Source organism: Pseudoduganella sp. LjRoot289 (assembly GCF_964252925.1).
GTDB lineage: Bacteria > Pseudomonadota > Gammaproteobacteria > Burkholderiales > Burkholderiaceae_D > Rugamonas.
Genome location: NZ_CAXUPN020000001.1, coordinates 5165559 through 5222370 on the forward strand (window position 1 = coordinate 5165559; position 56812 = coordinate 5222370).

At 66.9% G+C, this 56812-nt stretch carries 47 protein-coding genes (2 of these 47 only partly in view); 18 read left to right on the plus strand and 29 right to left on the minus strand.

The features are described from left to right. A protein-coding gene (feoB, locus tag ACSQ8Y_RS22215; RefSeq protein WP_436268594.1) for a ferrous iron transporter B crosses the window boundary here: on the minus strand, positions 1 to 1771 show its 5' portion. 119 nt of this gene lie to the left of the window's left edge; 1771 of the gene's 1890 nt are visible here — the first part of the coding sequence; it begins with the start codon at positions 1769 to 1771; the stop codon falls past the left edge of the window. Between the two features lie 3 nt (positions 1772 to 1774). Next, positions 1775 to 2047: a FeoA family protein gene (locus ACSQ8Y_RS22220; RefSeq protein ID WP_436268595.1), complete on the minus strand. Its 273-nt coding sequence runs from the start codon at positions 2045 to 2047 to the stop codon at positions 1775 to 1777. Positions 2048 to 2243: 196 nt separating this feature from the next. Here ACSQ8Y_RS22220 and ACSQ8Y_RS22225 point away from each other — a divergent pair, with 196 nt between their 5' ends. Both ACSQ8Y_RS22225 and ACSQ8Y_RS22230 read left to right on the plus strand, forming a co-directional pair. After that, positions 2244 to 2450, plus strand: coding sequence for a (2Fe-2S)-binding protein (locus ACSQ8Y_RS22225; RefSeq protein ID WP_436268596.1), 207 nt, complete (start codon positions 2244 to 2246; stop codon positions 2448 to 2450). Positions 2451 to 2457: 7 nt separating this feature from the next. Continuing rightward, complete coding sequence (locus ACSQ8Y_RS22230) at positions 2458 to 3126, plus strand: energy transducer TonB (RefSeq protein WP_436268597.1); 669 nt, start codon at positions 2458 to 2460, stop codon at positions 3124 to 3126. On the opposite strand, the gene ACSQ8Y_RS22235 is transcribed toward ACSQ8Y_RS22230, so the two are convergent. Then, a complete protein-coding gene (locus ACSQ8Y_RS22235) occupies positions 3123 to 3803 on the minus strand; it encodes a Fe2+-dependent dioxygenase (RefSeq protein ID WP_436268598.1) in 681 nt (226 codons plus the stop codon). The genes ACSQ8Y_RS22230 and ACSQ8Y_RS22235 overlap by 4 nt on opposite strands. Before the next feature lie 201 nt (positions 3804 to 4004). Between ACSQ8Y_RS22235 and bfr the strand changes: the two genes are divergently transcribed. Continuing rightward, complete coding sequence (gene bfr / locus ACSQ8Y_RS22240; RefSeq protein WP_436268599.1) at positions 4005 to 4475, plus strand: bacterioferritin; 471 nt, start codon at positions 4005 to 4007, stop codon at positions 4473 to 4475. Positions 4476 to 4491: 16 nt separating this feature from the next. Here the strand turns inward: bfr and ACSQ8Y_RS22245 are convergent, their stop codons facing one another. From ACSQ8Y_RS22245 to ACSQ8Y_RS22270, 6 genes are all read right to left on the minus strand, one after another. Then, positions 4492 to 5859: an MFS transporter gene (locus tag ACSQ8Y_RS22245; RefSeq protein WP_436268600.1), complete on the minus strand. Its 1368-nt coding sequence runs from the start codon at positions 5857 to 5859 to the stop codon at positions 4492 to 4494. Between the two features lie 20 nt (positions 5860 to 5879). Next, on the minus strand, positions 5880 to 6830 hold the full coding sequence (locus tag ACSQ8Y_RS22250; protein ID WP_436268601.1) for a PfkB family carbohydrate kinase: 951 nt from the start codon (positions 6828 to 6830) through the stop codon (positions 5880 to 5882). Between the two features lie 23 nt (positions 6831 to 6853). Further along, on the minus strand, positions 6854 to 8770 hold the full coding sequence (locus ACSQ8Y_RS22255) for an alpha-amylase family glycosyl hydrolase (protein ID WP_436268602.1): 1917 nt from the start codon (positions 8768 to 8770) through the stop codon (positions 6854 to 6856). 28 nt (positions 8771 to 8798) lie between these two features. Next, positions 8799 to 11186: a TonB-dependent receptor domain-containing protein gene (locus tag ACSQ8Y_RS22260; protein ID WP_436268603.1), complete on the minus strand. Its 2388-nt coding sequence runs from the start codon at positions 11184 to 11186 to the stop codon at positions 8799 to 8801. Positions 11187 to 11385: 199 nt separating this feature from the next. Beyond that, positions 11386 to 12429, minus strand: coding sequence for a LacI family DNA-binding transcriptional regulator (locus tag ACSQ8Y_RS22265; RefSeq protein WP_436268604.1), 1044 nt, complete (start codon positions 12427 to 12429; stop codon positions 11386 to 11388). Between the two features lie 15 nt (positions 12430 to 12444). Further along, the gene (locus ACSQ8Y_RS22270) at positions 12445 to 13053 is read right to left on the minus strand and encodes a glutathione S-transferase family protein (protein WP_436268605.1); all 609 of its coding nucleotides are present in this window, start codon (positions 13051 to 13053) and stop codon (positions 12445 to 12447) included. Between the two features lie 211 nt (positions 13054 to 13264). Between ACSQ8Y_RS22270 and purB the strand changes: the two genes are divergently transcribed. The 4 genes from purB (at position 13265) to ACSQ8Y_RS22290 (ending at position 16440) form a co-directional block, all read left to right on the plus strand. Next, positions 13265 to 14641 carry an adenylosuccinate lyase gene (purB, locus tag ACSQ8Y_RS22275; RefSeq protein WP_436268606.1) on the plus strand — a complete coding sequence of 459 codons (1377 nt, stop codon included), beginning with the start codon at positions 13265 to 13267 and terminating at the stop codon, positions 14639 to 14641. Positions 14642 to 14745: 104 nt separating this feature from the next. Further along, complete coding sequence (locus ACSQ8Y_RS22280; RefSeq protein ID WP_436268607.1) at positions 14746 to 15270, plus strand: cytochrome b; 525 nt, start codon at positions 14746 to 14748, stop codon at positions 15268 to 15270. 24 nt (positions 15271 to 15294) lie between these two features. After that, a complete protein-coding gene (locus tag ACSQ8Y_RS22285) occupies positions 15295 to 15849 on the plus strand; it encodes a YceI family protein (RefSeq protein WP_436268608.1) in 555 nt (184 codons plus the stop codon). 24 nt (positions 15850 to 15873) lie between these two features. Beyond that, on the plus strand, positions 15874 to 16440 hold the full coding sequence (locus ACSQ8Y_RS22290; protein ID WP_436268609.1) for a YceI family protein: 567 nt from the start codon (positions 15874 to 15876) through the stop codon (positions 16438 to 16440). A 211-nt stretch (positions 16441 to 16651) separates the two neighbouring features. On the opposite strand, the gene ACSQ8Y_RS22295 is transcribed toward ACSQ8Y_RS22290, so the two are convergent. Further along, positions 16652 to 17758 carry an acyl-CoA dehydrogenase gene (locus ACSQ8Y_RS22295; protein ID WP_436268610.1) on the minus strand — a complete coding sequence of 369 codons (1107 nt, stop codon included), beginning with the start codon at positions 17756 to 17758 and terminating at the stop codon, positions 16652 to 16654. Positions 17759 to 17957: 199 nt separating this feature from the next. Next, positions 17958 to 18521 (minus strand): glycine zipper 2TM domain-containing protein, encoded by a 564-nt coding sequence (locus ACSQ8Y_RS22300; protein WP_436268611.1) that lies wholly within the window; start codon positions 18519 to 18521, stop codon positions 17958 to 17960. A 216-nt stretch (positions 18522 to 18737) separates the two neighbouring features. On the opposite strand from ACSQ8Y_RS22300, the gene ACSQ8Y_RS22305 reads away from it, so the two are divergent. Then, a complete protein-coding gene (locus ACSQ8Y_RS22305; RefSeq protein WP_436268612.1) occupies positions 18738 to 19007 on the plus strand; it encodes a GlsB/YeaQ/YmgE family stress response membrane protein in 270 nt (89 codons plus the stop codon). A gap of 149 nt (positions 19008 to 19156) precedes the next feature. After that, on the plus strand, positions 19157 to 21313 hold the full coding sequence (locus tag ACSQ8Y_RS22310; protein WP_436268613.1) for a S46 family peptidase: 2157 nt from the start codon (positions 19157 to 19159) through the stop codon (positions 21311 to 21313). 73 nt (positions 21314 to 21386) lie between these two features. Here ACSQ8Y_RS22310 and ACSQ8Y_RS22315 read toward each other — a convergent pair whose 3' ends face one another. Next, entirely contained in the window at positions 21387 to 21701 is a 315-nt protein-coding gene (locus ACSQ8Y_RS22315) for a DMT family transporter (RefSeq protein WP_436268614.1), read from the minus strand. Between the two features lies 1 nt (position 21702). Beyond that, positions 21703 to 22317: a glutathione S-transferase family protein gene (locus tag ACSQ8Y_RS22320; protein WP_436268615.1), complete on the minus strand. Its 615-nt coding sequence runs from the start codon at positions 22315 to 22317 to the stop codon at positions 21703 to 21705. A gap of 101 nt (positions 22318 to 22418) precedes the next feature. On the opposite strand from ACSQ8Y_RS22320, the gene ACSQ8Y_RS22325 reads away from it, so the two are divergent. Then, on the plus strand, positions 22419 to 23306 hold the full coding sequence (locus ACSQ8Y_RS22325; RefSeq protein ID WP_436268616.1) for a LysR family transcriptional regulator: 888 nt from the start codon (positions 22419 to 22421) through the stop codon (positions 23304 to 23306). 26 nt (positions 23307 to 23332) lie between these two features. On the opposite strand, the gene ACSQ8Y_RS22330 is transcribed toward ACSQ8Y_RS22325, so the two are convergent. After that, a complete protein-coding gene (locus tag ACSQ8Y_RS22330) occupies positions 23333 to 24340 on the minus strand; it encodes an alpha/beta hydrolase (protein ID WP_436268617.1) in 1008 nt (335 codons plus the stop codon). Between the two features lie 204 nt (positions 24341 to 24544). On the opposite strand from ACSQ8Y_RS22330, the gene ACSQ8Y_RS22335 reads away from it, so the two are divergent. Then, positions 24545 to 25108, plus strand: a complete 564-nt coding sequence (locus ACSQ8Y_RS22335) for an NADPH-dependent FMN reductase (RefSeq protein WP_436269890.1) — start codon at positions 24545 to 24547, stop codon at positions 25106 to 25108. On the opposite strand, the gene ACSQ8Y_RS22340 is transcribed toward ACSQ8Y_RS22335, so the two are convergent. Then, on the minus strand, positions 25065 to 25601 hold the full coding sequence (locus ACSQ8Y_RS22340; RefSeq protein ID WP_436268618.1) for an MBL fold metallo-hydrolase: 537 nt from the start codon (positions 25599 to 25601) through the stop codon (positions 25065 to 25067). The genes ACSQ8Y_RS22335 and ACSQ8Y_RS22340 overlap by 44 nt on opposite strands. A gap of 283 nt (positions 25602 to 25884) precedes the next feature. On the opposite strand from ACSQ8Y_RS22340, the gene ACSQ8Y_RS22345 reads away from it, so the two are divergent. Further along, on the plus strand, positions 25885 to 27573 hold the full coding sequence (locus ACSQ8Y_RS22345; protein WP_436268619.1) for a M14 family zinc carboxypeptidase: 1689 nt from the start codon (positions 25885 to 25887) through the stop codon (positions 27571 to 27573). A 6-nt stretch (positions 27574 to 27579) separates the two neighbouring features. After that, positions 27580 to 29766 (plus strand): FUSC family membrane protein, encoded by a 2187-nt coding sequence (locus tag ACSQ8Y_RS22350; protein WP_436268620.1) that lies wholly within the window; start codon positions 27580 to 27582, stop codon positions 29764 to 29766. Between the two features lie 6 nt (positions 29767 to 29772). Here the strand turns inward: ACSQ8Y_RS22350 and lhpI are convergent, their stop codons facing one another. The 3 genes from lhpI to ACSQ8Y_RS22365 all read right to left on the minus strand — a co-directional run bounded on the left by lhpI (position 29773) and on the right by ACSQ8Y_RS22365 (position 35819). After that, complete coding sequence (lhpI, locus tag ACSQ8Y_RS22355) at positions 29773 to 30684, minus strand: bifunctional Delta(1)-pyrroline-2-carboxylate/Delta(1)-piperideine-2-carboxylate reductase (RefSeq protein WP_436268621.1); 912 nt, start codon at positions 30682 to 30684, stop codon at positions 29773 to 29775. A 253-nt stretch (positions 30685 to 30937) separates the two neighbouring features. Further along, a complete protein-coding gene (locus ACSQ8Y_RS22360) occupies positions 30938 to 33352 on the minus strand; it encodes an ABC transporter permease (protein WP_436268622.1) in 2415 nt (804 codons plus the stop codon). A 145-nt stretch (positions 33353 to 33497) separates the two neighbouring features. After that, positions 33498 to 35819, minus strand: a complete 2322-nt coding sequence (locus tag ACSQ8Y_RS22365; RefSeq protein ID WP_436268623.1) for a diguanylate cyclase — start codon at positions 35817 to 35819, stop codon at positions 33498 to 33500. Between the two features lie 186 nt (positions 35820 to 36005). On the opposite strand from ACSQ8Y_RS22365, the gene ACSQ8Y_RS22370 reads away from it, so the two are divergent. After that, complete coding sequence (locus tag ACSQ8Y_RS22370) at positions 36006 to 36245, plus strand: hypothetical protein (protein WP_436268624.1); 240 nt, start codon at positions 36006 to 36008, stop codon at positions 36243 to 36245. A gap of 181 nt (positions 36246 to 36426) precedes the next feature. On the opposite strand, the gene ACSQ8Y_RS22375 is transcribed toward ACSQ8Y_RS22370, so the two are convergent. From ACSQ8Y_RS22375 to ACSQ8Y_RS22385, 3 genes are all read right to left on the minus strand, one after another. Further along, entirely contained in the window at positions 36427 to 38370 is a 1944-nt protein-coding gene (locus ACSQ8Y_RS22375; protein ID WP_436268625.1) for a S9 family peptidase, read from the minus strand. A gap of 4 nt (positions 38371 to 38374) precedes the next feature. Then, the gene (locus ACSQ8Y_RS22380; protein WP_436268626.1) at positions 38375 to 39847 is read right to left on the minus strand and encodes an APC family permease; all 1473 of its coding nucleotides are present in this window, start codon (positions 39845 to 39847) and stop codon (positions 38375 to 38377) included. Positions 39848 to 40008: 161 nt separating this feature from the next. Next, complete coding sequence (locus ACSQ8Y_RS22385) at positions 40009 to 41121, minus strand: NADH:flavin oxidoreductase/NADH oxidase (protein WP_436268627.1); 1113 nt, start codon at positions 41119 to 41121, stop codon at positions 40009 to 40011. Positions 41122 to 41275: 154 nt separating this feature from the next. Between ACSQ8Y_RS22385 and ACSQ8Y_RS22390 the strand changes: the two genes are divergently transcribed. The 4 genes from ACSQ8Y_RS22390 (at position 41276) to ACSQ8Y_RS22405 (ending at position 44150) form a co-directional block, all read left to right on the plus strand. Further along, the gene (locus ACSQ8Y_RS22390; RefSeq protein ID WP_436268628.1) at positions 41276 to 41554 is read left to right on the plus strand and encodes a hypothetical protein; all 279 of its coding nucleotides are present in this window, start codon (positions 41276 to 41278) and stop codon (positions 41552 to 41554) included. A gap of 138 nt (positions 41555 to 41692) precedes the next feature. Next, a complete protein-coding gene (locus ACSQ8Y_RS22395) occupies positions 41693 to 42475 on the plus strand; it encodes an IclR family transcriptional regulator (protein WP_436268629.1) in 783 nt (260 codons plus the stop codon). Positions 42476 to 42484: 9 nt separating this feature from the next. Next, positions 42485 to 43285 (plus strand): aspartate dehydrogenase, encoded by an 801-nt coding sequence (locus ACSQ8Y_RS22400; protein ID WP_436268630.1) that lies wholly within the window; start codon positions 42485 to 42487, stop codon positions 43283 to 43285. A gap of 64 nt (positions 43286 to 43349) precedes the next feature. Continuing rightward, the gene (locus tag ACSQ8Y_RS22405; protein WP_436268631.1) at positions 43350 to 44150 is read left to right on the plus strand and encodes an FRG domain-containing protein; all 801 of its coding nucleotides are present in this window, start codon (positions 43350 to 43352) and stop codon (positions 44148 to 44150) included. Here the strand turns inward: ACSQ8Y_RS22405 and ACSQ8Y_RS22410 are convergent. From ACSQ8Y_RS22410 to astC, 8 genes are all read right to left on the minus strand, one after another. Beyond that, a complete protein-coding gene (locus tag ACSQ8Y_RS22410; protein ID WP_436268632.1) occupies positions 44147 to 44656 on the minus strand; it encodes a DUF1993 domain-containing protein in 510 nt (169 codons plus the stop codon). The two genes, ACSQ8Y_RS22405 and ACSQ8Y_RS22410, sit on opposite strands and share 4 nt — an antisense overlap. Positions 44657 to 44807: 151 nt before the next feature. Beyond that, positions 44808 to 45920 carry a succinylglutamate desuccinylase gene (locus ACSQ8Y_RS22415; protein WP_436268633.1) on the minus strand — a complete coding sequence of 371 codons (1113 nt, stop codon included), beginning with the start codon at positions 45918 to 45920 and terminating at the stop codon, positions 44808 to 44810. Between the two features lie 4 nt (positions 45921 to 45924). Beyond that, a complete protein-coding gene (locus tag ACSQ8Y_RS22420; protein ID WP_436268634.1) occupies positions 45925 to 50658 on the minus strand; it encodes an NAD-glutamate dehydrogenase domain-containing protein in 4734 nt (1577 codons plus the stop codon). A 117-nt stretch (positions 50659 to 50775) separates the two neighbouring features. Beyond that, entirely contained in the window at positions 50776 to 52116 is a 1341-nt protein-coding gene (gene astB / locus ACSQ8Y_RS22425; RefSeq protein WP_436268635.1) for an N-succinylarginine dihydrolase, read from the minus strand. 12 nt (positions 52117 to 52128) lie between these two features. Then, positions 52129 to 53616 (minus strand): succinylglutamate-semialdehyde dehydrogenase, encoded by a 1488-nt coding sequence (gene astD, locus ACSQ8Y_RS22430; RefSeq protein WP_436268636.1) that lies wholly within the window; start codon positions 53614 to 53616, stop codon positions 52129 to 52131. Beyond that, positions 53609 to 54658, minus strand: coding sequence for an arginine N-succinyltransferase (gene astA / locus ACSQ8Y_RS22435; RefSeq protein WP_436268637.1), 1050 nt, complete (start codon positions 54656 to 54658; stop codon positions 53609 to 53611). Before astA ends, astD begins: the two co-directional genes overlap by 8 nt. A gap of 23 nt (positions 54659 to 54681) precedes the next feature. After that, positions 54682 to 55713 carry an arginine N-succinyltransferase gene (locus ACSQ8Y_RS22440; RefSeq protein WP_436268638.1) on the minus strand — a complete coding sequence of 344 codons (1032 nt, stop codon included), beginning with the start codon at positions 55711 to 55713 and terminating at the stop codon, positions 54682 to 54684. Positions 55714 to 55839: 126 nt separating this feature from the next. Beyond that, on the minus strand, positions 55840 to 56812 hold the 3' portion of the coding sequence (gene astC / locus ACSQ8Y_RS22445) for an acetylornithine/succinylornithine family transaminase (protein ID WP_436268639.1). The gene runs 263 nt beyond the window's last position; the window shows 973 of its 1236 coding nt (coding positions 264–1236); its start codon lies off the right edge, out of view; the stop codon is at positions 55840 to 55842.

Below are 56812 nucleotides of genomic sequence, written 5' to 3' on the forward strand. Positions count from 1 at the left end.
CGCTCAAGGTGGACAGGCACTGCGGCGCGAACACGTACCAGGCCAGCAGCGACAAGGCGGTCGCCATCGACCAGGTCTGCGTCAGGATGGGCGCCAGCTGCGTGGCCAGTTCGTCGCCGGTCTGCGACAGCGCGTACACGGTGCCCAGCGCGCCCACCGCCACTTCGCGCGCGGCCATGCCGGGCACCAGCGCGATGCAGATCTGCCAGTTGAAGCCGATCGGCGCGAAGATGTATTCGAGGCCGCGCCCCAGCATGCCGGCCAGGCTGTAATAGATGGGCGGGTGGCTGGCGCCTTCCGGCGCGCCGGGGAAGCTGCTCAGGAACCACAGCAGCACCATCAGCGTCAGGATCACGGTGCCGACGCGCGACAGGAAGATCTTGGCGCGCTCCCACAGGCCGATGCCCAGGTTGCGCAAGTGCGGCCAGTGGTAGCTCGGCAGCTCGAGCATCAGCGGCTGCTGGCGGTTGCTGCCCATGGTGCGCTTCATGAACCAGGCCACGGCCATGGCGGACACGATGCCGGCGACATACAGGGTGAACAGCACCAGCCCTTGCAGGCTCAGGATGCCCCACACTTCGCGCTCCGGGATGAAGGCGGCGATCACGAGCGCGTACACCGGCAGGCGCGCCGAGCACGTCATCAAAGGCGCGATCATGATGGTGACCAGGCGGTCGCGCGGGTTCTGGATGGTGCGCGCCGCCATCACGCCGGGAATGGCGCAGGCAAAGCTCGACAGCAGCGGAATGAAGGCGCGCCCGGACAGGCCGACGCCGCCCATCAGCCGGTCCAGCAGGAAGGCCGCACGCGGCAGGTAGCCGCAGTCCTCCAGCACCAGGATGAAGAAGAACAGGATCAGGATCTGCGGCAGGAACACCAGCACGCTGCCGACGCCGCTCAGCACGCCGTCCACCAGCAGGCTGCGCAGCACGCCGTCGGCCATCTGGCCCTTGAGCAGTTCACCCACGCCCTCCACGCTGCCCTTGATCCACTCCATCGGCGGCGCGGCCCAGCTGAACACGGCCTGGAACACCAGGAACATCAGCACCGCCAGGATCACCGGGCCGATCACGGGATGCAGCACCACGTCGTCGATCTTCTCGCTCAGGTTGCCCTTGTCCTGGCTGTCGTTGCTGACCAGCGCCAGGATGCGGCGCACTTCGCGCTGCGTCTCCTCCACCGGCACCGCGTCGATCGCGGCCAGCGGATGGGCCTTCGTGACGTGCAGCGGCCACATCTCGTCGAGCGCGCGCAGCAGCGACTTCTCGCCGCCGGCCGTCACCGCCACGGTTTCGACCACGGTCATGCCCAGTTCCTGGGCCAGCTTGTCCGCGTCGACGACGATGCCGCGCTTCTTGGCCACGTCCACCATGTTCAGCGCCAGTATCATCGGCAGGCCGAGGCGCTTTATCTCCAGCACCAGGCGCAGGTTCAGGCGCAGATTGGTGGCGTCGACCACGCACACCACCACGTCCGGCGATGCCTCGTTGGCGCGCAGGCCGGCCACCACGTCGCGCGTGATGGCTTCGTCCGGCGTATGGGCTTTCAGCGAATAGGCGCCCGGCAGGTCGATCAGGCGGTAGCCATGGCCGGCGGGCGAGGTGAACTGGCCTTCCTTGCGTTCTATGGTCACGCCGGCGTAGTTGGCCACCTTCTGGCGCGCGCCGGTCAGGCGGTTGAACAGCGCGGTCTTGCCGCAGTTGGGATTGCCCAGCAAGGCCACCATCGGGGCATGCGCCACGGCCTGCGCCGGTTTTTCTACAGCACCCATGGCTTATTCCGGTTGTATGGAGATCAGCGCGGCTTCGAAGCGGCGCAGCGCGAACGTGGAGTTGCCCACCTTGATGGCCAGCGGCTCGCCGCCCGGCATGCCGCGCTTCAGCATGCGGATGCGTTCGCCCGGCACGAAACCGAGCTCCATCAGGCGCCGCGCCAGGTCGGCGCCGTCTTCCACGTCCTGCGGATTGCCCGGCGCGACATGCACCACGGTGGCGCTTTTCCCGACTTCCAGCGAGTCGAGTTGGATCAGGGAAGGCGCTTGCGTCATGGGGTTTCCAGTCGGGTCGGTGATGAATTTCTGTGCGCCATTATAAGGCTAAATGCGAATGAGTTGGATTTGCAGGAACTGCTTGCATTGTACGCCGGACTGCGGCAGAATAGGAAACGTAATGATAATGATTCTCACTTAAGAAACTGTTAAGCATGCAGAATCGGCATCAAAAACTCAGCCAGAAGGTAACGCAATGATTGTTTGTATCTGCAACAACATCTCAGACCGCGAAATCCGTCAAGCCATAGATCTGGGTATCACTTCCATGGACGAACTGCGCCGCGACCTCGGCCTGGCCACTTGCTGCGGCCAATGTTCCTCCACTGCCGAAGAGATCCTGAACGAACACGTGGGCCGCCTCAACGAAACAGTATTGAAGCGGACCTCCTTGACCACATAGGAGCGCGATGTACACGATGACGATAGACGGCCCCGCCGCAAGGGGCCAGGGACACGTAGCCAAATTCGCCATCGTCGCCGCCGTCCACGCGGGACTGTTCTACATGCTGCAAGCCGGCATGTTGCGCGACGTGGTGCACGCCGTGCTGCCGCAAGCCGTGCACGTATCGTTCGTGGCGCCACCGGCGCCCGCTCCGGAACCCGCGCCGAAAATCGTTCCCGTCTTGCCGCAAGCCCCGGCCATCGCGCCGCCGCCCTTGCCCTTGCTCAATATCACTGTCGACAACACCATCACGCCGCAGGTCCAGCCGCGCAGCGAAATGCTGCCCGTACCGGTGCCGGCTGCCGCGCCGCCTCAGCAGCAAGCCGCCGCGCCGGCGCCCGCCAAGCCGTCCGCGCCGCGCCTGGTGGAAGGCGTGGAATACCTGCGCCCGCCGGCCCCCGTCTATCCCATCCTCTCGCGCCGCATGGGCGAATCCGGCGTGGTCATGCTGCGTGTGCTGATCAGTGAAAAAGGATTACCCGAGCAGGCCACCGTGCAAAAGTCTTCCGGCTCCGGCAAGCTCGACGAAGCAGGCCGGCTGGCCGCGATGCGCAGCCTGTTCAAGCCTTATATGGAAGACGGCAAGCCGGTCGCCGTCTACGTGATCGTGCCGATCAACTTCCAGCTCTCCTAGAGCTCGGCCCACATGCGCAGCAGGTTGTGATAGTGGCCGGTCAGGCCGACCACGGCGTCGCCGTCGCCGTGCTGGGCGCGCAGTTTCTGGATGTTCTGATCCAGTTCGAATAACATGCCCCGCTTCCAGTCGTCGCGCACCATGCTCTGGCTCCAGAGGAAGGACGCGATGCGCTCGCCGCCGGTCACCGGCATCACGCGGTGCACGCTGCTGGACGGGTAGACGATGGCGTCGCCGGCCGGCAGCTTTACTTCGTGCGCGCCGTAGGAGTCCATCACCACCAGTTCGCCGCCCTCGTACTCCTCGGGTGCGCTGAGGAACACGGTGGTGGAGACATCGGCCCGCATATTCTGCAAGGTGCGGCTGTCGGTGCGCACGGCGCCGTCGATGTGCAGGCCATACTGCTCGCCGCCGGCATAACTGTTGAAGTATGGCGGCAGGATGCGCAGCGGCAGCACGGACGCGAAGAACAAGGGATGGGCGGTCAGTGCGCGGGCCACGATGTCGCCCAGCTCCTTGGCCAGCGGCGAGCCCTCCGCCAGCTGGCGGTTGCGCTTGACCTGCGCGCCCTGCTGGCCGACGCTGGCGCGGCCGTCGATCCAGTCGGTCTGCGCCAGTTTCTGGCGGAAATACTTCACCTGCTCCGGCGTCAGCACACCGGGTATATGCAACATCATGATCGGTCCTCGCGTGGGGCTAAGCCGATATTATCCGCCAAGCGCGCGCTTAACGAAAACGATAATTATTCGCACTTCGAACAGCATTTTCACCACCACTATTATCTGGCCATTCTTTCATCTTTTACTTAGAGATATGAGAAGTTCGTGGCAAAATGGCGGCATTTCCCGCTTCAACAACCAGATAAAAGAGAGCCTCCCATGAAGGGTGATACCGACGTCCTCCGTCTGCTGAACGCACAGCTGACCAACGAACTGACCGCCATTAACCAGTACTTCCTGCACGCGCGCATGTACCGCCACTGGGGCTTCGAGAAGATCGCGAAGAAAGAGTACGAAGAATCGATCGGCGAAATGAAACACGCCGACAAACTGATCGACCGCATCCTGATGCTGGACGGCCTGCCCAACCTGCAGGCGCTGCACAAGGTGATGATAGGCGAGAACACCGAAGAGATGCTGGCCCTGGACCTGAAACTGGAACGCGGCGCGCACATCACGATCAAGGAAGGCATCGCGCAATCCGAGAAGGTCGGCGACTACGTGTCGCGCGACCTGCTGCTGATGATACTGGAAGACACCGAAGAACACATCGAGTGGCTGGAAACGCAGATCGACCTGGTCGCCAAAGTCGGCATCCAGAACTATCTGCAGAGCCAGATGGCCGAATAAGCCCCCGGCTTACGCTTCAGCCCTTGGCCGCCGCCCCCGCTGCGGCGGCCAGCTCCCCTCCCGCCTCCTGGCCCCGCCCTGCCGCCGCCCTCACCTTCACCAGCAGCATCGCCGCCGCCGCGCACAGCATCAGCACGCCCGCCAGCTGGATCACGTTTTCCGGACGCCCGCCCAGCCATGCCCGGTAGTACAGCGGCAAGGTCAGGATCTGGATGATCATCGGAATCACGATGAACATATTGAAGATGCCCATGTAGACGCCGGTGCGCTCGGGCGGAATGCTGCCCGCCAGGATCACGTAGGGATTGCCCATCATGCTGGCCCAGGCCACGCCTATGCCCAGCATCGGCAACAGCAGCAAGGCCGGACTGTGGATCAGCGGTATCGCCAGCATGCCGGCGCCGGCCAGCGCCAGGCAGACACTGTGCATGCGCTTGGGGCCATAGCGGCGCGTGAACGGCACCAGCGCGAAAGCGGCCAGGAAGGCGATGAAGTTGTAGAAGGCGCCGATCTGGCCGTTCAGCAGGCCCGCTTCGCGGAAGCCGGGCGAGGCCGGGTCCGTGCTGTGGAACACCGTGGAGGCCAGCGACAGCATGATGTACTGCCAGTAGCAGAACATGGCGTACCACTGGAACAGCTGCACCGGCGCCAGCTGGCGCATGGTGGGCGGCATGTCGCGCACGGCGGCGGCGATCTCGCCCAGCGTGTTGCGCCAGCCCTTGGGCGCGGCGCGCATGCGGCACAGTTCCGCCTCATCGAGCGGCAGCTCGGGCGTGGTCTTCAAGGTCCACAGCACACTGCTCAGCGAAAACACGGCGCCGATCAGGAAGGCCGCGATCACCACGTGCGGAATGTGGCTGCCGCTGACCGCGTCCCTGCTCATTCCGAGGAACACCAGCAGGGACGGCGTCAGATAGGCCAGCGTCTGCCCCAGTCCCGTGAACGCGCTCTGGGTCAGGAAGCCGAGCGAGTGCTGGGACGGCGCCAGGCGGTCGCTGACGAAGGCGCGGTAGGGTTCCATGGTGACGTTGTTGGCCGCGTCCAGTATCCACAGCAGGCTGGCGGCCATCCACAGCGCGGAACTGAACGGCATGGCCAGCAGCCCCAGGCTGCACAGGATGGCGCCGACCAGGAAGTAGGGGCGGCGGCGGCCGAAGCGGCTGGTGGTGCGGTCGCTCAGCGCGCCCACCAGCGGCTGCACCAGCAGGCCGGTGACGGGACCGGCCAGCCACAGGTAGGGCAAGCTGGCCTCGTCCGCGCCAAGGTAGCTGTAGATGGGACTCATGCTGCTTTGCTGCAGGCCGAAACTGAACTGGATGCCGAAGAATCCGACGTTCATGTTGACGATCTGCCAGAACGAAAGGTGCGGCTTGTGCTGCGCCATGATGTGCTCCGGTGCGGATCTCAGGCGGCGCTGTTCCAGCGCGCGACCCAGGGTTGATAGAAGGCGGTGTCCTGCGGTACGGCGCCGGCGATGCCGCAGATGGCGGCGGCAAAGGCGTTGGCGCGCGCCATGGTTTGCGCCAGCGGCCAGCCTTGCGCGCTGCCGTACAGGTAGACGGCGGAGAAGGCGTCGCCGGCGCCGACGGTGTCGGCCATGCGCGGCACTTCGGCCGGGCCGCTGGCGGTGACGTCGCCGGCGGCGCTGTAGTGCACTGCGCCGCGCGGACCGAGCGTGACGATGATGCTGGCCAGCGAGAACTTGGTGATCAGCTCGGCGCAAGCCATGCGCACATCCAGGCTGTCCATGTCGGCGGTGCCGGGGCTGATGTGGGCGTACCAGTCGAACAGCTGCATCAGCTCATCCTCGTTGACCTTCAGCGTGTCGGCCTGGCACAGCGAGTCGAACACGGTGGCCTCGGTGGCCTGGCCGTCGCGCAGGTTCAGGTCCAGGTAGCGCGGCGCCGGACAGGCTTGCAGCAGTGCCTGCAATGCGGCGCGGCCGCCTTCGCTGCGCTGGGCCAACGTGCCGAAGTAGACGGCGGCGGGGACAGGCGATGCCGCCAGCGCGGCCAGCATGGGTGCGCTCTGCACCCGGTCGTAAGCCTGGTCGGGCAGGATGTGAAAGCGGTGACTGCCGTCGCCGGTGCGCTCCACCTGCACGCGCCCGGTCGGTTCGCCCGCCCCCACTTGCAGCCCGGCCTCGCTCATGCCGAAACGGCCGAACTCGGCGCGCATGCGGGCGCCGTTGGCGTCGTCACCGACGCGCGTCACCATCAGCGGCGGCATGCCGAAGCCGGCCAGGTTGCGCGCCACATTGAAGGGCGCGCCGCCCACCACTTGCACATCGCCGAAATCGTCGACCAGCGCTTCGCCGTAGACCACGGCCGCAGCCGTTTTTGCTTGCTGTTCCATCTGTATTCCTAGCTTGTCGGTTGTCATCGCGCGGCCTCCAGCCAAAGCATGGCCCAGGGCGCCAACTCCACTACACCCGAGCATACCTGCCCTGTCAAGCTGTCGCGCCAGGCGCCTTCCAGCGTGTGGCGCTGCGCGGCGCCGGAAAAATTGAACAGCGCCAGGAAGCGCGGGCCGCGCGCCAGCGCCAGCACGGCGGGCGCCGACTCCAGCACCGTGCGCGGCGCGCCGGCGGCCAACGCGTCCAGCCGCCTGCGCACGGCCAGCAGCGCGCGCAGGCCGCCGTACATCCGCCCGGCGGCGGTGGATGCATCGTGGCGCTGCTCAAAGGCGTGTTCGTCAAATGCGGGACGCTGCAGCCAGCGGCTGTCCATCGCGTGCTCGGGGCGCGCCAGGTAGCCATGGTCGTTGCACTGGGCCAGTTCGTCGCCCATGTACAGCACCGGCAGCGCGCCGGCGCACAAGGCCAGGCCGTGCAGCAGCAAGGCACGCCGCAGCGCCCCGTCACGCAGCGCAGGGCTGGCGGCTTCCAGCCCCGCCAGCGCGGCCGCCATGCCGTTGCTGCCATGCGCCGCGTTCGGATCGCTGCTCTGGAATGCGACGCCGGCCGGCAGCGCGCCGTCGGCATAGCTGCCAGCCGCGCCGCCGTAGAAATTGGCGATGGCGGCCAGGCGCGCGCGGGCGTGCTGCTTCCCGCCGCCCTCGGCTGCCGCGGCTGCCGCCAATGCCGCGTCACCTTCGGCTTCGGCACGCAGCACGTTCCAGCCGATGTCGTCGTGGCAGCGCACATAGCTGAGCCAGGAAGTGTCGGCCGGCAGATCAGGTGTGCGCGCCAGCACTTCGCGCAGCAGCGCGCCGTCCTGCTCGGCCAGTGCGCCCCAGCCGGCCGCCATCAGGCTGCTGTGGTAGGCGATGTGGCATTCCGGCCCGGCCGCGTCGCCGAAGTAGGCGGGCAACTCGGCGATCGGCACGATGGCCTCGGCCTTGAGCAGCACGCCAGGCGCGGCGATGGCGACGATGGCGCGCAGCGCCTGCAGCAAGGCGTGCGCCTCCGGCTGGTTCATGCAGTTCGTGCCTTCCCGCTTCCACAGGAAAGCGGTCGAGTCGAGCCGGAACACTTCGACGCCGCGATTGGCCAGCCGCAGCAGCGCGGCGGCCATCTCGGCGAACACCGCCGGGTTGGCGTAGTTCAGGTCCCACTGGTAGGGATAGAAGGTGGTCCAGACCCAGCCGCCCATGGCGTCGACTTGCGTGAAATTGCCGGGCGCCACCTGCGGGAACACCTGGCCCACCGTGCGCTCGTAACGGTCCGGCAGCACGCGGTCGGGGAAGACGTGGAAGTAACCGCGCAGCGCAGCGTCGCCGCCGCGCGCCCCCTGCGCCCATGCATGGTCGTCGGCCACGTGGTTGAGGATGAAGTCCGAGCACAAGCTGATGCCGGCCGCGCGCAACTGCGCGGTCAGCGCGTCCAGGTCGGCGTTGCCGCCCAGGCGCGGATCGACGTCGTCGAAGCTGGCGACCGCGAAACCGCCGTCGTTTTCGCCGGCGCGCGGCCGCAGGAAAGGCAGCAGGTGCAGATAACGCACGCCCAGTTCCTGCAGGTGCGGGATGCGCCGCGCCACGCCGGCCAGGCTGCCGCCGAAGCGGTCGGCGTAGGCGCAGTAGCCCAGCATGGCCTGGTCCAGGAACCAGTCCGGGCGCGCCAGCCGCTCGGCATCCTGGGCTTGCAGCGCGGCCGGCCGCGCTGCAGCCAGACGCCCCACTTGCGCCAGTAGATCCGCATACCACTGCTGGAAGCCGGGCTGGCCGCCGTACAGGCCGGACAGGCGCCGGTACAGCACGCCCTCCTGCTCGCCATAACGGCGCGTGACTGCATCACGCTCCGATTCGGGCAGCGCCGGCATGGCGGACAACAAGGACTGCAAAGGCGGGGACATCATGATCATCTTCAGTAACTAGGCGTAAAGGTCAGAAGGAGTAGCTCAGGCTGGCCTTGACGGCGCGGCCGGTGATGGCGCGCGCGGCGTGGCCGTCGCCTTCCACCTCGGTATAGCCAAGCCGGTCGAACAGGTTGTTCGCGCTCAGCATGAGCTGGATTTTCGGCGTCACGCTGTACTGCACGAAGGCGTTCACCACGCGGTAGGCCGGCATGACGATGGTATGGGCGTCGTCGGCCCAGGCCTTGCCGGTGCCGACCAGGCTCGCGCCTATGGTGGCGTCGCCCCAGGTGTAGCTTGGCGCCAGCTGGTAGACCACGCGGGCCTGGCGGCGCGGCGTGTTGCCGATCACCGCTTCCTGGCCGGGCGCGGTGCCGGTGATTTCGGCGTCGGTCCAGGTCAGGCCGCCGTTCATGCGGAAGTCGCCCAGGCGGTAGGCCGCCTCCAGCTCGGCGCCGCGCGCGCGGTAGCGGTTGGCGGTGCTGATCTGGGTGGTCGCTTCGTAGTTGCTCTCGCTGGTCTTGGCCTCGAACAGCGTCAGGAAGGCGCTGGCCCCGCCCTGCCGCCACTTCACGCCGCCTTCCAGCTGCTTGACGGTGTTGATGTTGACCGGCGCGCTGCCGTCGAGCGGGGTGCCGAACAGGATGCGGTCGGCGTTGAAGGCCACGCCGTCGCTGGCGCGGGCGAACAGCGACAGGTTGCGCTGCAGCTGGTAGTTGCCGCCTATCGAGTAGGAGGTGTGGTCGATCTTGTAGTTGACCATCTGCTGGGTGGCCGCTTCGTAGCGCAGCCCGCCGGTGGCGATGTTGGCCGTGCCGGTGGCACGCTGGCGGTCCTGGCGCACGCTGGCGTCGACGTTGAGCGGGCCGTTTTCCCAGCCCAGGTTCAGATAGGGCGAATCGAGCTTGTATTCCATGTCCACCGCGCGCGAGCAGCAGCCGCCGAAGGCCGGACCGATGAAGCCGGGCGTGCTGCTCGCCGTTTGCAGCAGGGCCGGGCTGTCGCCCTTGGCCTGCATCAGGTATTCGTTGAAGTTCCACGTCAGGCCGAGCTGCTGCGACGACGTGTACAGGCCGGCGGTGCCGGTCAGCTTGGCGCCGCCCAGCGTCAGCGATTTCGACAGCTTGACGTCGTTCAGCGTATTGCCCGCGTCGTCGATGGAGGTGTTGAACACCACGGCGTTGAAGGCGCGGCCCTGGTAGGCCTGGCCCTTCTGCGGCCCGGTGGCGATCACGTAGCTGCCCACCACGCCGTTATTGGACGGGAACACGCCGATGAAGCGGCCGCTGTTGCTGGACTTGCGGAAGTTCTCGCTCAGCGTGACGCCCTGGCCCAGGTCGAGCGAGAGCGCGACGCCGAAGCTGTCGCTCTTGACGGCCAGGCCGTCGTTGACGTTGCTCGACACCTTGCCGTTGTTCTTGTCCAGCGACACGTCGCGCACCCAGTTCGGCGAGTAGAAGCTGACCGTGCGCGGATCCATGCCCGGCAGTTCGCTGATGCGCCCGCGATTGACTTGCACCGGCACCGGCAGCGCGGTCGGCGATTTGTCGTCCAGGTGCTTGAAAGACAGGCGCAGGAAACCGCCGTCGAATTCGTGCGTGATGTTGCCCCGGACCTGGCCGCCGTCTTCGGTCTTCATGCCGGTCGGGCGGATGCCTTCGCCGTTGCGGTAGTGGCCACCGATGAAGAAGCGCGTCTTGGCCGTCAGCGGGCCGCCATAGCTGAAGTCGTAGCGGGTCTGGTCGTAGCCCAGGCCGCGCGTGATGCCGATATTGCCGCCCTGCTCGTCGCCGGTCTTGGAGATGAAGTTGATGATGCCGCCCGGCGAGTTGCTGGCCAGCGTGGAGGCGGAACCGCCGCGCACCACTTCCAGGTGGTCCAGCGTGCCATCGATCTTGACGTAGCTGTCCGGCGTGATGAAGTTGAAGTCGCCCGACTGCAGCACCGGCAAGCCGTCTTCCTGCATCTGCACGTAGCGCGAGCCGCCGGCCGAAATCGGCACACCGCGCACGGTGATGTTGGCGTTGCCCTCGCCGCCCGACGATTCCGAACGCAGGCCCGGGATGGCGCGCAACAGCTCGGCGGCGCTGGTGGGGGCGTTGCGCGTCATCGCGTCCAGGTCCATGGTGCTGGAGGACACGCTGGACTTCATTTTCGACTGGCCGCGCGCGGTGCCGGTGACGATCACGCGCTCGAGGTTCAGGCCGTCGGCGGCGGCGGCGACCGGGGCCGGAGCGGCAGTGGCGGTGGCTGTACTGGCGGTGCCGCTGCCGGCGGCGTTAGCGGCAGTAGCGGCATCGGATTGCGCGGCGACGGCCTGCTCGGTGGAGGGGGATTGCTGGGCGGTGGCGCTCAGGTGCATCAGTGCGGTTGCGACGGCCGCAGCCATGCAGCCCAATTTAGCTGGGTGGAATTTCATTTCGGTCTCCTCCGGTTTTAGGGGCGCCGCATCGTTTGGCGGCATGTCTGCTGTGTGCAGTTGCCTCATTATTCAACAGTTTCAAAATTATTGCAATCGATTGCAATAAAAATTAAAGATCAGTTGTTTCCTGCATTTTCAGGACGTTCGTGCCGATTGCAAACGGTTGCATATCGCCGAAAAGGCGACAGAAGGAAACTCAGGCGCTGGCGCGCAGCACCAGTTCGGTGGGCAGTTGCAGCGAAGCCGCGCCCTGGCCGTCAGCCAGTTCCAGCAGCGAGGCCACCAGCGCGCGGCCGGCGGCGGCGATGGGCTGGCGCACGGTGCTCAGCGGAGGATGGAAGTAGGAAGCCAGCTCGATATCGTCATAGCCGACCACGGCCACGTCGTCGGGCACCGGGCGGCCCAGTTCGCGCAGCGTGTTGATGGCGGCCATCGCCAGCAAGTCGCTGCTGGCGAACATGGCGTCGAACGCGGCGCCCCGGCGCATCAGTTCGCGCACGCCCTCCGCCCCGCCGCCCGGCAGGAAGGACACCGGCACCTGCAGTTGCGGATCTGGCGCGATGCCTTGCGCGCGCAGGGCCTGGCAATAGCCCTGGTAGCGGTGCTCCACCTCGGGCAGGTTGATGTCGCCCAGGAAGGCGATACGGCGGCGGCCGCGCTGCAGCAGATGGCCGGTGGCCAGCGCGCCGCCGGCCACATTGTCGCCGCCCACGGTGCAGTACAGCTGCTGCGGCAGCTGCGCGCCCCACACCACGATGGGCACGCGGCGCGCGGCCAGCTGGTTCAACTGGTCGTGGTGGCGCCACTGGCCGATCAGGATCACGCCGATCACGCGGCCGCTGTCGAAAGGCTGGGCCGCCGCGTCCAGCTGGCCGGCGTCGACCCGGGTCAGCAGCATGTCCAGGCCCTGCTCGGTGAGGGCGTCGGCCAAGCTGCCCAGCATGGCCAGGAAGAAGGGATCGGTGAGCTGCTGGCGGGTGTCCGGGTCGTACGGCACCACCACGCCCACGGTGCGGTTCTGCTTCAGGCGCAGGTTTTGCGCGCCGATATTGATGGAGTAGTTCAGCGAGCGCGCCAGTTCCAGCACGCGCTGCCGCGTTTCATCGTTGACCAGCTTGCTGCCGGCCAGCGCGCGCGACACGGTCGAGGTGGACACGCCGGCCAGGCGCGCGATGTCGGCCATCTGCAGGCGGCGCTGCTGGGCGCTGGCTGCGGGCGCGGCCGGCTTCGGTTTCAGCATGGCGGAGGCGCGGCCTTATTGCGGCACGGTGTCGCGGAACGACGGACGCTCGGACAGCTTGTCGAACAGGCGGGCCAGGTTGGGATGGTCGCCGCGCCAGTCGATCTCGGGGAAGCGGAAGGCCAGCCAGCCCAGCGCGCAGCCGACCGCCACGTCGGCCAGCGTGTAGTGGATGCCGGCACAGTAAGGCGAGTCGTCCAGCTTGCGGGCCAGCTCGGCCAGGCCGAGGTGCACCTTCTTCATCTGGCGCGCGATCCATTCCTCGCTTTGCAGCTCGGGCGGGCGCTGCGTGCGCTCCAGGCGCACCAGCACACCGGCGTCGGCCACGCCGTCCGCCAGCGCTTCCCAGCACTTGATGTCGGCGCGGTCGCGCCCGTTCGGCGGCAGCAGCTTGCAGACCGGCGTCAGCGTGTCGAGGTATTCGACCATGACGCGCGAGTCTATCATCGCCTGGCCGTCCTCCATGATCAGGCACGGCACTTTGCCGAGCGGATTCACTTCATTGATGCGCGTCTCGGCGACCCACACGTTTTCCAGCTCGAACTGGCATTCGAGCTTTTTTTCTGCCAACACCACCCGAACTTTGCGTACATAAGGACTGGCAAGGGAACCGATAAGTTTCATAGAGGCCAACATTGAGGAATCAGGTGGCAGTATAACATTGTCAACCCGCGCGGGGGCTCATCGGGTGCGCTACCGTCCACGCCGCCACACCTGGCCCGCCCGCCGGGCTCGGCCTGCGCGGCGGTGGTAAAATGGCGGATTGCCTGCGTTTCCGCGCTGCGCAGGCCGCATCGCTTCCTTACCGCTTCTTTTAACCTTGCTTCCCGCCTCCATGACTACTACGCCATATTCCACTTTGTCGGCCCTGTCTCCGCTCGACGGCCGCTACGCTTCCAAAACCGACAAGCTGCGCCCTATCCTGTCCGAGTCCGGCTTCATGCACAACCGCGTGAAGGTCGAGATCAACTGGCTGCAGGCGCTGTCGCAAGCCGGTTTCGCCGAGATCAAGCCTTTCTCCGCCGCCGCCACCGCGCTGCTGGACAAGCTGGTGTCGGACTTCACGGAAGCCGATGCGGCCCGCATCAAGGAAATCGAAGCGGTCACCAACCATGACGTCAAGGCCGTGGAATACTGGCTCAAGGAACAGGTGAAGGACGTGCCGGAACTGGTCGCCGCCACCGAGTTCATCCACTTTGCCTGCACCTCGGAAGACATCAACAACACCTCGCACGGCATGATGCTGAAAGCGGCCCGCGACAGCGTGATGCTGCCGTCGCTGAACGCCGTGATCGCGCGCCTGACCGAGATCGCCCATGTCAACGCCGAACTGCCGATGCTGTCGCGCACCCACGGCCAGACCGCCAGCCCGACCACCCTGGGCAAGGAATTCGCCAACGTGGTAGCCCGCCTGCAGCGCGCCATCAAGCGCATCGAGCAAGTGGAAATGCTGGGCAAGATGAACGGCGCGGTCGGCAACTACAATGCCCACCTGTCGGCCTACCCCGCGTTCGACTGGGCGGCTTTCTCGAAGAACGTGATCGAGCAGCGCCTGGGCCTGGTGTTCAACCCGTACACCATCCAGATCGAACCGCACGACTACATGGCCGAACTGTTCGACGCCTTCGCGCGCGTCAACACCATCCTGCTGGACCTGAACCGCGACATCTGGACCTACGTCTCGCTGGGCTACTTCAAGCAGAAGCTGAAGGCCGGCGAAATCGGTTCCTCGACCATGCCGCACAAGGTCAACCCGATCGACTTCGAAAACTCGGAAGGCAACCTGGGCCTGGCCAACGCCGTGCTCAAGCACCTGTCCGAGAAGCTGCCGGTATCGCGCATGCAGCGCGACCTGACCGATTCGACCGTGCTGCGCAACATCGGCGTGGGCTTCGGCTACACCCTGCTGGCCTACGACAGCTGCTTGCGCGGCCTGAACAAGCTGGAAGTGAACCCGGCCCGCCTGGCGGCCGACCTGGAAGCGAGCTGGGAAGTGCTGGCCGAGCCGGTGCAGACCGTGATGCGCCGCTACGCCATCGAGAACCCGTACGAGCAGCTGAAAGAGCTGACCCGCGGCAAGGGCATCTCGAAAGAGGCGCTGCGCGACTTCATCACCGGCCTGGCGATCCCGCAGGACGCGAAAGACCTGCTGCTGGCGATGACGCCGTCCAACTACATCGGCATCGCCGACAAGCTGGCCAAGGCAATCTAAGCTAGTCTTAAGGCCGGGAATGCACTATTCCCGGCCGTCTCCAGCACGGTTTGTTTTTCTTTGGTATATTAGTCCTAACACGTACTAATTTCAGAAAGAAGCCGATGCAACGCTATTCGAAAACCGCCATGCTGCTGCACTGGCTGGTCGCCATCCTGATTATCGCCGCCTTTTTCCTGGGCCTGACGATGGTCGACATCAAGGGCTTCACGCCCACCAAGCTCAAGTATTACTCCTGGCACAAGTGGATGGGCGTCACCGTCCTGCTGCTGGCCGCCGTGCGCCTGCTGTGGCGCAAGGCCAATGTCCCGCCCCCGCCGCAGCGCGGCATGCCGCAGTGGCAAGTCAAGGCCGCCGACGCCATGCACTACGCGCTGTACTTCTTCATGTTCGCGGTACCCCTGTCCGGCTACCTGTACACCACGGCCGCCAATGTGCCGGTGGTCTACCTCGGCCTGTGGCAGATTCCCGCGCTGTTCGAGGGCACGCCGGAACTGAAGGCGCTGTTCAAGCCCGTCCATTACTGGCTGACCATGGCCATGGCCGCCGCCGTGCTGGCCCATGCCGGCGCCGCCCTCAAGCACCACTTCATCGACCGCGACGATGTGCTCAAGCGCATGCTGCCGTAACCCCATTTTAATCAGGAGTCATCCATGAAAATCACCCAACGCGCCGTACTCGTTTCCCTGCTGGGCCTGTCGCTTGCGGCCGGCGCCGCCGTCCTCAAGACCGACGCCTCCAAATCGACCGTGTCGGCCACATTCAAGCAGATGAACGTGCCGATCGAAGCCAAGTTCAAGAAGCACAACATCGTCATCGACTATAACGCGGCCGCGCCGGACGCGTCCAAGGCGACGGTGGAGATCGAGACCGCCAGCATGGACCTGGGCGACGCCGACATGAACAAGGAAGTGGCCAAGAAGGAATGGTTCAATGCGGCCCAGTTCCCGAAAGCGAGCTTCACCTCGACCGCCATCAAGAGCGCCGGCGCCGGCAAGCTGACCGTCAGCGGCAAACTGACCATCAAGGGCAAGACCGCCGACGTGAGCTTCCCGCTGACCGTGAAAACCGACGGCAAGAGCCAGGTTTTCGAAGGCGCGCTGCCGATCAAACGTCTGGCTTTCAATATAGGTGAAGGCGAGTGGAAGGATACCGGCATGGTCGCCGACGATGTTACGATCAAGTTCCACGTAGTGGCAGCACAGTAAAACCCACCCTCATCCGGAGATGCAATGAAATTCAAGTTTTTGATCGCCGCACTGATCGCCGCCGGCGCAAGCTCGGCCATGGCAGACACCTTCAACATCGACCCCAACCACACCTACCCTAGCTTCGAGGCCGACCACATGGGCCTGTCCGTCTGGCGCGGCAAGTTCGGCAAGACCACCGGCACCGTGGAGCTGGACCGCGCCGGCAAGAAGGGCAGCCTGGACATCGCCATCGACGCCAAGTCGATCGACTTCGGCCTGGAGGCGATGAACGCGCACGCGCGCAAGCCCGAGATGTTCAACGTCGAGCAGTTCCCGCAAGTGACCTACAAGAGCACTGCGCTGAAATTCGACGGCGACAAGCTGGTGGCGGTGGAAGGCAATCTGACGCTGCTGGGTGTGACCAAGCCGGTGACCTTGAATGTGAGCAAGTTCAAGTGCATCATGCATCCGCGCCTGAAGCGCGAAGTATGCGGCGCCGATGCCACCGCCGAATTCAAGCGCAGCGATTTCGGCCTGAACTACGGCATGCCGAACTTCTCGCCGGAAGTGAAACTGGCGATCCAGGTGGAAGCCATCAAGGCCGAATAAGCCCGTCCACACCGCTCAAGCCCCCGTCGCCCCGCGCCACGGGGGCTTTTTCTTCGGGCGCCGGCACGCATGGCGGATTACGCTCCGCTCATCCGCCCTACGGGGTCCTGTACGCGTCGTACGGGCACCGCATGCGGTGCCGTACGCGTACCGTCATATGTGTGCCGTAGGGCGGGTTAGCGGGAACCGCGTAACCCGCCAAGCAGCGAGCTCACGGCAGCAGCAGCGAGTGCTGCGTGGCGGTGTGGAAGTCGCGCCAGACGCGGTTGATCTCGCTGCCTTCGTGGGCGGCGTGCAAGCCGCAGCAGGGATAGAGTTCGTCGACCGCCTGGCGCGAGACGGACACCAGCGCCAGCGACGCCGACTGCAGCGCGCCCGTCTCTTCCGCCCCGAGCTCCCCGCCAGCCGCCACCACGGTCCAGGCGCGGTCCAGCAATGCATAGAAGTGCACGCGAGCCGACGCGTGGGCCTGCTCTTTGGCCCGCAGCAACGCCGCCACCTCCGGCACGTCGAGCAGCGGCACGCCCTTCATCGCATGCTTGCGCCGGCTCATGGCGGGCCGCGCCAGCTGTAAAAAGTGCGAGGCCATGCCGGCCACGTTGGCAGCCAGGGTGACGAAGGCCAGGGAATAGAAGGGGAAGCGGTACAGCGGACCGTCCGCCGTGGCGGCGGCCGCACTGATGGCGAAACCGTGGTCCTTGTGCAGCCATTGGCCGTTGATGCGGTAGCTGTGCGAGGCGCTGGCGCGCATGCCGATGCTGCCCCACGACGGCACTATCTCGACCTGCGCGGCGGGCACGATGAAGGCGCGGATGCGCGGCGCGCCCGCATCGTCGAGCAGTGGCCGGCCATGCTCGCGCAATTGGGCGTTCAGGGTGAAATGGGTGGCCATCGGCGCGCCACTGGCGTAGTCCCAGCGGCCCGTGACGCGGTAGCCCTCGCCTTCCACCTCCGCATGGCCGGTGGGCGCGCCGCTGCCGGCCACGCAGACCCTGCGCGTGCCGACGATGCCGCGCGCGACATCCGGCGGCAGGAAACCGGCGAACCAGCCGGCGCCGGCGCACAGCGTCAGCACCCAGCCCATGCTGCCGTCGATGGCGGCCACGGCTTCTTCGAAACGCACGACGTCCGGCAGTGCCAGCTCGGCGCCGCCGCAGGCGCGCGGCGCCAGCATGTTGAGCCAGCCGCGCCGGTGCAGCAGCGCTTGCTGGACCGGGTGCAGGAAGCGCGCGGCATCGGCCGCCTCGGCGTGACGCGCGATGCGGCGCGCATCACGCGCGCAAAGGGGAACGGCAAAGTTATCCAGGAAAATCGTCACGCAGCGCCTTCGCATCAATCATACGGAGCAGCCGCCCGGGCAACAGCTGGGCTGTTGCAAAGGCGGCTAAAGTCCGGTATTTTCTCACGCCATGGCGCATACAGTATCAGGCTGATCGCCGCGGAGCGGTCCCAGCTCCATTTCCCAAAGTGCAGGATATGTCCCCTGCGGAGGGGCATACCCTGCCCCTGCCTTGCGCTTACTTCTGCGCGGGCGCCGTTTCAGCCGTCGTCTGGTTGCGCTTGGCGATCTCGTTGCCGACGTAGCCGCCGCCCACCACACCGGCGATGGTCGCCAGGGTTTTACCCTTGCCGCCGCCGACCTGATTGCCGACCAGGCCGCCAACCACCGCGCCGATACCGATGCCCAGCGCGCTGTTCTGCGCCGCCGGGGCCGGAGCCTGCTGCTGGGCGACCTGCTGCGGTGCAGGCTCTTTGGCGGCCGGCGCCGGGGCGTATTCATGGTGCACCACGGTTTTGTGGTGCACGACTTGCTTCGGCTCAGGTGCAGGCGCAGCGGCAGGGGCAAGTTGCTGCGCAGCCAGCGCCGTGGGCGCGGCGGCGCCGGGAGCGGTCGCGCTCAACTCGGCCGGTGCGGCGCCTTGCAGCGTGGTGGCCGATACGGCCGGTTCCACCGCGCTCTTGGAGCCAGGCAGCAGGCCGGCGAAAGCGGCTGCGCCAACCAGGCTGGCGATGGTGACCGAGACGGCTGCGGCGGCCATCAGTGGGTGGATGCGGGTAGCGGTGGTAGCGGTACGTTCCATTTTTTATTCTCCAGTAAGGCGCTGAAGTGCGCCGATACCGTATTAAACGTGCCAGGAATCAAAACGGCTGTTGGAAAAGTGTTTCCTGAGTAATCAAATGTAAGCATGGACTGCGTACGCTGGCGCACGGACTGGGTCGGATATTGCTCCCAGAATAGTCTCAACGGCCAGACCCGGCCGGGCTGGCCCGGATGTCTACACACAAGGGGGATCAACATGAGCTTCATTATCTGGATTGTCATCGGCGGCATTATCGGCTGGCTGGCCAGCATGGTCATGAAGACCGATGCGCAGCAAGGCATCTTGCTGAACATGGTGGTCGGCATCGTCGGCGCCTTGCTGGGCGGATGGCTGCTGTCTCCGCTGTTTGGCGCGGGCACCATCAATGCGGACGATTTCAGCGCCGTGTCGCTGCTGGTATCGTTCCTGGGCGCTGTCATACTCCTGGCCATCGTCAACCTGATCTTCCGGGGACGCTTGCGCTGACGGGGTAGCTGGCAGCACCGCAACACTGACCAAAAGCCAACACCGGCGGTGTTGGCTTTTGGTGCATCGCAGCGAAGAATACCGTTGACGAAACCCTATGCCGTGAGGATACTCGGCATTTTTTTTCCCGCCACCGAGTCCTCTCGCACATGAACAAGACCCTGATCGCGCTCGCCATCCTGAGCACCGCAGCCCACGCCGACGAAGGCATGTGGATGCCGCAACAGCTGCCACAAGTAGCTAAGCAACTGAAAGCCGCCGGCCTGAAACTGGACCCGTCCAAACTGACCAAACTGACCGAGTTCCCGATGGGCGCCATCGTCAGCCTGGGCGGCTGCTCCGCCTCCTTCGTTTCGCCGCAAGGCCTGGTCGCCACCAACCACCACTGCGTCTACGACAGCGTAGCGCACAATTCCACGCCGCAGAACGACCTGCTGGCCAACGGTTTCCTGGCCAAGAGCCTGGCCGATGAAGTACCCGCCAAACCCGGCAGCCGCATCTACGTCACCAAGGAAGTAAGCGACGTCACGGCCGGCATCATCACGCCTGAAGTGGCCAAACTGAACGGCAAGAAACGCAGCGACGCGATCGAGAAGCACCAGAAGGCCATGGTCGCCGAGTGCGAAAAAGACGCGGGCCACCGCTGCACCGTGTCGGCCTATTACGGCAGCCTGGAGTACTACCTGATCAAGCAGCTGGAAATCCGCGACGTGCGCCTGGTACACGCGCCGCCGGCCGGCGTGGGCAAGTTCGGCGGCGACACAGACAACTGGATGTGGCCGCGCCACACCGGCGACTACGGTTTCTACCGCGCCTACGTGAGCAAGGACGGCAAGGCCGCCGACTTCAGCAAGGACAACGTGCCCTACGTGCCGAAGCACGTGCTGAAACTGGCCAGGGAAGGCGTCAAAGAGGGCGACTTCATCATGGTGGCCGGCTACCCGGGCCGCACCAACCGCCACCGCCTGCCGTCGGAAGTGGCGTTCACCTTCGGCTGGAACTATCCGCAGTTCGTGCAGGCCTCGGGCGACAACCTGGCCATCATCGCCCGCGTCACCAGGGACGACAAGGACGCCGCGCTGAAGTACGCCGCCCAGGTCGCCAACATCAACAACTACTACAAGAACCGCAAGGGCATGCTGGACTCCTACGCCGGCAGCGACTTCCTGGCCCGCAAGACGCAGCAGCACGAAGAACTGAAAGCCTGGGTCAACGGCGACGCCAGGCGCAAGGCTGAATACGCGCCCGGCATCGCCCAGGTCGAGCAGCTGATCGCCAAGCGCGACGCGCAGGTCAAGCAGGAGTTCGAACTGAATTACGCGCAGCCGCGGCTGCTGAACACGGCCCGCACCCTGTACCGCCTGGCCAACGAGTCGCAGAAACCGGACGCCGAGCGCAAGGCCGGCTACCAGGCGCGCGACCTGAAACGCATCGAATCGTCGGTGGACGCCCTGGTGCGCAACTACGACGAAAAAGTCGACAAGGCGCTGGTGCTGCATCACCTGGCCAAGTACGCGGCCATGCCGAAGGCCGAGCGCAACGCCAACTTCGACGCCGCCATCGGCATCGTCGACGGCATGGATGCGGCCGCCCTGCAAGGCGCGATCGACAAGCTGTACGCCGGCAGCAAGCTGGGCGACGCGGCCGCACGCAAGGCCTGGCTGGACAAGAAGCCGGCCGATTTCCAGGCCTCCGACGACAGCATCATCAAGGCCGTGGTCGCCATGTACGACGTGGCCATGAAGGAAGAAGCCGAGGACGAGGAACTGGCGGGCAGCCTGCAGCAAGCCTATTCCAGCTACATGAAGGCCAAGATCGCCTTCATGAAGACCAAGGGCCAGGCCGTCTATCCGGACGCCAACGGCACCCTGCGCGTCACCTTCGGCAACATCGCCGGCCGCCCATGGGGCACGGTGGACGGCACTGCCTGGACCGCGTTCACCACGGTCAAGGGCGTGCTCGCCAAGGCCACCGGCGAAGGCGAGTTCAACGCGCCGAAAGCCCAGCTGGAAGCGATCAGGAACAAGGACTTCGGCAACTACGTCGACGCCAGGCTGAAGTCGGTGCCGGTCAACTACCTCGCCACGCTGGACATCACCGGCGGCAACTCCGGTTCGGCCGCGCTGAACGCCAAGGGCGAGTTCATCGGCCTGGCCTTCGACGGCACGCTCGATTCGATCATCTCGGACTGGGACTTCAACAACGCCAACACGCGCGACATCCAGGTCGACCTGCGCTACATGCTGTGGAACATGAAGCACGTGGACAAGGCCGACAAGCTGCTGAAGGAAATGGGCGCCGAGTAATCACCGGCGTTTGACCCGGGCGAGCACTCCCGCCCTTGTAGCCACGCGCGCCCGACTGCCCGCGTGGCTTTTTTTATGGAGACAGCTTCAGCCCGCCGGCGCAGGCGATGATGGCGGCGATCAGCAGCAGGCGCACCGGGCTGGCGCTCTCGCCGAAGGCGGCCATGCCGATCAGCGCCGCGCCGGCCGCACCCAGGCCGGTAAAGACGGCGAAGGCGGTGCCCACCGGCAGCTGCCTGAGCGATACCGTCAGCAGCGCGATGGCGCCGTTGGCGAACAGCAGTCCCGCCACGCTGGGCCAGAAGCGGGTCCAGCCCTCGGCGTATTTCAGCGCCACCACCATCGCGATGTCGGCCAGCGCGGCGGCCAGCAGGATGGCCCAGGCCACGTCATTCCCCTTTCGCCCGCGCCATGCCGCGCACCGTGGCCGGCCGCGCGGCAATGCGCGCCAGCCAGGCCGCCACCGCCGGGAACTCCGCCATGTCCAGCCCCAGCTCGTGATGCGAGGCCAGCCAAGGATAGGTCGCGATGTCGGCAATGCTGTAATCGCTGCCGGCCAGGCAGGCGCTGGCCGCCAGCCGCAGTTCGAACACGCCATACAGGCGGCGCACTTCGCGGCCGTAGCGCTCCAGCGCCTGCTCGTTGCGCGGACCGGCGCCGGCCGCATGGCGGAACCACCACAGCTGGCCCAGCATCGGCCCCACGCTGGCCATCTGCAGGAACAGCCATTGCAGCACCGCGCTGCGCGCCGCGCCCTCCTTCGGCAGCAAACGCCCGGCCTGGTCGGCCAAGTGGACCAGGATGGCGCCGGATTCGAAGATGGCCTGGCCGTCGTCCACCAGCAGCGGAATCTTGTGGTTCGGGCTCATCGCCACGTAGTCCGGCTGGTGCTGCTCGCCCGCGTTCAAGTCCAGCAGGCGCAGTTCGTGCATCAATTCCAGCTCCTCCATGGCGATGGTGATCTTCTGGCCGTTCGGGGTGTTGGCGGTGTACAGGGTCATCATGCTGCTCTCCTCGCTAAGTGATGGTGCTAAGTGATGGCGCCAGTATGAGCTCCGCAAAAACGCATTAGAATTGGCAAAAACCTCGGAAAGGTTCCGCAAAAATGCATAAGCTGGATTGGGAAGACCTGCGCTATTTCAGCGCCATGGGCCGTGGCGGCAGCGTGTCCGCCGCCGCGCGCGAACTGGGGGTGAACCACTCGACGGTGCTGCGCCGCCTCGACAGCCTGGAGCGTGCGCTCGGCGTGCGCCTGTTCGAACGATTCCAGTCCGGCTACGCGATGACGCCTGCCGGGGAGACGCTGCAGGCCAGGCTGGCCGGCGTGGAAGAACAGATCGACTCGGCCGGGCGCGCCGTCGGCGGCCATGACCGGGAGCTGGGCGGCGAGATCCGCGTCACCACCACCGACACCCTGGCGCGCAGCATGCTCATGCCCAGCCTGGCGCGCTTCCAGCAGCGCCACCCCGGCGTGCGGCTGCAACTGGTGCTGAACAACGCCTTCCTGAACCTGAACCGGCGCGAGACCGACGTCGCCCTGCGGCCTTCCAACACGCCGCCGGAAACCCTGGTCGGGCGCAGGCTGGGCGCGCTCGGCAGCGCCATCTATGCCGCGCGCGGCTACCTGGAGGCGGCCGCCAGCCGCGGCATCGCGCCCGGCGACTGGTACGCGCACGACTGGATCGGCCTGGACGAGTCGCTGGCCCATCTCGAGCAGGCGCGCTGGCTGGCGGACAAGGTGCCGCCGGAGCGCGTGCGCATGCGGGTGGACAGCCTGCTGGCCATGGTGGACGCGGCGCGCGAAGGCCTGGGCATGGCGCCGCTGCTGTGCCATCTGGCAGACCGGGAACCGGGCTTGCAGCGCATGGCCGAGCCGGATCCGCGCTTCGACACCGGCTTGTGGATACTCACGCACCGCGACCTGAAAGACACCGCGCGCATCAAGGCGCTGACCCAGTTCCTCTACGAGGATCTGGGTCCGGCATTCAGCTGACGCAACGCGCGCCCGGCCTGGCCGCCTTACTTCAGGCGGGCCTTCAGTTCCTGCGACGCCTGGCTCATGGCCGCGCGCGTGCCGTCCACTTCGCTTAACGGGTTCAGCAGGCCGAAGTCGTGGATCATGCCGTTGTAGCGCACCGTGGTCACGGTCACGCCGGCGGCGTCCAGCTTGCGGCCGTAGGCTTCGCCTTCGTCGCGCAGCACGTCGAATTCTGCGGTCTGGATCAAGGTGGGCGGCAGGCCTTTCAGCTGCGGCAGCGTGGCTTGCAAAGGTGACGCGTAGATCTCCTTGCGCTTGGCTGCGTCGGTGGTGTAGCTGTCCCAGAACCAGACCATCATATCCTTGGTGAGGAAATGATTGCTGGCGAACTGCCGGTAGGACGGCGTGTCGAAAGCGGCATCGGTCACCGGCCACAGCAGCACTTGCGAGCGCAGTGTCGGTTCTCCCTTGTCCTTGGCCATCAGCGCCACCACCGCCGCCATATTGCCGCCCACGCTGTTGCCCGCCACCGCCAGGCGGCTGCCGTCGACCCGGATTTCCTTGCCGTGCGCGGCCACCCACCTGGTGGCGGCGTACGCCTGCCGGATCGCCACGCCGTAGCCGGCTTCCGGCGAGCGGGTGTAGTCGACATAGACCGCCGCCGCGCCGGAACCGGACACCAGGTCGCGGATCAAGCGTTCATGGGTGGGGAAGTCGCCCAGCACCCAGCCGCCGCCATGGAAAAACATGAAGGCGGGCAGCGCGCCCTTGCTGCCGGCTGGACGCACGATCACCAGCTTGATCTCCTCGCCGTCGACGGTGATGGTCTTGCGCGACACGTCGGCCGCCGGCAGCTTGGCGCCCCGCTGCGCGCCTTCCAGCACGGCGCGCGCGGCGGCGGGAGTCATGCTTTCCAGCGGCTGGCCGCCTTCGAGCGCGGTCAGGAATTGCGCCGTCTTCTGCTCCACGCCGGGCAGGCCGCCGGCGAAGGCGCTGGCTGCGGTCAGGGTGGCGAGGGAAGCTGCGATCAGGGTTTTTACGGCGCGCATGGTGTTCATCCTTAGATAGTGAGTTATTTGATAGTGCACTACTTGTTTACCGGGAATTGCCAGCGGTGTTGGCGCTGCATGGGAAGAATAATACATAGCGCGCTATTTAATAGCAAGCTATTTTTAGCAAACGCCTGAACGCGGCAACTTGCGTTAGAGTCAGTTTTGCCCATCCACCAACACATCCACCAACAACAGGAGAACATCATGTCCGTCAAAAAAATCGCCGTACTGGTCGGCAGTCTGCGCAAGGATTCGCTGAACCGCAAATTCGCCCAGGAGCTGGTGGCAATGGCGCCCGCTACGCTGCAATGCGAATTCGTCGACATCGGCGGCCTGGCGCTGTACAACCAGGACCTGGACGACGAGGGCCAGGCCCCGGCTGCCTGGACCGCCTTCCGCGAACAGCTGGCCAGGGTGGACGGCGTGCTGATCGTCTCGCCGGAATACAACCGCTCGATGCCGGCCTCCATCAAGAACGCCATCGACGTCGGGTCGCGCCCCTGGGGCAAGAGCATCTGGGACAAGAAAACGGCCGGCGTGGTGACGGTGTCGCCGGGCGGCGTGGGCGGCTTCGGCGCCAACCACCACATCCGCCAGTCGCTGGTGGCCCTGAACGTGGCCACCATGCCGGCGCCGGAAGCCTATATCGGCAACGGCGCCAAGCTGCTGGGCGAAGACGGCAAGGTCAATAACGACCAGACCCGTGAAGTGCTGGGCAAATTCATCGCCGCGTTCGCGGCATGGGTGGAGAAAAACGCAGCATGACGGCCAGTCCGCCGCGCCGCACGATGGCCAGGTCGGCGCCGGGGAAGCGCTCCGGCAGCGCCCGCATGTCCTCCTCCCCGGCGTCGCCGCCGACATAGATGCGGCAGGGCGCGGCCCCGCCGTCCGACAGGTCGAGCAGCGCGCCCAGGGAGCCCGGTTCCGGCGGCTGGGCCGCCGCCGCGCCCGGCATCACGGTCAGCCGCAGGCTGGCCCGTCCCTTGCGCATGGCATAGGCACTCCACAGCCGCAGCAGCTGGATGCGGCGCACGCCCCGGCCGCGCAGCTCGTCCGCGCAGGCGGCGTCGGCCAGCACCACCACGGCCCGCTCCAGCGGCTGGCGCAAGAGCCAGCCGCGCACCGCCGGGCCGCAGCCGCGCAACAGCACCAGGTCCGCTTGCGGCAGCGCGCCCTCCTCGGGCGGATCGACCAGCACGGTCATGCCGCCGTAGCGTATCAGCGCCTGCCCCTCCAGCAACTGGATGGACGGCTGCATGGCCGACGTATCCGCCCGCGCCGCCCAGCATGCCGCCACGGCGGCCGCCAGCGCCAGCCGTGCCAAGATCCGCCGTGCCAGTTTCATCCTGCGCTCCCGGGTGTGCAAAGCCCAGTGATAGCACGGCCGGCGGCGGCCCGGCATGAGGCCCCGCAAGCTTTGGCCGCATTGCAGCGAATCGCGCCGCGAAAATCGCGCATGGCGCCCGGTGATACAATTCGGCTCTGATGCAGCGCCTACCCGGCGCTCTTTCATCCCACATATCTTCTGAGATCCAGACGCCATGCACCCAGACATGCTCACGCCCTACGAACAGGGCAACCGTAACCAGACCACCCTGTGGACCGACTGCATCGCCTTCTACGAGGAGCTGGCGCGCCGCTTCCCGCAGGTGCTGCGCTTCGAGCAGATCGGCGTATCGGACGGCGGCATCCCGGTGCATCGCGGCGTGGTAAGCGCGGATGGCGTGTTCGGGCTGGACGAGATCAAGGGCGCCGGCCGCACCGTCTTCTTCAACAACAACGGCATCCACCCCGGTGAACCGGAAGGCGTGGACAGCTGCATGGCCATGGTGCGCGACTTCTGCTTCGACCCGGCCAGGCTGGCCGCGCTGGGCCGGACCGTATTCCTGTTCATCCCCGTGTACAACGTGGACGGCTGCCTGAACCGCGCCAACACCTCGCGCGTGAACCAGGATGGCCCCGAGCAGTTCGGCTTCCGGGGCAACAGCCGGCACCTGGACCTGAACCGCGACTTCATCAAGTGCGACAGCCTGAACGCGCGGCTGTTCAACCAGCTCATCGCCACCTGGCAACCGGATGTGATGGTCGACACCCACACCTCCAACGGCGCCGACTACCCGTACACGATGACCCTGATCCACACCCAGGCCGACAAGCTGGGGTACGGTCTCGGCCCCTTCCTGCGCGACACCATGCTGCCCGCGATCTACGCGGAGATGGAACAGCGCGGCTGGCCGACCTGCCCCTACGTCAACCCGGTGCAGGACAGCCCGGACGAGGGCATCGCCGAGTTCCTGGAAGTGCCGCGCTTCTCGACCGGCTTCGCGGCCCTGCACCATGTGATCGGCTTCATGCCGGAAACGCATATGCTCAAGCCCTTCGCCGACCGCTACGAGTCCATGCGCGCGCTGGTGGAGACCACGCTGGCCTTCACCGTCAGGCACGGCGCCGAGATCAAGCGCCTGCGCGCCGAAGCGAAAGCGCAAGGCCGCAAGCAGGCCGCATGGCCGGTGAGCTGGAAGATGGACGAGCAACATCCCGGCACCTTCCGCTTCAAGGGCTACGCGGCCAGGCGCCACGCCAGCGTGATCGGCAACTACACCCGATTGTCCTACGACCGCAGCCAGCCGTGGGAAAAGGACATCGCCTACTACAACAGCTTCCCGGCCGACGTCACCGTGCGCGCGCCGAAAGCCTATGTCGTGCCGCAGCAGTGGCGCGAAGCGATCGAGCGCCTGCAATGGAACGGCGTGCAGATGACGCGCGTGGAAAGCGCCACCACGGTGCAGGCGCAGTACTACCATATCGCCTCGGTCACCTCGCGCCCGGCGCCGTACGAAGGTCATATGTTCCACGACGCGGTGGAAGTGGAGGCGCGCAACGGCGCCTTCCAGCTCAACACGGGCGACTACATTGTGCCGCTAGACCAGGATAACGCGCGCTACGCCGTCGAAACGCTGGAGCCGCAGGCGCACGACAGCTTCTTCCGCTGGGGTTTCTTCAACAGCGTGCTGGAAAAGAAGGAAGCCTTTTCGGACTATGTGTTCGAGGACCTGGCGCTGGACATGCTGGAAACCGAACCCGGGCTGCGCGCCAGCTTCGACGCATGGAAGCTGGCCAACCCGGCGCTGCTGTCGGACCAGGACGCGGTGCTGCACTTCATCTTCCACAACGGTAAGCGGCACGCGGAACCGGAGTGGCGCCGCTATCCCGTGCTCTCCATCTTCTAAGCGGGTATGCATTACGCACTCAACCTGCGGACCTTCTTCTACAGCCACTACTTCCATCTGGGCCTGCGCTTCGCGGCGGGCCTGATCGGCGTCACCCTCATCGCGCTGCAGTTCGCCGGCATGGCTGTCGCCATGACGGTATGCATCGGCGCGCTGTGCACCGCGCTGATGGATATGCCAAGTCCGCTCAAGCACAAGCTCAACGAGATGCTGGCGTCGGTGCTGCTGTGCACCGCCGTCACCCTGCTCATCAGCCTGTGCGGCCCGGTGCCCTGGCTGCTGATGACCATGCTGGTGCTGGTGAGCTTCTTCGCCAGCATGATGGTGGTGTACGGGAAGAAGTCGATGCCGCTGCAACTGGCCACGCTGTTCATCATGACGATGTCGATGGAACACGTGATGACGGTGCGCGATTCCTTCCTCCACGCCGGCCTGTTCCTGCTCGGCAGCGTGGCCTATCTTGGCTACGCGATGGCGCTGGCCTGGCTGCTGCGCCACCGCATCAAGCAGCAGGTGCTGGCCGAGGCGCTGTTCGAGCTGGCCGCCTACATCGACATCAAGGCCGACTTCTACGACGCCCGCTACAACCTCGGCGAGCAGTTCAACAAGCTGGTGCGCCACCAGGCGCTGCTGGCCGACCGCCAGCAAGCCTCGCGCGACCTGATATTGCGCAGCCACCAGAACCGCAAGGACGCGATCGTGGTGCAGATCCATGTCTGCATGCTGGATCTGTATGAGCTGATCCTGTCGACCCACACCGACTATGCCCAGCTGCGCAGCCACCTGGCCGATTCTCCGGTGCTGGCCACGCTGCACGATCTGGCCTGCAAGGCCGCGCGCGATATCGAGTCGGTCGGCTACGCCGTCACGCGCAAGCGGCCTTCGCATGCGGCGATCAGCTATGTGCCGGAGCTGGACGCGCTGGAGGCGCACATCGCGCAGCTGCAGGCCGACGTCGTGGCCGGCAAGCCTGCGCACGAAGCGCTGGCCGTGCTGCGCGCGCAGCGCAACAAGATCCGCGCCATCATCCGCATGACCGGCGAGCTGCACACGGCCAGCCAGAAGGAGTACGAAGGCACGCCGTTCTGGGTGGACGCCGACATGCAGCCCTTCCTGTCGCAGCAGAAGTACGAACTGCAGCTGATGCTGTCGCACTTCCGCATGGACTCGCCGATCTTCCGCTTCTCGCTGCGGGTAGCGATGGCGATCACCGCCGGCCTGGTGGTCGCCGAGCTGCTGCCTTACGCAGCGCACAGCTACTGGATCGTGCTCACCATCGTCATCATCCTCAAGCCCAGCTTCAGCATGACCAAGCAGCGCCGCGGCGACCGCATCATCGGCACCATCATCGGCTGCGTGGTCACGGCGCTGATACTGAAGTTCATGAATTACCCGCCGGTGATCCTGGGCCTGCTGATCCTGGCCACGGTGGCCACGCCGACCTTCATCTACCTGCGCTACCGCTACGCGGCGATCGCGGTGTCCGTCATGATCCTGCTGCAGATGCATCTGATCGCACCAGGCAACACCAACCTGATCACCGAGCGCCTGGTGGACACCTTCATCGGCGCGGCCGTGGCGACCGCGTTCAGCTTCGTGCTGGCCAGCTGGGAATACCAGACCTTGCCGCGCCTGATACGCCAGGTGCTGGACATGAACCTGCGCTACATGCAGGCGTCCTTCGATCTGCTGCAGGGGAAGTGCCGCAACGACTTCCCTTACCGCATCGAGCGCAAGCGGCTGATGGACAGCCTGGCGGGCCTGAGCGCGGCGCTGGGGCGCATGCTCGACGAGCCGGCCAGCAAGCAGCGCGCGGCCGAGGACATCAGCCTGTTCATCGTGCAGAACTATCTGCTGGTCGCGCACGTGGCGGCCCTGCGCGCGATAACGCGGCGCCATGTGGACGACATCCCGGCCGGCGCCGTCAACGCCATGCTGGCGCAGAGCCACGCGCAGGTGTACGCGACGCTGACGCGCGCGCTGGCCCAGCATGGCCAGCCGCTGCCGCCGCCAGTGCAGCCTGTGCCCACGGTGGCGCCGGAAGCGGAGAAGGAGCAGGCGCAAGAGCTGGACGGCGCCGTCTCATGGCCGGGCTGGCCGGTGGTCCAGCGCCGCATCCGGTTGTTGCAGGCGGACGCGGATAAAATCGTCGTCCATAGCGAAGCCATCGTCCACAACGCGGCCCCCAGCTAGCCCTCCCTAGTTCTGCACCCGCTGCAAGGACAGGGCGACACGGGCGGCGGCCAGGTCCCAGGCGGCGCAACCGACCGTTTTGAACAGCACGGCTTCGCTGTCGGCCATGGCCGGGCGTCCGATAGCCTGCGCGATCCCTTGCACTTCCGTCCAGTCCACACCCGCCTGCAACAGGTCGCCCGCTTCGTGGTGCGCGCCCTCGGGGTCGTCGACAAAGACGCGGCTGGCGAGCACCGTCGCGGGGGCGATTTCGGCGGCGTCGGGCTTGAAAGCCCCTACTGCGATGATCAAACGGCCGGCGCGCGCGGCGTGCAGGTAGACCGGCTGCTTGCTGGTGGTGCCGGTGATGACGACATCCACATCCTCATCCATGTTTGCAAGGTCGGCAGCGGATGCGGCGATGCCATGCTCTGCGATGAAACCTTCGGCGGCGGAGCGGGTGCGGCCGGCAATGCTGATGCGCGCGGCCGGGTGCAGCGCGGCCAGCGCATAGCCATGGTTCAGCGTCTGCGTGCCGGTGCCGACCAGCAGCACATGGCGCGGCGCACGGCCCAGCAAGGTGGCGATGCCCAGCATGGACAGCGCGGCCGTGCGGCGGCCGGTGACGGTGGCGCCGTCCAAGGTCAGCTCGATTGCGCCGGTGGCGGCGTCCAGCACGCTGACCTGGCCGGCGATCGTAGGCAAGCCGCGCGCACCGTTGTTCGGCACCACGGTGATCAGTTTGTGGACGGCGATGTCGTGCGCGGTGGCCACCATCGACAGGATCACCGCGCCGTCGGCCAGCGGCACCACTTGCCGGTTGGGGCAGGCGATCGCGCCCTTGGCGGCCTGCGCCACGGCCAGGCGCAGCGCGACGACCAGCGCGGGGAACGGTATCAGGGCGGCGGTCTCGGCCGCGCTCAGCACTGCTTGAGGCATGGGCATCTCCAGTGGCGCGCGCACGGTCGCGCGCGGCGTACCGATTAGGATAGCAGGCATCGAGGACGCGTGGCGGCCTGCATTCCGCGCCGGTGGGCCTGCAGCGCGGGCGGAATTCACGCGCCGGCCGCGCCGCGCCGATGGCTCGGAGCCTGTTCTCGACGGCTCAGCCGCGCAATCGCGGCGACCTCGCTACGGGGTTCCGGCCGCTTCGCCAAGTGGTTCGATGGTTCGGCTGGACGGTTCCGGCGACTCAGCCGCGCAGCGCGGCGGCGGGCGCGATGCGCATCGCCGACAAGGTGTGACGCAGGCTCGCGGCCAGCGCGACCAGCAGCGCCAGCACGGCGGCGGCCGCCAGCGGCAGCACGGCCCATGCCCCCATCGGCGCCTGCACGGTGTAGCCGGCCAGGTAGCGCTGGATCAGCACGCCGGCCAGCGGCAAGCCAAGCACGGCGGCCGCGGCGCTCAACAGTACGAATTCGCGTCCGACCAGCACGGCGATGGCGCGCCGTCCGGCGCCATGCAGCTTGCGCAGCGCGATCTCGCGGCCACGCCGCTGCACGCTGTACGCGGCCAGCACATAGATGCCGAAGGCGGCGATGACACTGGCCAGCACGCTGGACATGGTGAGCAGCTTGGCCGCGCGCCAGTCTTCGACGTAGTTAGCTTCGTAGGCGCTGCGCGCGCTGCGCAGCTCCAGCACCTCGTCCGGGAAGTAGCGCCGCCATAGCGGCTCCAACAGCGCCCGCAGAGCGTCGCCGTCCAGCGCACTCCGCAAGGTCAGCACCTGCGCGTTTTTAGTGCCCACCATGTACACGGCCGGCTGCACCGCCGAGCGCAGGCTCTGGTGGCGCAGCGGCGGCGCAATGCCGGCAATGCGGAGTTCGGGAGCGCCTTCCATTGCCAGGGGCTGCCCGACTGCCGCCTGCGCCGAGGCATAGCCCAGCGCACGCGCCGCCTGCTCGTTGATGACCACGTCCCGCGTCTGGCCATGCGCGCCGCGTCCCGTCCCCAACAGCACTCCGGCTTGCGGCTTCAGGCCGTACACATCGAAGAATTCAGGACTGCTTTCGTACAGATTGATGCGCTGCTCCCGTCCGCCGGCGCTGCGGAAGGCTGCGCTCATCGGGATCGCCGGTGCGCCGACCGCGAGGTTGCTGGTGGCCGCTCCCTGCACGCCGGGCAGACGCGCCGCCGCCTCGTGCAAGGCCTGCACCGCGCCGGCCCCGGCGTTGCGCGGCAGCGCGGCCAGGCTGAGCCCCTGCGGATCGAAACCGGGCTGCAGGCGGGCCGCATAGCCGGCCTGCCAGGCGATGGCCAGCGCCAGCGCCGTAAGGGCCATGGCGGCGCCGAACTGGAAAGTGGTGAGGCCGCGCCGCAGCCATGCCGCGCCGGCGTGTTCGCCGCCGTCGCGCCCCGCCAGCGCCTGCTGCGGACGCACGCGCAGCGCCAGCAGCGCCGGATACAAGCCGCTGAGCACGCCGGTCAGCAAGCCCAATGCCAGCGCGGCCAGCACCGACCAGCCGTTGAAGAAATCGCCCAGCTTGCGCTCCACCAGTTCCGAAAACAGTGGCAGCAACAGCCACGCCAGCAGCAGGCCGGCGATCGTGGCGGCGAGCGACACCAGCACCGATTCGGCCATGAATTGCGACACCAGGCGCGGCGCGCCCGCGCCGAGGGATTTGCGCACGCCGATCTCGCGCTGGCGCCGCAGCGTGCGCACCGTGGCCAGGTTGACGTAGTTGACGGCGGCCAGCAGCAGGATCAGTACCGCGACCGCTGCCAGCGCCAGCACCAGGCCCCGCTCGGCACGCTGGCCGCCACCGAAGGCGGCCACTTCGGTGTCAAAATAGGCGTCGGCCAGCGGCGACAGCCGCAGCTCCAGCACGGTGCCCAGGCGTTTCACGGCATCCTGCCCAAGCATTGCGAGCAGGAAACGGTCTGCGTCCCGCTGCACCAACTGGCGCAGGGTTTCGGGCTCCACGCCGGGGCCGGGCCGCACCAGCACTTTGCCCGCCAGGCCGTTCCACCTGCGCGCGCTATTGGCATGCTCTTCCCGGCTCCACAGCGCGGAACCGGTGCCGATCAGGGCGGTGTAAGGCACGGTGGTGTTGGGCGGCGCGTCCGGCAGCAGCGCCGTGACATGCAGCAGCTTGCCGTCCGCCTCCAGCGCCTGGCCCATCGCGGGCGCCGTGCCGAACAGCTGGCGCGCCAGGCCGGCAGTGAGCGCGACGCCGTCCGGGCGGCGAAGGGCTGCGTCCAGGTTGCCGGTGGCGGCCCGCAGGCCGAACAGCGCCGGGAAGCTGGCGTCGACCATGGTCAGTTCGATTTTCTGCAGCCGGTTCCGGCCCGGCGCGCGCACCAGGGCGGAACGCGGCATGACGGAGCTGAGCGTCATTGGAATGCCGCTGGCTGCCAGCACTTCGCGCGCGGGCAATGGCATTTGCTCGGTCCATTGCGGCTGCGCCAGCAGGTTAAGTTTGTGCTTGAAGACGTAGACACGGCGGCTGTCCGGCACCGCGCTGTCGTAACTGAAGGAATAGTGGACGTAGCCGAGCAGCAGGAAGCTGGCGGCGAAGCCGAACGCCAGGCCGAGCACCACCACGGCGGTGTAGGCGGGTTGCTGGGCCAGCAGGCGCCAGCCGGTGCGCAAGTCGTTCAAATACATGGCGGGGCTTCTCAGTCATGGTCGATGTCCATGGTAATGCAAGCGACGTGCCAGTATGGGGATGGCCGGTACCGCCGCAGCGCCCGCCGCCAGGCTGTCCGCTTCCGCACAAACAGGTGTACGGAAGCGGACAGGCTGGACAAGCTCAGGCGTGGCAGACGCGGTTGCGGCCCGTTTCCTTGGCGTGGTACAGCAGTTCGTCCGCCTTCTGCAGCATCGCCTCGGCGGTGCCGACGGCGTAGTCGGCGAACACGCCCATGCTCATGGTCACTTTCAGGCCCGGCTCGACCTCGTGCCACGGATGCTGCTCGATGATCACGCGCAGCTTGTCGCACAGCGCGGCAGCGTTCGGCAGGTCGGTCTCGGGCAGCGCCAGCACGAACTCCTCGCCGCCGTAGCGCGCCACCAGGTCGCTCAGGCGCACATGCTGGCGCAGGATGGCGCCGACCCGGCGCAGCACCGCGTCGCCGGTGGCGTGCGAGTAGTTGTCGTTGATCTTCTTGAAGAAGTCGATGTCGCCGATCACCAGGCTCAATGGGCGCTTGTGGCGCACCGCCTGGTTATACAGCGTGCAGGCCTGCTCGTCGAAATGACGGCGGTTGTACAAGCTGGTGAGGACGTCGCGGATGCTCAGTTCCCGCAGCTGGTCGGCCTGCTCCATGATGGTCTGGTGCGAGGCCTGCAGCTCTTCGTGGCTGCGTGCCAGCTGCTCGCTCATTTCGTTGAAGGCGCTGGCCAGCGTGGCCACTTCGTCCTTGCCCTGCACTGGCACTTGTTGGCGCAGCGAACCGCCGTGCATGGCGCGCACGGCGCGCGTGAGGTGGCTCAGGCGGCTGCTCAAGCCTCGGCTGAGCGCCAGGCCGAGGCCCAGCGCCAGCACCGCCGCGCCGCCCGCGCCGGCGGCCAGCGAAGACCGCATCGCATCGAGGAATTCCAGTTCCTGCCGGCTCGGCGTCACCACGCCTTCGGTGGACACGTAGGCAGCCACCTTGCCATTGACCTCGATCGGCCGCGCCTTGCCGCGTTCGCTGACCGGCAACACCGCGCCGGCGCCATACAGGCCGGCGCCGAGCAGCACATTGTAGTCGGCGTCGGTCAGCACGAAACGGAATGGCGGCGGGTTGCCGCCGCGCTCGTGGATGGGCCGGCGGGGCGGACCTGCGCCGTCGCCAGCCGGTGGGAAAGCTGCCGGTGCCGGGGGCGCTGCGGTTGCGGTTGCGGTTGCGGCTGCGGTTGCGGGGGCGGTTGCGGTTGCGGTTGCGGTTGCGGTTGCGGCTGCGGTTGCGGGGGCGGGGACGGTTGCGGGGGCGGGGGCGGCAAGGTCCCGCGCGGCCGGCGCTTGCCGCTCGCGCGGTGCTTGCTGCGGATCGCGCGCTGGCGGCTGTGCCGGCTGTATCTCTTGCGCCTGTTGTCGTGCACCGGCGCGCCACGCGCGCACGCCGCCCTGCGGTGCGTCGCCGCCGTCCTGCGGACCGGTCGCCCCGGATTGCGCGCCGCTCTCGCCGCCCTGCCGTGCGTAGCTTCCGGCTGCTTGACGGCGCTCGCCGTCTTGCGGCGCGCGCTTATCCGCCCATGGTCGCTGGTCGCCCTCTTGCGGCGGATGGCGGCCATCCGGACCGGCGCCACGCTCGCCCTGCGGCGGGCGCCGGCCTTCGGGCGGGGGACCGCGATGTTCGTCGCCTTCTGGACGGCGGCCATCGGGAGGCGGGCCGCGCCGCTCGTCGAACTCCGGCCGCCGCCCATCCGGCGGGGGAGCGCGCCTGTCATCGAACTCCGGCCGGCGGCCATCCGGCGGGGGACCGCGCCTGTCATCGAACTCAGGACGGCGCCCGTCGGGCGGAGGACCTCTACGCTCGTCGGATTCCGGGCCGCGGCCGTCCGGCGGACCACGGCGCTGGTCGGCCTCGGAACGGTTGAGATCCTGCGGACGCCCGTCATCCGGGCGCGGTGGACGGGCGCCGTCCGGCGGCGCGGGACGCCCGCCTCCGTCTCGGCGCGGCGGAGCGTCGGCCCGCAGGCCGCGTTCGGTGGGCGGCAGAGCTTGCGGGCGGCCATAAGCGCCGCCCGCCGGCGGCGCCCCGGGCGCAACACCGGCCGCGACGCCGGTCCCCGGCGGCTGGCCGGCGTCCGGCGGGGGCCTGCCGTGCGACTGCATGTCTATATTCGGCGGCATGCGTTCGATCAGGTCGCTGGGGCGCTCGCCGCCAGCCCCTTGTCCGTCGCCGCGCTCCAGGCGTTCGGTGCGCTGCACGAAGCGGTCAAAGGATTCGGTGGCGATCGCGGTTTTCCAGTCGCCGTACTCGGTCAGGTAGGCCGTCATGAAGCGGTGGAAGTGTTCGCCCGCCTGCTTGCTGCGTATCGTATCGAACTTGGTATTGACGCTGGAATAGGTCAGCCCGCCCACCACCGCCACCGCCGCCAGCCCTGTCAGCAGCAGCGCCAGCATCAATTTGATACGCAAAGACATCCCGCTCTCCTTTTTTACTTTTCATTGCCGTGAAGCCATGAATGATACAGCAGTCGAACATGGATCCGCCTCTGCCGCAAGACCAGTTATATCGATTTTTTATAGGCCACATCACAAATGAAAATTTTATTTATGGATGTAGGGCATCTATACTGCACTGCAACATCACTCATTTGGGAGCACATCATGACCACCGCAAGCAACCTGACGTTCGGTACCTACTCGGAAACGAGCTATTTCGCCAATGTTGGCCGCGCAGCACGCGGTCTGATCGGCGCCCTGCTGGCGCACAAGCCCGCCGCAGCCGCTGCCACCCCTGTTCAGCGCAGCAAGCCGCTGGAAACCTTGTACGAACTGGCCAACCGTCAGGAAGCGCCATCGCGCAACCTGATGGCGGAACTGCACTTCATGGCATCGCGGGGTTAATCATGGAACTGATCGCCCTGTTCACCACCGTCGTCGCCGCCGCAGCCATCGCCGCCCGCATCTGCCTGGTCCCTGTGCTGGACCGCTCGCTGGCCCAGTTCGAAGCGCTGGCACATTAAGCCAGGCCCATGCAGGACCTGCGAGAAGAAAGACCCGGCTGCTTGCACAGGCCGGGTCTTTTTCATTTCAGGTAGCGGTCGAACCAGCCCAGGGTGCGGCGGCGGATGTCGCGCTGGTTGTCCGGATTGCGGATCGCGTGGCCCTCGCCTTCGTAGATCACCAGCGCGGACGGCACATTCATCGCGCGCAGTCCATGCCAGAACTCCTGCGACTGCACCGCCGGCGTTTCCACGTCGCGCTCGCCGACATACATCAGCGTCGGCGTCCTGGCCGCCTTGATCGATTCGATCGGCGAGACGGCGCGATAGACGGCCGGGTCGTCATAGGCGGTGGCGCCGAAGAACGGCACCATCCACTGGTCGATGCCGTTCTGGCCGTAATAGCTGATCCAGTTGGCGATGCCGGCGCCGGCCACCGCCGCCTTGAAACGCCGGCTGTGCGTGACCGCCCACATGGTCATGAAACCGCCGTAGGAATGGCCCGAGATGCCGAGCCGTTCGCCGTCCACCGGCGCGGCCTGCAGCACGGCGTCCACGCCGGACAGGATGTCGCGCAGGTCGCCGCCGCCGAAATCGCGGCGGTTGGCGCGGGTGAATTCCTGGCCCTGGCCGTAGCTGCCGCGCGGATTCGGGAGGAAGATGTAATAGCCCTTCGCGGTCAGCTCGCGCATCAGCGGATTGGCCTGCTCTCCCTCCGCCACGTAACGCGGCGAGGCCGCTGCGGCCGGACCGCCATGCACCAGCACCACCATCGGATATTTTTTCCCGGCTTCGGCGTGCTGCGGACCGACCAGCCAGCCCTGCACCCGGTAGGCGTCGCTGTCCCAGCTGATGCTCTGCACCGACACCTGCGGCGCGAACTGCGCGTTGTCCTGCGTGATGGCGCGCAGCTGGGGCAAACGGCCCGCCACGATGTGGGGCGCGGTGCGGAAGTCTTCCTGCGCCGCCGCAGCCACGGCGCCGTCGGCGCTGAAGGACAGCCTGCCGTCCGATCCGGCGCTGCTGACCGGGGCGGACCACAGCACGGTGTGCTTGCCGTCCGCGGCGTCCATCTCCAGCGCGGCGACATCGGCGCCCACCAGCGCGGTGGCCAGCAGGCGCTTGCCGCGCCAGGCCAGGCCGTTGAAGCTGCCCGCGTAGCCCGGCGTGATGTTGCGCGGCTCGCCCCCGGCCAGCGGCACGGTGTACACGTCGCCGCCGATGGAGCCGAAGTCGCTCATCAAGCCGCCGATGTAAGCCACCGTCTTGCCGTCGGCCGATACCTGGGGCAGATTCAGTTGCGTGGCCGGCGCGGCAATCACGCGCTCGGCGCCGTCCGCGTCCACGTGCAGCAGCTTGGCCACCCACCAGTTGTTGTCGCCATTGCCCTTGGCGCCGGTGGCGACGAAGCCCTGGCCATCCGGCGTCCAGTCGAATTCGTAGATATAGGTGTCGGCCGGCGACAGCAGCTTGAAGGCGCCGCCGGTGGCGGCAACCGTGCCGATGCGCTGCGTGTCCTCTGCCATACCGATCTCGCCCACTTGCGGGGCGCCTGCCTCCACCGCCCCGACCTGCTTGCGCGCGTCCAGTGTCGCCAGCAGCGCCAGATGCTGGCCGTCCGGCGACCAGCGCGCGGTATTGGCCACGCCTTTGATGGTCAGCAGCTGCCTGGCCTTGCCGTGCTGCGCCACGAACAGCAGGGCGGTGCCGGCTTTGGCATCGGATGCAATGAAGGACAGGCTGCGCCCATCGGGCGAAAAGCTCGGGCGGTCGTAGCTGCAGGCGGTGCAGGGATCGTACTCGTTCAGCACTTTGCCGCTAAGCGCGTCGCGCACCACCACGGTGGCGTGGGGACGGCGCGGCAGGCCGCCCGGATCGCTGGCCTCCAGCGCCACCACGCGGTCGCCCGCGCCGGACAATGCCAGCGCGCGGTAGTCGCGCAGCACCTGGCTTTCGGCCTGGGCAATCGCCCCGGACATGATGGCCGCGGCCAGGAGACTTGCCTGGGCAATTGCCTTGCGCTGCATGGACTTATACCTTCTTGAGCCGCGAGTTGTGCATGCTGTAGCCGAAGTAAGTGATCACGGCGACCACCATCCAGACAGTGAAAATCACCTTGGTGGCGAAGGACAGGTTGACCATCAGATAGGTGCAGGCGGCAATGCTCAGTGCGGGCACCAGGTAAGGGCCGCAGGGAATGCGGAAACCGCCCTTGGTCGGGATGCCGGCCTTGCGGTCTTTACTGCGCAGCACCGGCACGGCGACCGACACGATGATGAAGGCCGTCAGGGTACCCATCGACACCATGTCCCACAGGAAGGTCGAGTCCACCAGGCCGGCGACCACGCCCACCACCACGCTGACGATGACGGTATTGGCGACCGGGGAATGCGTTTTCGGATTCACCCGCTGGAACACCTTCGGCACCAGGCCGTCTTTCGCGATGGCGTACAGGATGCGGGTCTGGCCGTAGATCGTCACCAAGGTGACGGAGAACACGGAAATCACGGCGCCGGCGGACAGCACCAGCGCGGGCCAGGCCTTGCCGGTCACGTTCTGCAGGATCACCGCCAGACCGGCGGCCTGGCCTTCGAACTTGTGCGCAGGCTGGGCGCCCATGGCAGCCATGGCGACCAGCAGGTAGAACACGGTCACGATGACCAGCGCGCTCAGGATGCCGACCGGGACATTGCGGCGCGGGTTGCGCACCTCCTCGCCGGCTGTGGCGATGGTGTCCAGGCCGATAAAGGAGAAGAACACCGTGCCCGCAGCGGCGGCGATGCCGGTCGCACCGGGCAGCCATTCGCCGCTGACCGGCTTGAGGAAAGGCGTGAAGTTCTTGGCGTCGAAGCCGGTGAAGGCGATCGCGATGAAAAAGACCAGGATGGCCAGCTTGACCATCACCATGATGGCGTTGGTCGTGGCAGATTCCTTGGTGCCGCGCACCAGCAGCACGCAGCACAGCCCCACCAGTATCATCGGCGGCAGGTTCAGATGGCCGATGTTCCAGCTCATGCCGTGCGCCGTGGCCAGGATCAGCGGCGAGCGCAGCGTCTCGGGGATCTGCCAGCCGATGGCGTTGACCAGGAAGTTGTTCAGATAGTCCGACCAGCCAATCGCCGTGGCGCTGGCCGCCAGGCCATATTCAAGCAGCAGGCAGAAGGCGACGATGAAGGCCAGGAATTCGCCCACCGTGCTGTAGGCGAAGGAATAAGCGGAGCCGGATGCGGGAATGCGGAACGAGAGCTCGGCGTAGCACAGCGCGGTCAGGCCCGCCGTCAGCGCCGCCAGCAGGAAGGACAGCACCACCGAAGGACCGGCCTTGGGCACCGCTTCCACCATGGTGAAGAAGATGCCGGTGCCGATGGTGGCGCCGACGCCTATCATGGTCAGCGAGAACAGGCCGATGGAGCGGGCCAGGCCGCCGGTGTGGGTGTCGCCCTGTTCGGCGTGCAGGCCGACCGGCTTGGTACGGGCCAATTTCTGGACCAGCGATTGAGTCACAGGCATTCCTTGTATGGTATATAGCCGCGCGCCGGTTGTGCCGCCGCGTTCTGCTGAAGTGTTCGGTCAAAAAACACAGCGATTATAGGGCTTTACACGGCAGCCGCCACCAGGAGTTTGTACAAGAATGGCAACGCTGTGGCGTGGCGAGGACAGCTTGCTCAGCGCTGCCCAAGCCTGGTGGCGCCGAACAAATCCTTCAGTTCGCGCGGCTGCGAACGCCAGTACTGCGGCGGCGCCTCCACTTGCGCGCCCAGCCTGGCCGCCGCGTGCCATGGCCAGCGCGGGTCGTACAGCATGGCGCGCGCCAGCGCCACCACGTCCGCATCCTGCTGCGCGACGATGGATTCGGCGTGCTCCGGCTCCGTCACCAGGCCCACGCCTATGGTCGGCAGGCCGGTGGCGTGCTTGATCCGGCGCGCGAAGTGGATCTGGTAGCCCGGCCCCAGCGGAATCTGCTGCAGCGGCGAGACGCCGCCGCTGGAGACGTGGATGAAATGCGCGCCGGCCTTTTGCAGCGCCTGCGCGAACACCACGCTTTGCTCGATGTCCCAGCCGCCCTGCACCCAGTCCGAGGCCGACACGCGCATGCCGACGCACACCGACGGCGGCAGCGCCGCCCGCACCGCCGCCAGCACTTCCAGCGGGAAGCGCATGCGGTTCTCCAGCGAGCCGCCGTATTCGTCGCTGCGCTGGTTGGACAGCGGCGACAGGAACTGGTGCAGCAGATAGCCGTGCGCGCCATGCAGCTCTATGCCTTCGATGCCCAGCGCGTGCACGCGGCGCGCGGCAGCGACGAAGCTGTCCTTGATGTGCTGCAGGCCGGCCGCGTCCAGCGCCAGCGGCGCATGCTCGCCGGGCGCGTGCGGCACGGCCGATGGCGCCACCGTCTGCCAGCCGCCCCTGGACGGCGGCACGCTGGCGCCGCCCTCCCACGGCCGCTGGCTCGATGCCTTGCGCCCCGCATGGCCCAGCTGCACCGCCAGCGGCATGCTGGAGTGCTTGCGGATGGCCTGCACCACCGGCGCCAGCGCGGCCTGGTGCGCGTCCGACCACAGGCCCAGGTCCCAGGCCGAGATGCGCCCTTCCGGCGACACGGCGGTCGCTTCCGTCATCAGCAAGCCGGCGCCGGACAGGGCCAGCTGGCCGAGGTGGATCAAATGCCAGTCGGTGGCCAGGCCGTCGTCGGCGGAGTACTGGCACATGGGGGCGATGGCGATGCGGTTGGCCAGGCGCAGCGGGCCAAGGTCGTAGGGGGAAAACAGCTGGCTCATGACAGACTCCCGGCGGCAAAAAGACCAAGTGTAACGCCACTTCAAGGGCTTGGTTACAGTTGCTTACTTTTGATACAGGCCCATGTATAGCTTGCGGCGTGCGGGATCGTTAATCTTGAGTCTCAGCAAAAACAGTAATCACAGGAGGTCCAACATGGCGATCATTCAAAAAATTCCCACCGTCAGCAACCGCTTCTCCCCGCTCAGCGCGATGGCGGCGATCTCCGTGATTATGCTGTGCATGGCCGGCACCGCCGCCATCGCAGGCTGGCTGCCCGCGCACCAGTCCAACCCCTACCTGCCCCCGGTTTCTTCCGCTCCCGAAGTGTCACCGATTGCGGCGCCGGTTGCAGCACCCGTTGTTGCCCCTGCGCCCGACCGGTCCATGCAGCCGCGCGTGCGCCGCGCCTCGCATCTGACTTCGACGACCTGAACGTCCAGCCACCTCGGCGGCAAGGAAACGCCCCAGTGCGTTTCCTTTTTTTTGGGGATAATGTCTCACCTATGAAACGTTAATTTTTATTTGAGACAAAAATCGTGTGTGGCATCGAAGCTCTGTTATATTTCGCACATGAACAGTCCCGACAAATACACGGTGCCCGGCCTGGAACGCGGCCTGCGCCTGCTGCAAGAATTCAGCCGCCACCAGAAAACCTTGTCCGCGCCGGAGTTGGCCAGGCGCCTCGACGTGCCCCGCTCCACGGTTTTCCGGCTGCTGGCGACGCTGGAGCAGATGGGCTTCGTCGAGCGCGCCGAGGGCGGACGGGACTACCGGCTCGGCATGGCGGTGCTGCGCCTGGGCTTCGACTGCCTGGCTTCGCAGGAACTGCCCGAAATCGGCCGCCCGGTGCTGGACCGGCTGCGCCAGGAACTCGGCTACTCCACTGCGCTGGTGGTGCGCGACGGGCGCTCCATCATCTACGTCGCCAACTCGGCGATGCCCGAACCCTTCGCCAGCACGGTCAACGTCGGCACGCGCCTGCCGGCCCACGCCACCGTGCTGGGCCGCGTGCTGCTGCAAGACCTGTCCCTGGCGCAGCTGCGTGAACTGTATCCGGAAGAGCAATTGAAGGTCTACTCGGACAGCACGCCGAGAACCGTCGCCGATCTGTTCGAGCTGCTGCAGCAGGACCGCGAGCGCAACTACGTGGTGGAGGAAGGCTTCCTCGACCGCGGCATATCCACCGTTGCCGCCGCCGTGCGCGGCCGGGGCGGCGAGGTGGTGGCGGCGCTGGGCGCGGCCATACCCGCACCGCGCATCGAACCGGAGCGCGTGGACAAACTCGTTGCCGGGGTGCGGGCCAGCGCCAACGAGCTGTCGCGCTTGCTCGGCTACGTGCCGGGCGCCAACTGAGGAGCCGCCATGCTGCGTGTCGCCATGATAGGTTGCGGCGCCATTGGCGCCGGCGTGCTGGAACTGCTGAAGCATGATGCCGAAGTTGTCTTCGATCTCGTGATCGTGCACGCAGCGGCAGTGGACAGCGCGCGCGCCAGGCTGGGCGCGCTGTATCCGCGCGCCCGGGTCGATGTGGGCCTGAGCGGCGCGCGCCCCGACCTGCTGATCGAGTGCGCCGGCCACAGCGCCATCGAAGCGCACATCATCCCCGCGCTGGCGAGCGGCATACCGTGCATGCTGGTATCGGCCGGCGTGCTGGCCGAAGCGGGGCTGGCGGAAAAGCTGGAGCAGGCGGCGCGGCACGGGCAGACCCAGGTGCAATTGCTGCCCGGCGCCATCGGCGCGATAGACGCGCTGGCCGCCGCGCGCGTCGGCGGCCTGGACTCCGTGGTCTATACCTGCAACAAACCGCCCGGCGCATGGAAGAACACGCCGGCCGAACGCTTGGTGGATCTGGATGCGCTGGCCGCAGCGGCCACGATCTTCGAAGGCAGCGCGCGCGAGGCGGCACGCCTGTATCCGAAAAACGCCAACGTGGCGGCCACCCTGTCGTTCGCCGGCCTGGGCCTGGACCGCACGCGGGTGCGCCTGCTGGCGGACCCCGGCGCGGCTGAGAACATGCACCACGTCGTGGCGCAAGGCGCCTTCGGTAGTTTCGAGCTGACCATGCGCGGCAAACCGCTGGCGGCCAATCCCAAAACGTCGGCGCTGACGGTATTCAGCGTGGTGCGCGCCCTGCACAACCGCGCGCGCACCCTCTGTATATGACGGCGTGCGCCGGGCTGGCGGAAGCGTGCGTACTATCTCGATTACAGCCATGGAAGGGGACTCGATGGAACAGATCAGCGTAAGCTCGTGGAACGAATTCATGACGCTCAGCACGCAGCTCGACGGCTGGGCCTTCCGTGGCCAGCAGGATACGCGCTGGCCGCTGCAGACCTCATTGTCGCGCTACCTGAACGCCTACATCCCGGACCGTTCCAGCTGGCGTTTGCGCGAGGAGCGCGCCATCCGCATCTTCCGCCGCAAGGCGCACAACTACCTCGACGATCCCTCCGTGCTGGACAACGAGCTGCGCTGCCTGGCGCTGATGCAGCACCACGGCGCGCCGACCCGCCTGCTGGACTTCACCAAGTCGCCCTTCGTGGCGGTGTTCTTCGCGCTCGAGCGCGCCACCTGCGACGCCGCCGTCTACGCGCTGAACACGCCGCGCCTGTGGGCTGCCGTGCCGCACCGCCATCCGGCGATGGACCGCGACCACATCGATCCGCGCGTGCCGGGCAATTTCACGCGGCTGTTCCAGCCCAACACCAACGCCATCATCTGGACCGGCGAACCGACCGAGATGGACCGGCGGCTGGTGGCGCAATCGGGCACGCTGGTGGTGCCGGGCATGCTGGACAAGCCGCTGGACGAGATCCTGGAGGACTATGGCGACAGCCGCGCGCTGCTGAAGAAGATCGTGCTGCCGCTGGCGATGCGGGACGAGGCGATGAAATCGCTGTACCGCATGAACATCACCAACGCCACGCTGTTCCCGGACCTGGACGGACTGGCGCGTTCGATCGGCATGGAGCTGGAGATGGTGTGGCCGGTGGCCGAGGGATCGCCACCGGGGCCCGAGCCGTTCTAGTTGAAGGGGCCGAGAAAGTCCAGCTTGCCGATCTTGACGCCCTGCGCGCGCAGGATGCCGTAGGCGGTGGTGACATGGAAGTAAAAGTTCGGCAGTGCGAAGGTGAGCAGGTAGCTCTGGCCGGTGAAGTGCTGGCTGAAGCTGCCGTAACTGAGCGTCACGTCGCGCTCGGCGGCACCGTCGAACTGCGCTTCCGGCACGCTCTCGATGAAGGCGATGGTGTTGGCGATGCGCTCCTGCAGTTGCTGGAAGCTGGCCTCGTTGTCCTCGAACTTCGGCGCCTCGATGGCGCACAGGCGCGCCACGGTGAGCTTGGAAGCGTCGCTGGCGCGCTGGATCTGCGCCGTCAGCGGCATCATGTCCTCCGCCAGCCGCGCGCCCAGCAGCACGTCCGGCACGCCGCCCGTCGCGGCCGCATGCTCCTCGCCCTTCTTCAACAGCGCCGACAATACATTCAGCGCGCGTACAAACGCCGGGACCGACGCCTGATACATGGATATCGACATGTATTCCTCTTTCAATGATGAGTGATCCGGGAATCATACACTTGACCCAAATGTGCTGCTCAGGCTCCTTTGAAGTGAGGATTCCACTGCACGCTGAAGAATGGGGAAATCAAGCGGGCTGTGCGGCTCGCTTGCGGAGCCGCAAGCCGCCTCAGGCGAGGCGGACGACCATCAGGCCGGCGCGCAGGCCGATGCGGACGTCGGGGTTGGGAAAAACCACCATTTCCTCGGCGTGCGTGACGGTGTAGACGGTGTCGCCGTCGCGCGCGATTTCGGCGCCCTGCTTGAGCGGCGTGAAGTTCCACGTGTCCTTGCCGAAGGCCATCTGGAACTGGTCGCTCAGCTTGATGATCTGCTGCGCCGTGCCGTACACGTGCGGCGCCTGCGCGGCCGCTTTCGGCGCGGCGCCGCGCAGCAGGTCGTCCAGCGCCTGCGACGCTTCGGTGAACTGCGCCAGATCGTTCTGGCCCAGGGTCCCGATGCGGCCCAGCTCCACCGTGGTGCCGGCCGCCGCGTGGTGCTCGGCGGAGTAGTAGCTGTAGGTGCCGACCGACTTGGGGTTCATGATGACGGCGCCTATCGACGCCTGCCCCAGCCAGGCGATCAACTTCGTGCGCGCGCCTTCCTCGATGATCTCGGGGACGATGGCGAACGTCGGATAGACGGAGGGACGGATCGCAGTGTGCAGATCCAGGTGCCAGCGCACCGGCCCCGCGCCCTTGAAGAAGGCGCTGGTGGCGGCAACCATCACGTCGGCGCGCGCGGCTTCGGCCGTGCCTTCCAGCGTGCCGCGGTCGGTGCGGAACATGCGGTTCAAGTCCGCATCGATGAAGCGCTTGCCGGCGCGGATGGCGCCGATATTGCCGACGCAGAGCATCAGGTCCACCGCCAGCGCAGCCGCCTGACGAGACAAGGCATCCAGCAGGTAGGCCACGACTTCGATCGGTCCGGTTTCATCGCCGTGCACACCGACCGAGATCAGCACCGATGGACGCGCAGGCGCCGTGGCAGACGCCTCGGCATGCTTGATGGTGAGTATGCCGTCGGCCGGCCGCGCCACAGCGAAGCCGGCTGCGGTGAAGCGCGCCGAGACGGCGCTGAAGTCAGCTTCCGCCAGCGCCCGCACAGCAGCAGGCAGCGCGGCCGTAGCGATGGCTGCCGCGGCGGCCGCCGCCGGGAAGCCGCCCGCCGCAACGGCTGCCGGAACGGAAGTGCCTCCGGCGGCAGCGGCGGCTTGCGCCGCCTTGTCGTCTGCTACCGCCATGCGCTTACGCCGCCACCGCGTTGGCGGCTTCGGACAGCGCCCACACGTCCAGCATCGCCTGGTCCAGGTCCGCCGAGGTGGCGTAGCCGGACAGGCCCAGCGTGTTGGTCACCACCTCCACCGCCTCGGTGGCGTCGTGGCCGTCGGTGGCGCGCGACAGCACCTGCGTCAACAGGCGCTGCTGCGTGCGCCGCAGCGCGTGCTGGGCGTAGCTGCGCAGCTGCTCTTGCGAGCGGGTCGCCGCCGGCAGCTTCAGGCCGCGCTCCAGCGTGTCGATGCCGGTCTGGCTGCGCAGGGCCATGCCCACTTGCAGGAAGGCCGGCAGGTCCATGCCGCCCGGACGCTTGACCGACAGCGCCGCGAATACGAAAGCCGCCACCGATTCCACCGCGTCCACCGCTTTCCATGCGTGGGCAAACTCCGGACGCAGGCCCGCCGTGGTATCGGCTTCGGACTGGCCGTCGGCCGGCACCAGCTGCTTCAGCATCCCGGGCTGGCTGAACAAGCGGGTCAGCTCGGCCACGCCGCCGCCGGCGCGCAGCAGGTCGGCCGGCACTGCCAGCACGCCCTGGATCACGGCGCGCTGCAGGCTGCGGGTGCGCGCGTCGACCTTGACCGACACGGCGCGCGGCACGGTCAATGCGTCCGCATCCAGTGCTTCGAACACCGGCGCCAGGTTCAGCGCCGACCATGCCTGTCCCCAGGCCAGGATCACGTCGGCCTCGTCGACACTGTGTTCGGCGGCCAGTTCGCGCAGCATCAGCGGACCGCAGCGGTTCACCGATTCATTGGCCAGCACGGTGGCCAGGATGGCGTTGGCCAGCGGATGCGCCAGCGCCGGGCGGGTGGCGACCAGCAGGTCCGGGAAGTAGGGCTTGAGCACCGACTCGGCCCAGCTCTCGTCCGTCAGCGGCAGCGCCGACAGGATGCGCTTGTAGCGGTTCTTCACGTTGGCGATGACCACCGCCAGTTCCGGCGTCGTCAAGCCGCGGCCATCGAGCTTGCGGCGCGCCAGTTCGGCCACGGTCGGCAGCTGTTCCAGTTCGCGCGACAGCGCGCCCTCTTCCTCCAGGCTGGCGATCAGCGCGGCGTAGCCGTCCTGCACCGAAGCATCGGACTGCGCTTGCTGCTCGCGCACCAGCAAGTGGGTTTGCAGCGTATTGTCGCGCAGGACCAGGCGCTCGATGTCGCCGGTCATTTCGTTGAGGATGCGGTTGCGGTCCGCTTCGGTCAGCTGGCCGGCGTTCATTTCCACGTCCAGCCACATCTTCGCGTTCACCTCGTGGTCGGAGCAATCCACGCCGGCCGAGTTGTCGATCGCGTCGGTGAAGATGCGGCCGCCGGACAGCGCGAATTCGATGCGGCCGGCCTGGGTCGCGCCCAGGTTGCCGCCTTCGGCCACGATCTTGCAGCGCAGCTCATTGCCGTTGACGCGGATGTTGTCGTTGGCGCGGTCCTTCACATGCGCGTGCGTTTCGGCCGAGGACTTGATGTAGGTGCCGATGCCGCCATTGTAGAACAGGTCCACCGGCGCCAGCAGGATGCGGTGCATCAGCTCTTCCGGCGGCAGCGAGGTTTCGGCGATGTCCAGCGCGGCGCGGATCTGCGGCGACAGCTCGATGGCACGGGCGTTGCGCGGGAACACGCCGCCGCCGGCCGAGATCAGCTCCTTGTTGTAGTCTTCCCACGAGGAGCGCGGCAGCGCGAACATGCGCTGGCGTTCGGCGAAGGAGACGGCGGTGTCCGGATTCGGGTCCAGGAAGATGTGGCGGTGGTCGAACGCGGCCAGCAGCTTGATCTGCTTCGACAGCAGCGCGCCGTTGCCGAACACGTCGCCCGACATGTCGCCCACGCCCGTCATGGTGAACGGGGTGGTTTCCATGTTGTGGTCCATCTCGTAGAAGTGGCGCTTGACCGCTTCGAACGCGCCCTTGGCGGTGATGCCCATTTTCTTGTGGTCGTAGCCGTTCGAGCCGCCCGACGCGAAAGCGTCGCCCAGCCAGAAGCCGCGCTGCACGGCGATGCCGTTGGCGATGTCGGAGAAGGTCGCGGTCCCCTTGTCGGCCGCCACCACCAGGTAAGGATCGGCGCCGTCGTAGCAGACGGTGTCGGCAGGCGGGACGATGTTGCCCAGCACGCGGTTGTCGGTCACTTCCAGCAGGCTGGCGATGAACAGGCGGTAGACCGCTTCGCCTTCGGCGGCGATGGTTTCACGCACGGCGTCCTTCGGCATCATCTTGCAAACAAAGCCGCCCTTGGCGCCGGCGGGCACGATGACGGCGTTCTTCACCATCTGCGCCTTCACCAGGCCCAGCACCTCGGTGCGGTAGTCTTCCATGCGGTCCGACCAGCGCAGGCCGCCGCGCGCGACAGGGCCGCCGCGCAGGTGCACGCCTTCGAAGCGGCGCGAGAACACGAAGATCTCGCGGAAAGGACGCGGTTCAGGCACCAGCGACAGGCTGCTGGTGTCGAACTTGAAGATGATCTTGTCGCCCTGCTGCTTGTTCTGGTAGTAGTTGGTGCGCAGCGTCGCGCTCATCAGGTCCACCATGGCCGCGAGGATTTCCTCGGTGTCGGCGTGGTTCACGGACGCCAGGCCGGACTTGATGCCGGCCAGCTTGTCCAGCGCCGCCGCGCGTTCGGCTTGCGGCAGCGCCGGGTTGAAGCGCTGCTCGAACGCGTCGACCAGTTCCTTCACCTGCACCGGCTGCTTGCGCAGCGTTTCGGCGATGTAGCGCACCGAGAAGCGGCTGCCGGTCTGGCGCCAGTAGCTCATATAGGCGCGCACCAGCTGTACCTGGCGGGTGCTCAAGCCGCCTTCGATGACCAGGCCGTTCAGGCGGCCGTCTTCGGCTTCGTTGTTGAACAGCGAGGTGACCAGTTCCTGCACCACTTCGGCCACGCCGGGCTGCGCCAGCTTGGCGGCGCTGTCCGCGTCGGCCAGCAGGCTGGTGACGAAATGGCGCTTGCCGTCGGCGGTGTGGATGGCATAAGTCTGTTCGCGGTCGATGGACACGCCGGCGTTGTGCAGCGCCGGCAGTATGTTCGACAGCGAAGGCACGCGCTCCACCGAGTACAGTCGGATGGTGGTGGCGGCGCTGCCGGCCGAGGCCAGCTCGACGCGCGCGGTGACGCGGCCCGCCGCGCTGTGCAGCAAGGCGCCCAGGTCGTGGAAGGCCACGGCGGGCGCGGTGGCGCTGACGTAGTCGACCGGCAGCGTGGCGCACAGTTTGCGCAGGCTGGAACGGGTCGATTCCTCGCCGACCGCGTCGGCCAGGGCGGAGAAGCTGTTGTGCCAGCCGTCCAGGATGGACAGCAGCGGACGCTGGATGTCGGACTCCAGGTCCAGCGGATAACGGGCGGCGTGGGCGATCAGGTAGACGCGGGCCAGCGGGCCGTCGGCCACCAGGGTTTGCGAGCTGACGTGCGAGGCGCCCGAGCTTTGCTGCAGGGCCTTGGCCAGCGCGTGCGCCACGGAAGCGCTATAGCGTTCGCGCGGCAGGTAGACCAGCACGTTCAGGTGGCGCGCATAGACGTCGCGGCGCGCGAAGACCTTGGTGCGCGGTTGCTTGTACAGGGAAACGACTGCGCCGCACACGTCGGCCAGCCATTGCGGTTCGGCTTCCAGCGCTTCGGTGCGCGGCAGCGATTCCAGGATCTCGACGAATTTCTCGGCGCGGAAACCTTCCTTGCGCACGCCGGCGATCTGCAGCACCTGCGCGATGCGGCCGCGCGCAAACGGCATGCGGGTCAGCGGCGTGATGGTGGCGGCGCGGGTGAACAGGCCGACGAAGCAGTGTTCGCCCAGGATGGCGCCGTTGGCGTCCGTATTGCGCACGCCGATGAAGTCGAGCTGCTGGTCGCGGTGCAGCGTGCCTTCCACGTCGGCCTTGACGATGGACAGCGAATGCGGGCGCTTGGACAAGGTGTCGAAGTCGCCGGGGATGTTGGCCAGGCAGCTGCCGTAGACCGGGTGCGCGGTGTCCTGCAGCACGCCGATGCGGCTGGGGACGTCGCGTTCCAGTTCGCGCACGCCCGGCTTGACCTGGTAGTAGGCGTAGCCGAACGGTTCAAAGCCCTCGGTGCGCGCCCATTCCAGGAAGGCCGCCACTTCCTGGCCTTGCTCGCCGCCGTTGGCGGCAGCGGCCGCGCCCACGCTGCCCAGGCGCTCTTTCATCGCTTCCAGGTCGCGGCGCACGACGGCCGCGTCGCCGGCCACCATTTCCAGGCGCGCCACCAGGGCCGCCAGGTCGTTTTCCGCCAGGTCTTCCGCCAGCAGGACCAGCACATAGGATTCGAATTTGCCGCCGGCCGCGTCGGCGCTGGCGCCGGCGCCGACCGAGGTCGCCACGCCGTCGGCCGAACGGGCCACCGGCAGCACCGCGTTCAGCACGCCGTTGGCGATCAGGCGCTGCTTGCGCAGTGCCATGACGATGGAGTCCACCAGGTAGGGCATGTCATCATTCAGGATCAGCAAGGCCGTCGCCATGCTGCCACGGCCGTCGGCGTAGCGCAATTTGGCGATCTGCACACCCGCTCCGCTGCGCCTGGCCGCCTGCGCGAAGCCTTCCCACAGGGCCGGTACCAGGCTGTCCGGGGCGACGCCCGCCAGGTCTTCTTCGTCGATGGAGGCGAGCCAGGCGTTGATCAGGGCGCCAACCTGGCCGCTGTCGGCCGATTTGTTCGCGTTGATCAGGTCCAGCGTCTGTTTGCGCAGGTCTTGTGGCATTTGTGTCATCGTTGCTTCTCCAGTATGTTGGTCGGCGCCGTCGCGGCTTTTGGCTGGCGGCTGCTACTCGGTACGGTACTTTGCGGGGGATCGCCCCGCAACCCAATATGGGAACAAAATCAATTTTTACAAATCATACAGGTCCGGCAAGCCGAGGATGGTGCTCAGCTCCTCCAGTGCGGCGTGGACTTCCAGCGCCAGCGCGGGATCGGCCAGGTCTTTCGGCTCCAGGTGGTCGCGGTAATGCTTCTCCACCCAGGCAACCAGCGTATGGTACAGCGCTTCGGTCATGATAACGCCCTGGTGCATGGCGGACGACTCTTCGTCCGTCAGCGCCACGCGCAGGCGCAGGCACGCGGGGCCGCCGCCGTTGCGCATGGACTGGCGCAGGTCGAAGTGGATCAGTTCATCGACCGGGCCGCCTCCGGCGGCCAGGCCTTCCAGGTAGCGCGCCACCGCGGTGTTTTCCTGGCATTCCTGCGGTATCACCAGCGCCATCTTGCCGCCCTGCTTGGACAATAGCTGGGAGTTGAACAGATAGCTGTGCACCGCGTCCGCCACGGCGACGGCGCCGGTGTCGACGCGCACCGCCTGCAGCTCGGCGCCGACGCCGGCCATGGCCGCGCGCAAGCGCTCCAGGGTGGCCGCTTCGTCGGCGAAAGCCTGCTCGTGGTAGAACAGCACGTTGGCGTTGCCGACCGCGATCACGTCGTTATGGAACACGCCCTGGTCGATCACGTCCGGATTCTGCTGGATGTAGACGGTGCGTTCGGCGGCCAGGCCGTGCAGGCGGGCCACGGCCTGCGAGGCCTCCAGCGTCTGGCGCGCCGGGAAGCGCCTGGGCGCCGGCGCGGCGGCGTCGAACTCCACGCGGCCGTAGACGAACATCTCGACCGCATCGGCGCCGTGGTCCGCGCACAGGCGGGTGTGGTTGGCCGCGCCCTCGTCGCCGAAAGCGGGCGTGCCGGGCAGCGCGTCGTGCACCGCGAAATGGCGCGGATTGCTGAAGATGGCGCGCAGGCTGCGCGCCGACTGCGCGTGCTCGAAGGCGCGGTGCAGCTTGTTGTTCAGGTTGGCGGGCGTGAAGTGCACGCGGCCGTCGCCGGTGTCCGCCGACGGGCTGACGGTGGCCGCGTTGGCGGTCCACATCGGCGAGGCCGAATAGGCGCAGGCCAGGATCACCGGCGACTCCCGGTAGGCCTTGGCCAGCACGTCGCCGTCGCTGCCGCTGAAACCGAGGCTGCGCAGCAAACGGAAGTTCGGACGGTCCTGCGGCGGCAGCAGCGCCTGCGCGAAGCCGCGCTGCGCCAGCGCGCGCATCTTCGCCAGGCCCTGCAAGGCGGCCTGCTTCGGGTTCGACGCGCTCTTGACGTTGTTGAATGAAGCCACGTTGCCGAAGGAGAGCCCGGCGTAGTTGTGGGACGGGCCTACCAGGCCATCGAAGTTGAATTCGCGTGCTTGCCGCATGGTGTCGGTTCCTTAGAAGTTCATGCCGGGCGACAGCTTGGCCGGCATTTCAAGCACGCCGTTCTCGATCGACGCGACCGGGTAGGCGCAGTAGTCCGCAGCATAGTATGCGCTCGGACGGTGGTTGCCGGACTTGCCGACGCCGCCGAACGGCGCGCTGCTGGCCGCGCCCGTGGTCGGACGGTTCCAGTTGACGATGCCGGCGCGGACCAGCGCCTGGAACCTGGTCCACAGCGCTTCGTCGTTCGAGATCAGCGCGGCGGCCAGGCCGTACTCGGTGGCGTTGGCAACCTTGATGGCACTGTCGAAATCGTCCACGCGCACGATCTGCAGCAAGGGGCCGAACCATTCCTCGTCCGGAATGCCGACCGCCCTGGTGGTGTCGACGATGCCGGCCGAGACGAAGCCGGTGCCTTCCTGCAGCTGCTTCATTTCCAGCAGCAGCTTGCCGCCCTTGGCCACCATGTCGTGCTGCGCCTGCACCAGGCGCGCGGCGATGGGCGCCGACACCACGGGGCCCATGAAGGGCTGCGGCTCGGCGCTGGAGGCGCCCACCACCAGTTTCGAGGCCACGTCCACCAGGCGGCGTACGAAGGCGTCGCCCGCCGGGCCGGTCTGCACCACCAGGCGGCGCGCGCAGGTGCAGCGCTGGCCGGCCGAGATGAAGGCAGACGACACGGCCATGAAGACGGCGGCGTCGACGTCCTTCACGTCCCACACCACGAGCGGGTTGTTGCCGCCCATTTCCAGCGCCAGCAGCTTGCCGGTCTGGCCGGCGAACTGGCGGTGCAGCGCGGCGCCGGTCTGGCTGCTGCCGGTAAACAGCACGCCGTCGATATCCTTGTTCTGCCCCAGCGCGATGCCGGTGTCGCGGCCGCCGTTGACCAGGTTGACCACGCCGGCCGGAATGCCGGCCTGCTGCCACAGCTGCACGGTCTTGACGGCGGTGCGCGGCGCATATTCGCTCGGCTTGAACACCACCGTGTTGCCGGCGATGAGGGCAGGCACGATGTGGCCGTTGGGCAGGTGGCCGGGGAAGTTGTACGGGCCGAACACGCCGAACACGCCGTGCGGACGGTGGCGCAGCACGGCTTCGCCGTCGGCCACTTTGCTGCGCGTCTCGCCGGTGCGGGCGCCGTAGGACTGGATCGAGATGTCCACCTTGTTGGCCATGGTGGTCACTTCGGTGCGCGCCTCCCACAGCGGCTTGCCGACTTCCTCGGCGATCAGCAGCGCCAGCTCTTCGGCGTTTTCCTTGAGCAGGTCGCGGAAGCGGGTGACGATGGCCACGCGCTGCGCCAGCGGAGTCAGCGCCCAGCCTTCGAAGGCGCCGCGGGCCGCCCGCGCGGCGGCGGCGACGTCCTCGGCGGTCGCTTCGCGGCTGGCCCAGGTCTGCCTGCCGTTCGACGGGTCGACGGTCGCCAGTTCGGCGCCGTGGCCGGCGGACCACGCACCGGCAATGAAGTTGCTCAAGGTGTTGTTCAGGGCTTGTTCAGACATTGCTGTTCTTCCTAGCGTTAAGTGTGAGGGTGCGCACGACGTCGCCCGCGCGCACGCGCAGCAGTTTCTGGTCGCCGGCGGACAGGTCTATCCTGCCGCTCACCGAGGCGGCTTCGGACAGGATCATGCGGAAATCCTTCAGGGTGGTGTTCGACACCAGCAGCGGTTCGAGCTGCGGCGCGCAGGCATGTGTCATGTCCGAATCGACATCGACCACGGACAGCGCGCTGTCGCGCACGGCCCGCAGTTCGGACACGCGGCCCTGCAGCACCGGCCCGGCGTCGAAGATGTCGACGTAGCCCTCGAAGTGCATGCCCTCCTGCTCCAGCAGGCGGCGCGCGGGCGCGGTGGAGGTGTGGACCTTGCCCACCACGTCCTGCGCGTCCTGCGGCAGATAGGCCACGTACAGCGGCTGGCGCGGCATCAGCTCGGCGATGAAGGACTTCTTGCCCTGCGCGGTGAGCTGGTCCACATGGTCGAATTCCATCTTGAAGAAATGGCGGCCCAGGCCTTCGTAGAACGGCGAGCGGCCGGACGACTCCTGGTAGCCGCGCATCTCGGCGATCAGTTTTTCGGTGAACAGGTGCGGGAACTGGGCGATGAACAGGAAGCGGCATTTCGACAGCAGCTTGCCGTTGTTGCCGGTGCGGTAGTCCGGGTTCAGGAACAGCGAGCACAGCTCGGTGCTGCCGGTCAGGTCGTTGGACAGGTACAGCGTCTCCATGCGCGTAAACACCTTCAGTTCGCGGCTGGAGTGCACCAGGGTGCCGATGCGGTAGTTGTAGAACGGCTCATCCAGGCCTACCGCCCCCTTGATGGCGCACACGCCGGCCAGGCGGCCGTTTGCGGTGTCTTCCATCACGAACATGTAGTCGCGCTGTTCGGGCGGGATGGTTTCGGCGAAGGACGCGACGGCGATGGCCAGGCGGTCGCCCAGCATCGTCATGTCCGGCTTGAGCGTGGTCATGCCCGAGCCGACCTGCAGGGCCATGTCATACAGGGCGTCCAGGTCGGTGGCTTGTATGGCGCGTACTACTAGCATAGGTTTCTCACAAAAAATCGGACTTAGAGGCGGACGCAAATCACGTTGCCGCCTTCGGCGACCTGCAGCGTTTCCTGCACTTCAAGCGGCAGGGCGATGGTGACGCCGCCTTCGATGGCCGGCACCGCCACCACCACGGCGCGGAATTCCTGGCCTGCGTTCGCGGCCACCGCGTACGGCACCAGCGGTTCGCCCGCGCGCGAAGGACGCGGCGTGGCCACGGTGCGCTGCAGCGACGAGGTGCAGGTGCGCAGCGCGTGCTTGTGCGCCTGCAGGATGGGGCCGCCGTCGAAGATGTCGATGTAGTCGTCCGCTTCGAAGCCTTCGGCCGTCAAGAGGTTGAAGGCCAGTTCGCCGGACGGATGGATCTGGCCCATCACCGCCTGGGCGTCGCCCGGCAGCAGCGGCACATACACCGGGTAGTGCGGCATCAGTTCGACGATGAGGGTGCGGTTGCGGGCGCCGCCTATGGTGCGTTCGGCGTCCAGGAAATCCATCTGGAAGAATTTGCGGCCGACGGCGTCCCAGAACGGGGACTCCCCCTCGGCGCTGGTCACGCCCGCCAGCGGGACGAAGAAGCGGTCCGCGAAGCGCTGCGGCGCCATGGCGGCGAACAGCAGGCGCGCGCGAGAGAGCAGGGCCGCCTCGGGACGGTCCTGCACGGCTTCATCGACGTAGAAACTGGATAGCTGCGAATACGCGGTCAGCTCGGAGCACAGCGTCAGGGCGTGCACGCTATGGCTGATGTTCAGGTCGCGCGAGACCTGCTGGATCACGTCGTTGCGGAACGAAAAATAAGTGCCGTTGGAACCGGCGGAGGCGAAAATGGAGGCGGTGCCGGCGATGCTGCGGTCGGCCAGGGATTCGAGCACGAACAGGTACGATTCCTCGCTCGGGATATCGACGTGGGCGCTGAAGGATGCGATCGAAGCCTCGACCGCCAGCGCGATTTTGTCGCGCGTCTTGGGCAAGGTATGGACACCCGGCATGCTTACCGCAGCCAGCTTTTCCAGCGCCGCGATATCCGCAAGTTCTACCGGACGGACAACATACATGGGGACTCCTTTGTTTTCAACTTACGGATGCTGGCGACGGCATGTCATTCCCGCGAAGGCGGGAAGCCATACACCGCCAGCATTTGCCAGCCAGGTATGGGTTCCCGCATTCGCGGGAACGACACATCAAGCCAGGCTGTCGAGCGCGACTCGCAGCAGGCGGCCGGCTTCGGCGATCTGCTCGTCGCTCACCACCAGCGCGGGCGCGAAACGCACCACGTCGGTGCCGGCGATCAGCACCATCAGGCCTTGCGCTTCGGCCGCCTTCTGGATGTCTTTCGACTTGCCCTTCCAGGCGTCGGCCACCACCACGCCCAGCAGCAGGCCGCTGCCGCGCACCGTCGACAGCATGGCCGGGTAGTCCTTGGCCACGCCTTCGAGCAGCGCCACCAGCTTGGCGGACGCCTCCTTCACGCGCGCCAGGAAGGCCGGCTGGTTGATGATGCTCACCACGGTCAGCGCCACGCTGGCGGCCAGCGGGTTGCCGCCGTAGGTGGTGCCGTGACTGCCCACGCCCAGCGCCGCCGCCAGCTCGTTGGTGGTCAGCATGGCGCCGATCGGGTAGCCGTTGCCCAGCGCCTTGGCCGAAGTCAGGATGTCCGGGGTGATGCCGTAGCCCTGGTAGGCGAACAGCTCGCCGGTGCGGCCCACGCCGGACTGCACTTCGTCGAAGATCAGCACGGCGCCGGTCTTGTCGCACAGGTCGCGCAGCTCTTGCAGGAAGGCCTGGTCGCCCGGGACCACGCCGCCCTCGCCCTGGATCGGTTCCACGATCACGGCGCAGACGTCGTCGCCGATGGCGGCGCGCGCCGCTTCGATGTTGTTGTATTCGATGTGGTCGATCGCCGGCGGCAGCGGCTCGAAGCCTTCGGTGTACTTGGACTGGCCGCCGACCGACACGGTAAACAGCGTGCGGCCGTGGAAGGAGCTGAAGCACGACACGATGCGCGACTTGTGCTCGCCGAATTTGGCATGGGCGTGCTTGCGGGCCAGCTTCAGGGCCGCTTCGTTGGCTTCGGCGCCGGAATTGCAGAAGAAGGCGCGGTCGGCGAAGGTCGCTTCGGTCAGGGCCATGCCCAGGCGCAGCACCGGCTCGTTG

Bases quoted from the DNA above. Each gene is read 5' to 3' on its own strand.
- ACSQ8Y_RS22235 (WP_436268598.1), bottom strand. From the start codon at position 3,803: ATGATGTTGCATATACCCGGTGTGCTGACGCCGGAGCAGGTGAAGTAT.
- ACSQ8Y_RS22260 (WP_436268603.1), bottom strand. From the start codon at position 11,186: ATGAAATTCCACCCAGCTAAATTGGGCTGCATGGCTGCGGCCGTCGCA.
- astA (WP_436268637.1), bottom strand. From the start codon at position 54,658: ATGCTAGTAGTACGCGCCATACAAGCCACCGACCTGGACGCCCTGTAT.
- ACSQ8Y_RS22400 (WP_436268630.1), top strand. From the start codon at position 42,485: ATGCTGCGTGTCGCCATGATAGGTTGCGGCGCCATTGGCGCCGGCGTG.
- ACSQ8Y_RS22340 (WP_436268618.1), bottom strand. From the start codon at position 25,601: ATGCAGCCGTCCATCCAGTTGCTGGAGGGGCAGGCGCTGATACGCTAC.
- ACSQ8Y_RS22440 (WP_436268638.1), bottom strand. From the start codon at position 55,713: ATGTATGTTGTCCGTCCGGTAGAACTTGCGGATATCGCGGCGCTGGAA.
- ACSQ8Y_RS22250 (WP_436268601.1), bottom strand. From the start codon at position 6,830: ATGGAACAGCAAGCAAAAACGGCTGCGGCCGTGGTCTACGGCGAAGCG.
- ACSQ8Y_RS22245 (WP_436268600.1), bottom strand. From the start codon at position 5,859: ATGGCGCAGCACAAGCCGCACCTTTCGTTCTGGCAGATCGTCAACATG.
- ACSQ8Y_RS22265 (WP_436268604.1), bottom strand. From the start codon at position 12,429: ATGCTGAAACCGAAGCCGGCCGCGCCCGCAGCCAGCGCCCAGCAGCGC.
- ACSQ8Y_RS22415 (WP_436268633.1), bottom strand. From the start codon at position 45,920: ATGGCGGTAGCAGACGACAAGGCGGCGCAAGCCGCCGCTGCCGCCGGA.
- ACSQ8Y_RS22280 (WP_436268607.1), top strand. From the start codon at position 14,746: ATGCAACGCTATTCGAAAACCGCCATGCTGCTGCACTGGCTGGTCGCC.
- ACSQ8Y_RS22220 (WP_436268595.1), bottom strand. From the start codon at position 2,047: ATGACGCAAGCGCCTTCCCTGATCCAACTCGACTCGCTGGAAGTCGGG.
- ACSQ8Y_RS22310 (WP_436268613.1), top strand. From the start codon at position 19,157: ATGAACAAGACCCTGATCGCGCTCGCCATCCTGAGCACCGCAGCCCAC.
- ACSQ8Y_RS22370 (WP_436268624.1), top strand. From the start codon at position 36,006: ATGACCACCGCAAGCAACCTGACGTTCGGTACCTACTCGGAAACGAGC.
- ACSQ8Y_RS22320 (WP_436268615.1), bottom strand. From the start codon at position 22,317: ATGATGACCCTGTACACCGCCAACACCCCGAACGGCCAGAAGATCACC.
- ACSQ8Y_RS22305 (WP_436268612.1), top strand. From the start codon at position 18,738: ATGAGCTTCATTATCTGGATTGTCATCGGCGGCATTATCGGCTGGCTG.
- ACSQ8Y_RS22325 (WP_436268616.1), top strand. From the start codon at position 22,419: ATGCATAAGCTGGATTGGGAAGACCTGCGCTATTTCAGCGCCATGGGC.
- ACSQ8Y_RS22285 (WP_436268608.1), top strand. From the start codon at position 15,295: ATGAAAATCACCCAACGCGCCGTACTCGTTTCCCTGCTGGGCCTGTCG.
- astD (WP_436268636.1), bottom strand. From the start codon at position 53,616: ATGTCTGAACAAGCCCTGAACAACACCTTGAGCAACTTCATTGCCGGT.
- ACSQ8Y_RS22345 (WP_436268619.1), top strand. From the start codon at position 25,885: ATGCACCCAGACATGCTCACGCCCTACGAACAGGGCAACCGTAACCAG.
- ACSQ8Y_RS22385 (WP_436268627.1), bottom strand. From the start codon at position 41,121: ATGAGCCAGCTGTTTTCCCCCTACGACCTTGGCCCGCTGCGCCTGGCC.
- ACSQ8Y_RS22330 (WP_436268617.1), bottom strand. From the start codon at position 24,340: ATGCGCGCCGTAAAAACCCTGATCGCAGCTTCCCTCGCCACCCTGACC.
- ACSQ8Y_RS22270 (WP_436268605.1), bottom strand. From the start codon at position 13,053: ATGAAACTTATCGGTTCCCTTGCCAGTCCTTATGTACGCAAAGTTCGG.
- bfr (WP_436268599.1), top strand. From the start codon at position 4,005: ATGAAGGGTGATACCGACGTCCTCCGTCTGCTGAACGCACAGCTGACC.
- astB (WP_436268635.1), bottom strand. From the start codon at position 52,116: ATGCGGCAAGCACGCGAATTCAACTTCGATGGCCTGGTAGGCCCGTCC.
- ACSQ8Y_RS22360 (WP_436268622.1), bottom strand. From the start codon at position 33,352: ATGTATTTGAACGACTTGCGCACCGGCTGGCGCCTGCTGGCCCAGCAA.
- ACSQ8Y_RS22410 (WP_436268632.1), bottom strand. From the start codon at position 44,656: ATGTCGATATCCATGTATCAGGCGTCGGTCCCGGCGTTTGTACGCGCG.
- ACSQ8Y_RS22405 (WP_436268631.1), top strand. From the start codon at position 43,350: ATGGAACAGATCAGCGTAAGCTCGTGGAACGAATTCATGACGCTCAGC.
- purB (WP_436268606.1), top strand. From the start codon at position 13,265: ATGACTACTACGCCATATTCCACTTTGTCGGCCCTGTCTCCGCTCGAC.
- ACSQ8Y_RS22420 (WP_436268634.1), bottom strand. From the start codon at position 50,658: ATGACACAAATGCCACAAGACCTGCGCAAACAGACGCTGGACCTGATC.
- ACSQ8Y_RS22290 (WP_436268609.1), top strand. From the start codon at position 15,874: ATGAAATTCAAGTTTTTGATCGCCGCACTGATCGCCGCCGGCGCAAGC.
- ACSQ8Y_RS22225 (WP_436268596.1), top strand. From the start codon at position 2,244: ATGATTGTTTGTATCTGCAACAACATCTCAGACCGCGAAATCCGTCAA.
- ACSQ8Y_RS22390 (WP_436268628.1), top strand. From the start codon at position 41,276: ATGGCGATCATTCAAAAAATTCCCACCGTCAGCAACCGCTTCTCCCCG.
- ACSQ8Y_RS22255 (WP_436268602.1), bottom strand. From the start codon at position 8,770: ATGATGTCCCCGCCTTTGCAGTCCTTGTTGTCCGCCATGCCGGCGCTG.
- ACSQ8Y_RS22395 (WP_436268629.1), top strand. From the start codon at position 41,693: ATGAACAGTCCCGACAAATACACGGTGCCCGGCCTGGAACGCGGCCTG.
- ACSQ8Y_RS22230 (WP_436268597.1), top strand. From the start codon at position 2,458: ATGTACACGATGACGATAGACGGCCCCGCCGCAAGGGGCCAGGGACAC.
- ACSQ8Y_RS22365 (WP_436268623.1), bottom strand. From the start codon at position 35,819: ATGTCTTTGCGTATCAAATTGATGCTGGCGCTGCTGCTGACAGGGCTG.
- ACSQ8Y_RS22375 (WP_436268625.1), bottom strand. From the start codon at position 38,370: ATGCAGCGCAAGGCAATTGCCCAGGCAAGTCTCCTGGCCGCGGCCATC.
- ACSQ8Y_RS22350 (WP_436268620.1), top strand. From the start codon at position 27,580: ATGCATTACGCACTCAACCTGCGGACCTTCTTCTACAGCCACTACTTC.
- lhpI (WP_436268621.1), bottom strand. From the start codon at position 30,684: ATGCCTCAAGCAGTGCTGAGCGCGGCCGAGACCGCCGCCCTGATACCG.
- ACSQ8Y_RS22300 (WP_436268611.1), bottom strand. From the start codon at position 18,521: ATGGAACGTACCGCTACCACCGCTACCCGCATCCACCCACTGATGGCC.